Source organism: uncultured Nonlabens sp., from assembly GCF_947495285.1.
In the GTDB taxonomy this organism is placed as follows: Bacteria; Bacteroidota; Bacteroidia; order Flavobacteriales; family Flavobacteriaceae; genus Nonlabens.
Window position 1 is genome coordinate 1 of record NZ_CANLXZ010000023.1, and the last position, 49,216, is coordinate 49,216.

Here is a 49,216-nt window from a genome sequence, read left to right on the forward strand (position 1 = left end):
TGCATTATGCATCTCACGAGTAATAATTTTGGATCCTTTATTCTTTGGTTTATCAGCAATCATTAGCTCAATACCACTATATTGGTATAATTAACTAACGCAACAGAAGATCTGCTTTTAAGTAGTTATGAAAGAGTTGTATTTTTATAGCATGAAGAAGATTATTCCCGTAGAAGAAGGCGATTATTACTTAACACCAGAAGGGTACCGCTGTTTTACAGAGCAATACCATCTTAAAAGAGGGTATTGCTGTGAGAGCGGCTGCCGACACTGCCCATATGGATATGATAAAAAAACAAATAGCCGAAACTAAGAATTAATCAGTGAAGCTATTTCTGTAGCAAGTATTAAGAAAAGTATAAAAGCAAGAATTACTTTAGAACTAACAGTTACGCAAGTTTACAACACCGATGTAAATCATGCACCTAAGCATAAAAAATATCGAATTTGATTAAGAGAAACTAGCATTGCGCAATGTAGTACGTTATTTTAACCTAAAGCATCATAAAATCCTCTTGCCTATATTTAAAAAAGAATAAGAAAAATACCCTCGTATTTACATGTATCGTTTCATGCCTATCAACTAAAATCTAGTCGCGCAGATGCAGATATTAAAGAGTCCGACACTTAGTATACGTATCTTTATTATCTATAAGACATTATGAAGCATTTATTTTATGATTAGGGTATTAGACTCTTTAAGCGAATTTGTGCATTGTATGTTCCAGAAGATTTTAAGAAAACTAATCAAATAACGACTCAGGTATTATAGTAATTATCAAAAGACATTCCAGAATGGATCCAACAGCAAATGCTGGATAGCATAAAATGGATAAAATGAGCACAAGAAAACAATTAAATGATAGGCTCACAAGCCAGAGTCATGTATATAGACCCTGCAAAATTGGTCGTGCCTATAATAAAGACGTCAGAGACAGGTGATACAAGACCTATAGTTCTAGGTCCTGACCATCACGATGTACCTAGTACAGTCTTTCCTTATAGAGAACCTTCATACATAATAAGAAGGCAGTCCATTTACTGTAAACATGGCATACAAAACTTTAAAAATGAATGCTTTAAAGGTGCAACATGGATTTTTATACACAATGGCGGTAGCGTGAGCTGGGTAGAGGTAATTAATGAAGGTTTTGGAATGGTATTTGATATTATTAAGGAATCTGAAGAAAAGCTAGATTTTATGCTTTTTTTGATATGTAAATAACGGTATGACTGGTAGAAACTAGACACGCAATTAAAACGCTATTTTTGCTATTGAAAGAGCTATGGAAAATAAATCCTGCTTTACGAGTCAGGATACCATATATGATAAGTGATGAATTAATCGATAATAATTAATCTGTTTTTAAGAAAGTGGTTTTAGGTTCCGCTTTCGCCAAAGCAAAAAAAAAACAAAAGCAATGAAAAAAGTATTAACTCTTCTAGCAGTAATTACACTTTTAGTAAGCTGTCAAACGGTGCGTGTTTCTCAAGATTATGCGATAGGAACCGAATTCAATAAGTACAAGACCTATGCTTTCTTTAAAAAAGGAATAGACGAGGCTAAGATATCTGAGCTAGACAAGAAACGTATCCTTAGGGCTATCGACACAGAAATGGCTGCCAAAGGTTTTGTAAAGTCTGAAAACCCTGATATTATGGTAAGTATTTTTACCGATTCAAAGGAACGTGTAGACGTTTATAACAATAACTGGGGTTGGGGCTTTGGTTGGGGCTGGGGCGGCGGTTTCTGGGGTAATAATAGAAATAACGTGAGCAGAACAACAGAAGGTATTCTATACATCGATTTAATCGATGCAAAAAAAAAGGAACTTATCTGGCAAGGTATTGGTACAGCACCACTTAAATCTACTCCAAAAGAAAAGGTGAAAAGAACTAACGAGATCGTAAAAGAAATCTTAACCCAGTATCCACCTATGCCTAACAATTAAGAAAATATAATTAATGACTATCTACTAAAAACCCCATTTTCATTAAATTGAAATGGGGTTTTGCTGTTTAATTCACATAATTTTTAAACCAAGAACATTCCTCCAGGACCTCTCGATAATACTCCGTGTCTGAATACTCATTATTTAATTGATTAAAATAATCCTTGTGCTCTCCACATATATTAAAGGTGTACGTATTTGTATTATAGTCATAACGACCATCTTCACAGCTATTTGTTTTGGCTAGCATAAATAAGATAGCAGCCTTAGTTTCTCTAGAGCCATCTTCTACTCGCAATCCTTTTAAGAGATAATCATTTGCTTGATATATGATAAAACTATCATCCTTTTCACCATCGTCATCGTCATCATCTCCATAATCAGACCCTGCTAATTCGTTACGATTATTATTACCTATATAGTAGGTATTATTCATAAACCAACCTTGATGACTCATGTTGTACCAGGCATTACCTATCATGTAGTAATAATCTGCAGTTTTATTGGTCTCTGTTTGTGCTAGTTGATTTAGTTTAATTAAATTTTGTACTAGTTTTATCTTATTATCCTTATAATTTTCTCGTTCTATATCCTCTCTTTCTATTACAACATTCTCACCTAGAACAGCGCTATAGTTTTCATGAAAACCGTTAGACATGGATGTGAATGGAATATTCATATATTCCTTAATAGATGCTGAGAACAATTCTGTACGCAAGCCATTTTCCCAAAAAACTTCGGGAGTTTTTATTTGTTTAAACTCAAGTAAAGCATTTTCTAGTAAATCTTTTCTCATGAAATAAGTACCTCTTAAATCGTGAACATAATCCTTAGGTACCGCTTTCATTCTTTTTAAAATTGTTTTTTCAAAAGCTGTAGGCTGAGAACTACTTATAAAAAGATCAAAATTATTAATATAATCCTCTCTTAAATAATGATATTTTGAGTCATATTCCCAACTATAACCGTGTGTCTTACCTACTCCTGCCCAGTTATACTCTTTGTCGTTAGAATAAGAATCGTAATTTATAGAAGTAAGAACACTGACTATAGGATTATCTGCTTCATTATACAAAGCACTTATGTGATTAAAAAATGCTGCTACTGTAGGCTTGTGAGTATGTAGATCTATATCCCTAGCTATAGTTTCATAACTTCGATTAATAGCCTGTCTATCTAGCGATTTTATAGCCATAAAAGTAATAGCTGTTTTAAGTCTCTTAAAATGTTTTTTAAACCCAACTGCCGCTTTGTGATTTTCTAAAGTAGCAAGTGCTTTATTATTCTCTTGATTATAAAGCTGTGTAGTAGCTTTTATTAAAGTCCATAAATCTCTATTCTTAAGGTTTTTATTTTTCAACAAATCTTCGGTAAAGAAGCCCAAAGCTACAGCACCAGAATCAACAGAATCATCACCATCATCATAATAGTTAGAAGTATGCTCAAAAACCTCTGACTGCATCTGGTCCAGCCATCTTACTGCTAGTACATCTAGGTAGGGAGAATTTACATTATCTCTAGATATATTCTCCATTTCTCTCAACACATTACCACGACCATGAAATGCTTTAAAAAAACCTTTTACATCATTATTCTTATTAAGCCTTTTAAATTCATAACTGTTTTCTAAGAGATCCCAGTTTAAAAACCTCAGACTTACTGCTGCCGTATATCTTCTATCTGGTAATTGATCATAGACCTCTAGATAGGAAACTGCTGCAAGGACTTGATCGTTATTATTAAAAGCTGCACCAGCCATTTCTTCCATAGCGCGGTAATATATATAATTACCTGTTGTAGATTTTTTGAGTATGGTATTAAAATACCTCATAGCCATCTCACTTTCTTGTAAATAATGCGCCATTTTTACCGCTTGAAAACCGGCACGATTGCGCATAAAATCATCTGGAGCATTAGCGACCAGCTCTAGCGCCTTAGAAAGTAATTCTCTTTTATCGATCTGTCCTGCATCACCCCCATAATAATCACGCTCTCCTTGATACCAGCCACTACTGCTTGATATATCACTAGAAGTATGTTGCGAGATCTTAGCAAGCGCAAGGTATTTCTTAAAAAATAGATTTTCTGACTTGTTTATTTTGTTACCTATCTCGTCGTTATAAGAATCAAACCCTTCTTGATCTAGAAACCATCCTACAGGTCGTTTATAAATAATATCTATGAGTTCTTCTTCAGTAAAAACGCCTTTAAAGTAATCTGTCCATTCTGCTATATTTTGTGACGGTTGCTTACCTACTGATGTATCGCAAAAGGGCGAATTCGGACAATTTAAAAATGCATGAAAATCTGGACTAACCAGCGAGAATTGATCTACAATAGGGTAATAATTATCCTCCCACGCAGGATCCCAACCGCAAAAAGCTCCATTTCTATTATTAATTGTATTACTAAAAGCAACTACCGGTAACACCAGTAACCACCATTTACTTAGCAAAAGACGAAAGATCATCATAAGAGAATTCTGAAGTTAGTGAAGTATTAATATGGTAATAAATAGTTTGATAATCTCTATAAGAAGGTGCTGCTTCCTTTATCATAGTAGACAGCTCTTCTAGTTTATCTTTTGTAATAGTTTCTACTCTTAAATGATCTCCTTTATAAATGAATATACCATTTATGTAAGAGTCTGATTTTGCCGTATAACTGTTTTCTTTTTCCGCTTTCGCAAAAGCAGAACCCAACATACTAGGAGTTAGCTCTCTTAATAAACCTTTAAGTTTTCCGTTTCTATATAAAACACCCCACTCAAAAAGAGGAAGCGCGACGTCAAAAGGTAATGGATATTCATCTAATTTTTCTAAATATTGAGCGGTAATCTCATTACTTAAAATAGAATTGGTCTCCTTTACATTTCCTAGATCTCCCACATTATAAGCCATTAACACAACCTTGTCTACCGGCGGCACACCAGTACGTTCCCTATATTTTACCTGATGCAACCTCAATGTAGAACTGATGCTGTAGCCTGGCATTTGGCTTTTAAGTGATTTTAAGAACGAGAAAAAATGATTTCTTGTACTATCTGTCCAGTCACAATCTATCTGTATCTCTCTTATCGCTACCTTACCTGTCAGGTGTTTGTTCTGGATTCGTTTTATTTTATCTGCCGTGTTTAAAGCTAGTTTTTGAATATTATAATCACGACCTTCTTCATGTAAAAACACCTCGTTACGTATATAGATTACAGGTACAATTTCAGTAGCAAGGAAACGTGTGTCTTCTTCAAATTGCACTGTTGCGACCGGATAAACTTTATCTACGTTTTTATCTACAACGAGATCAAAGAAACGTACATACTCTTTATAGGTACCGCCGTGTTTGATGAGCTGGTTAGTTTTATTAGTAGGTTTAAAGTTTGTATTCCAGTGGTAAAAGGAATAATTTTTACCCTTAGTTTTTACATCTTCTTTACAAGATATAAGCAATAGAGCAGAGCATAATATTAAAAAAATATAGCGCATAAAATAATGTTGAGAAACAACGACAAATATATGATATACATCAATTGAATATCAAAGAATTAACAAATTTAAAAATGATCAAATTTAATACATCTATGCACTCACTTTAATCTCATAAGTAATCTCTACACACTTATCAAAACTCTTTGAAACAGAGCAATATTTCTCAAAACTTAAATCGGCGGCTTTCTGAGCTTTATCAGGATTAATATCACCTTCTAATAATACAGTTACATGCATAGATTTAAATGGCTTAGAATCATCCAGTTCATAACGTTCTCCAGTAACCTCTACCTTATAACTCGTAATTTCTTGACGTTGTTTTTTAAGAATAGCGATAATATCTATCGCACTACAAGAACCTACACCCATGAGAAGTAACTCCATCGGGCTCACACCTTGAACGGTTTCCATACCGCTATGGTCTATCATCACGGTATTTCCAGAAACACCTGTTGCTTCTAGTAGATATTCTGTATTCTTTCTTTCTATTTGTACTTTCATTTTCTAATAATTTAGGGTTTGCCGCCACAGGCCATTTTAATAATATCACTATAGTTTCTAGTGAAATCTATACTCTTAAATATTTTTATAAAATTTTCATCATTTGGTTTAAAGCCAAAAGACTTCATTATTTTGACTTTAATAGATTCTTTAAATTCTACGAAGTTTAAGTTGTCAACGTCTCTTTTCAAAATCAATTCTCCTTTATAAATGCAAAGAGTATTTTTAAATATTTTTTTCCAACTAGACTCGTTGAAGTAATGATCAATTATTTCATAAAGATGACCATTACCATCTACATATTTCTGATTAATGAGTTGCTCTCTTTTTGAATAGCAAACTTCTAGATCAGACAGAAAAACCGTCTCGTATTCAGCTAAACCTTCTGTCCAGCTTTCAAAAGATATGTTCATTAATGGAAACTTAATCAACTTGATTAATAATTTAAAATTTCCTCAATCTTTACTTTCACCTTCTCAGTACTAGGAATCATAGTTTGTTCAAGAACAGAATTTAATGGAATAGCTGGCATATTTTCAGAACCTATGACCATTACCGGAGCGTCGATGTATTTAAAACATTCCTCTTGTATACGACCTTGTAAGGCACGTGAGAAACTATTATCACTAGGTTCTTCAGTCACGACGAGACACTTTCCACATTTCTTAACACTAGCAAAAACCGTCTCATAATCGAGCGGATGCAATGTTCTTAAATCCACTACTTCTACTCTATCCTGCAAACCTAGTTCTTCTGCAGCATTCATTGCCCAGTGCACGCCCATTCCATAAGTGATAATACTCACGGTTTCTTCTTCCTCTTTTTTCCAGATTTCTTGTAGTACCCATGCTTTCCCAAAAGGCAACACATAGTCCTCACTAGGTTCTACACTCGTTGCTCCTTTAGTTCCTTTTACTTTAGACCAATACAATCCTTTATGCTCAAAAATCACCACCGGATTAGGATCATAATAAGCAGCTTTCATCAGTCCTTTTAAATCGGCACCATTTGATGGATAGGCAATCTTTAAACCTCTTATATTAGAAACCACGCTTTCCATAGAACTAGAATGGTAAGGACCACCAGAACCGTAAGCTCCTATCGGCACTCTCAAGACCATAGAAACAGGCCATTTTCCATTACTTAAGTAATTAGATCGAGAAACCTCTGTAAACAGCTGATTCAATCCAGGCCAGATATAATCTGCAAATTGCACCTCTACTATAGGTTTTAAACCTGCAGCACTCATTCCTACCGTACTACCTACTATAAATGCTTCTTGAATAGGCGTGTTGAAAACTCTATTATCGCCAAATTTTTGCGCCAGCGTCGCCGCTTCTCTAAAAACACCACCTAATCTACCACCTACGTCTTGCCCATATAACAAGCATTCTGGATGTTTCCTCATTAATTCTTCAATGGCAAACAGTGCGCAATCTACCATTACGACTTTATCAGCACCTTCTGGAGATCGCTCTCCTTTTTCTTCTGTAATTGGCGTTGGTGCAAAATCGTGTGTGTATAAATCTGATGGCTCAGGATCGGGCATAGTCATTGCTTGCTCTAGTGCTTTTTTAGATTCCGCTTTCGCGAAAGCGTCATAACCATCCACCTCTTGCTCACTAAATCCATTATCGAGCAATAACTGCCTCATACGCGGATATGGATCACGGCTTCTCGCCTCTTCTAAATCATCGCGATAAAACTCCATGCGCACACCACTCGTGTGGTGATTCAATAAAGGTACTTTTGCATGGACTAAAAAGGGCCTGCGCTCTTTTCTTATTTTCTCAATCACCTCGTTTAAAGTGTTGTAACTTTCTTCAAAATCGGTCCCATCTATTGAAATAGCTTCTATACCGTGGAATCCTGCAGCATATTCGGCAGCATTTTGTGCACGAGTCTCTGCAGCATTTGCGCTGATATCCCAACCGTTATCTTGCACTAGATATAAAATAGGCAATTGCTTTAAAGCAGCCATTTGAAAAGCCTCAGCAATCTCACCTTCTGTGACTGACGCGTCACCTAGAGAGCAAATTACAATGGAATCACTATTCCCAGCTCGACTGGGAATCTCTGAGGATCCTGCACCGAAAGCAGCTTTCTGCTCTGCGGTTAGGTCTGTAATTCCAGTGAGGAGATCTCCGCTTTCGCGGAGACTAATCGCTAACGCTACACCAGTAGCAGGAATAGCCTGCATTCCTGTAGCACTAGATTGATGTGGGATTTTAGGCTTATCATCATCCTTTAATGATGGATGCGAGTAATAGGTACGTCCACCAGAAAATGGATCATCTTTTTTAGCCAGTAACTGCAACATTAAATCATAAGGTTTCATCCCTATAGAAAGTAACATCGCGTCATCACGATAATATGGAAAAGCATAATCCTGTGGTAACAACTGCATTCCTAGAGCCGTCTGTATCACCTCATGACCACGGCTTGTGGCGTGCACATACTTAGAAACTGTTTTAAAGTTCTCCTCGTAGAGTTGTGCCATAGCTTTGGCAGTGGTTAGGTTTTTATATCCGAATTCTAAAATTTCTTTACTTATTTTCATAATATCTTGAATTTCCGCACTTGATGCGGAATCTGATTATACTTATCTCAATACTCTTTAAAAACAACTTTCCGCACGTGATACGGAATCCGACTATACTTATCTCAATACTCTTTAAAAACAACTTTCCGCACTTGATGCGGCTGGATTTCCGCACTTGATGCGGAATCTGATTATACTTTCTCAATGTCAATCAATAATTCTCCTCATCCCACCAACTTTCAGCAAGATCCAGCCATTCTGGATTATCCTTTTCTATAAGGTCTATTTTCCATTGCCGCTTCCATTTCTTCAGCTTCTTCTCTCTAGCTTGTGCCTCTTGAACCCATTGAAATTCTTCAAAATAGACCAGTTTTTTAGTCTGGTATCTTTTAGAGAATGCTTTTTTATATTTTTCTTCTTTGTGTTGACCTGTTCTGTGTTTAATATCATCTGTCATTCCTACATATAAAACGCCATCTTTCTTATTAGAAAGTAAGTAGACGTAATACTTGTGCTCGTAACTGGCCATTAGACGTAATTAGCAGTTTCCGCGTCTGGCGCGGAAAATCAATTTCATTAATAATCTTTATCAGGTGCAGCCTCCAGATTCAAAGCCACTTGCTTTAAAAAACTACCTCCTAAAAACCCATCTACTACTCTATGGTCAAAACTCAAACTCAACATCATCATACTTCTTATCTCAATCCTGTCCACGCCATCTTTGGTCATGACCTCAGCACGTTTTTTAATAATTCCTGTTGCAAGAATAGCTACCTCTGGCTGATTGATAATAGGTGTTCCCATTAGTGAACCAAAAGTTCCCACATTTGATATCGTAAACGTTCCTCCTTTTATGTCCTCACCACCTAATTTATTCTCACGTGCTAGGTTTGCCATGCGATTTACATCTGCTGCGATTTCTGGTAGGGATTTCTGGTCGGCTTTTTTTACTACCGGGACAATTAAGTTTCCTGAAGGTAATGCTGTCGCCATACCTACATTAATGTTTTCCTTTACGATAATGTTTTTACCGTCTACACTAGCGTTAATATTAGGATATTCTTTTATCGCTCTAGCAACAGCATCTACAAATAAAGGTGTAAACGTTAATCGCTCACCGTATTTTTCCTGAAAAGGTCCTTTGTTTTTATTACGCCAGTTCACTAAATCGGTAAGGTCTGCCTCTACATAAGCAGTCACGTGCGGACTGGTATGTTTAGAATACACCATATGATCTGCGATCATAGAACGCATGCGATCCATTTCTATGATTTTACCAGTTCCTTTATCCAGTTTTAACTGCGGTATGCGGTATGCCGTAGGATCTGGTTCATTATTTACTGCTTGTGCAAATTGAAATGGCCTACCTTCATTAATATAATTTACCACATCACTCTTGCGCAATCTACCTTCATGACCAGTTGCTGGTATGCGAGCTAGTTCTTCATAAGAAATATGGTGTTTGCGCGCCATAGATTCTATCAATGGGCTTACAAATAGGTCTTGATTTACATAAGAATTAGAAACCGCAGTAGCTTTTGAACTTGCTTTTACCATCTTAGGCGGCTTACTCACAGAAGATTCACTCTTAACTACCTTATTAGAATCGTCAGATTTTGGAGAGGCAACCGTCTTTACAGACCCATCTGACTCTTCAAATTGAGCAATCACGCTACCTATTTCTACCACATCACCGTTAGCGTATAAGTGCTTAGACATTATCCCTGCCGTTGGTGCCGGCACTTCATTATCTACCTTATCCGTTCCTACTTCAACAAGGATATCACCTTCTTCAAAAGCTTCTCCTTCTTGAACTAGCCAGTTAAGTATTGTTCCTTCTGTAATTGATTCTCCCATTTTGGGGAGTGTAAAATCCATAGTCTTTGCCATGGCATAAAAATAAGAAAACTAACGCTTGTTAGTTGTGAAAAGTTTGTTGTAATTCCGCTTTCGCGAAAGCGGAAACAAAAAACAATTCTTACTTCTTTTTCATTTCCTGAAAGGTCTTATAAAAATCTTCTTGAACTGGTCTATTTTCAGGGATTTCACGCAGCGGCTCTACTTCCCTCATCGTCTCGTGACAGTCTGCAGGTAGTTGCTGGTACAATTTAGTCCCAGCAGTTTTCCAAGCAATCATTTGATCTGAGACTTCTTTGATCTTTTTTGCAGGATTCCCTACAATAAGACTGCGTGGTTCAAAAACAGCTTCGGCTTTTACAAATGCCATCGCTCCTACTATACAATCGTCTCCTATAGTCGCGTCATCCATAATGACACTATTCATTCCTATCATGCAATTGCGACCTAAATTTGCACCATGAATTATCGCTCCATGACCTACGTGTGCGCCTTCTTTAAGCGTGATGCTTTTACCAGGAAACATGTGTACGGTACAATTTTCTTGCACATTAACGCCATCTTCTAGGATTATCTCGCCCCAATCGCCGCGTATCACAGCACTAGGCCCAACATAACAATTCTTACCAATAATCACATTACCTATTACGGTCGCTTGTGGATGGACAAAGCTTGATTTGTGAATTACTGGAATGTGGGATTTGAAGGAGTAGATCATTGAGCTGTGAGTTTTTGAGCTGTGAGCTGTGCGCACTTAGCGTTCAATTATTTTAATTTTAATTTACTTCTTAGTCCAGAAATCATTTTACCTATTTCAGAAAGCGCGGCTCGATTATTTTCAAATTCCTCTTTTGAAATATACTTTCTCAGAAATGCTTTAGTATTCCAAGTAACGCATTCATGACTGCTGTCCCAAGCCATTTTAAGGTATCTATTAAAATTAGGATCTGTGCTTCCTGAACCTTCTGATATATTAGCAGCTATTGAATCTGCTGCACGACAAAATTGTGAGGATAAGCGATACATTTCCTTTTCAGGAAACCTATCTACAAGTTGATTAATAGTCTCTCCAAAATCAACAGCTTTTTGATAAACCTTTAGATTTTCAAAACTGAAATGATAAGCACTTTGAAACTCCATAAATCTTAATTTTTAACTTTTAAAAGTTGATTTAAACAATCCTTAACCCACGGCTCACAGCTCAAGACTCAATACTAGCGAAATCTCTTCAACGTCTCCTTTGTAAACTCGCTCAAAACAAGTCTTCCTGAAATCTTTGCTCTTTCAAAAAGAAGCTGATCCCAGTTTTCACAACCAGTCCAGAACATCTTTTTCATTTCGGCCATGGCGTCTGGATTATAGGTACAAAGATTTTCGGCAAATGCTTTTATTCCTGCATCCATCTCTTCTGTAGATTCATAAACCTCAGCAAAAAGGCCATTATCTTTTGCCCATTGTGGGGAATAGAATTCATTTGCGTTAATCGCAATCTGGCTCATTCCTGTTAATCCTAGTTTGCGCTCTACCGCAGGACCTACTACAAATGGCCCTATTCCTATGTTGAGTTCGCTTAATTTAATACTAGCAAATTTAGTCGCAAAGCAATAGTCCGTCGCACTAGCTATACCTACACCACCACCGACGGTTTTACCTTGTACACGACCTAGTATAAATTTAGGACACTTGCGCATGGCATTAATCACATTTGCAAATCCAGAGAAGAATATCTCTCCTGTTTTTGCATCGTTTACAGCTATTAATTCTTTAAAGCTAGCTCCTGCACAAAAAGTACGTTCTCCACCAGATTTAAGAATGATTACCTTAGTAGCGTCATCATTACCAGCATCTGTAATAGCTTGTGCCAGTTGTGCTAGAATATCTCCAGGCAACGAGTTGTGCGCCGGATGGAAGAATTCTATGGTTTGTATTTGATTTTCTGTTGTTGTTTTTACGTATTCCTTGGTCAAAATGCTTGTGTTTTATGTCAAGCCGCTGCAGAGCGGCTTCGGTTAGTATTTATCTCGACACCTTTTTAGTGTCAAGCCGTCGCAGGACGGCTTCACTTATTGTTTATCTCAATCTTTCTTAAATCGTTCTTTACTCGTAACAAATCCAGTAAAATCCCAATCTGCAGCTAGATCATTCCATTCTGGATTTATACTTTCGATCAAATTCATCTTGTATTCTCTTTTCCATTTTTTAATAAGCTTCTCACGCTTAATAGCTTCTGTTGGGTTGTCATGTTTTTCAAACCAAACTAACTGCTTGATATTAAATTTACCAACATGAGTTTCAAAAGTAGCATTCTTATGGTCAAAGACTCGTTGTTTAATGCTGTTAGTCACACCTACATAGAACAGCTTATTTTTAACATGAGCCATGATATAGGTGTACATTGTTTTCATAATCTTCTCGTTTAATATTGAGCGAAGCCGTCCTGCGACGGCTTGACACTCTAAACGTCAATCTGATGTATAGCGGCTAAGATTGTCAATCAGCCCAAACTGAGTCAGATGGTGATATACATGCTTACGTTCCAACAAAATCCACTCATACTTACTTAATTCTCCAAAAACAGCATTCTTAGTCGTTGCTTTAGGATTCTTTTTATAGAAATCTAAATATTCATTTCTAGCTTCTAGTAGTTGTTGCTTTGCCGTTTCTAGGTTGTCATGCTTTAAGTCTTCTAGCTCGCCATCTTTCATGAGCGGCATTTTGTGATTTTGTGGCATTTTATCATAATTCCACAAGGTTGCCGTTACTTTTTCTAGATATTTCTCTGGTGTAGCAATATCAAAATCTTGAATCTCTCCACTAGCAATTCTATAGCTCATCTCGAGATGTTCTACCATGTGCTGTGGTGTCATTGTTCCCCATTGTGGTTTTGAATCTTCGGTAAGTTTTGATAAAGCAGATTTGATATAACCTTCTGTAATTTCTGGAAATACCGTTTGTTTCTTCTCTACCATGGTAAGAATAGTGGCAACGGCTACAAGTGCTGTTGCTTCTTCATCAGTTTTACCATTTTCATAATCTACAGGCTCTGCATCAAAAACTTCTACATACCATTTTACAATTCCAGATGGATGCTCACGACCAGCGACGTCTCTTTCTCGTTTTTCTTTACAAGTCAATCGCACATAAATCGTGTCATTATGATATAATGGCCTTAAGAAACGGATTTCTTCTAGACCGTAATTTGCACTTACTGGACCTTTATTAGGATACACAAATAATCCTGCCGCGGCACTGATGATAAAATAACCGTGAGCCGTGCGTTTCTTAAATATACTTCCTTCTAGACTAGTAATATCTGTATGGGCATAGAAATGATCCCAAGTGAGATTTGCAAAATTCTGTACATCAGTATCAGTCAGCGTTCTTTTATGAGTTTCAAGACTCATTCCAGGTTTGATGTCCTCATAATGATAAGCAAATGGATGCTTTTCTGCTTTTTTATAAGCACCATTAGGCTGGTAAATCCCGGTGATTTCTGTTAACGAAGTTGGGCTTCCTTGAACTGCACATCGCTGCATGTAGTGTTTGATTCCGCGTAATCCCCCCATTTCCTCGCCACCACCTGCGCGTCCTGGACCACCGTGAACTAGTAATGGTAATGGTGAGCCGTGACCTGTGGACTGTGGTGCGCTATCTCTATTTAAAGTCAATATTCTCCCATGTGACGATGCGGCGTTTATGGTGTACGCTTTCGCGAAAGCGTCATCTCCAGTAACTACACTACTCACTAGCGAGCCTTTACCCAAATGAACTAATTCTATTGCTTCATCTAGGTTTTTATACGGCATCAACGTACTGACCGGACCAAAACATTCTACTTCATGAACAGCGGTGTTTTTAAATGGCTGGTCTTCTCGCATCAAAATAGGTGACATAAACGCTCCTTTTTGAGCACGGTCACCGTGAATTTCTACCTCATTTAAGTTTCCGTAAACGAGATTTGCTGTCGCTGCGATTTTTTTAATTTGGGATAGAGTGACCTCTTTTTGATCATTATTAATCAATGCACCCATGCGCGTTTCCTTGAGTAATGGATCACCTATCACAGTTCTTGCTAGTTGTTTACCTAATGCGATTTGCACATCTTCCATTAGATTTTCTGGCACTAGAATTCTTCTAATCGCTGTACATTTTTGTCCAGCTTTAGAGGTCATCTCTTTACGTACTTCTTTTACAAAGATGTCAAACTCTGGAGTCCCAGGAACAGCGTCTGGTCCTAAAACTGATGAGTTTAATGAATCTGCCTCCATCGTAAATGGAACTGATTCTTCTAATAATCGTGGATGTGCTTTTAGTTTTCTACCTGTGTGCGCGCTACCTGTAAAGGTGACTACATCTTGTGAATTTACTGTATCAAGAATACTTGTAGTAAGACCACTTAAGAGCTGTAAAGAACCCTCGGGAAGGATTCCTGAATTTATGATTTCACGTACTACAGCTTCTGTTAAAAAGGCTGTTTGCGGTGCTGGCAATACTACTGCTGGCATACCTGCCATCCAGTTTACCGCACATTTTTCTAGCATTCCCCATACTGGAAAATTAAAGGCGTTAATATGGACCGCGACACCTTTGCGAGGTACTAGAATGTGATGTGCCATAAAACGACCACCACGCGATAAATCTATAGGATCACCTTCTACGGCATAACTCTGATCTGGAAAGAGTTTTCTCAAACTAGCATTTGCAAATAGATTTCCAAAACCACCTTCTATATCTACCCAACTATCTGCTCTAGTCGCGCCAGTTCTGTAACTGATCTCATAAAACGCTTTTTTTCTTTTATTAAGATAAAGTGCTAATTTTTTAATCATGTTACCACGTTGCTGGAACGTCATATCTCTCAACACCTTACCATGATCGCGACCATATTGAAGAGCAGATTGAATATCTAGTCCTTCAGTACTTGTAAGGCCTATAATGTCGCCCGTAATAGCATCATACATATTCCTTGTAGACTTCTCTTCTCCAGCTTGCCACTGGCCATTGATGTAACTTTCTAGGATCATAATTTCTTGATAGATGGTTGTGATCTCGCTTTCGCGAAAGCGTAACATTTATTATGTCTACGAAAATACAAAAAGCAAGCGAATAGACTAACACTTGTTAGTTAAAGTGACATCGAATAATGATATATATCAAGCAAACAGAAAATACAAATGTTTGATGAATAGCGTGCTTATACTCGTTTAAAAACAATTGAAAAAGCTTTTTGACGATAAAATAATTATTTAATCGGTTTAATTACATTTATAATGTATTTAAAAATACCCTTTGTTTATATTGTTTTATATTCGTGAACAGTCTTAAAGGTCTAATAGAATGAATATCAAAGCTACATATCATATACTGTTTATTATACTTTGCACATCAGGACTTTGTCACTCACAAATTAGCATAGGAAACACTAATGCGGCTAATGGAAGTAGCCTGCATGTAGATGATTACAGCGGTCAAAAAGGAGTTATCTTAACACGATCTAATATTGCAGACTTAACTACTGTAGCTCCATTTCCAGCTGCCACACCAGAAGGAACTCTTACTTTTAATACAAATGTAGCTTCTGCATAGGTTATGTATGGTGGGACCCCACAGTTCCTACATGGCGTCGCGTAGACCCTTTTATCAGTGTCGATCAACTATACACAAATCCTGTGTCTGATGGTGCTGCAGGAAACCTTAATCAAGATATAAGTGTAGGTTTTAAAATACCACTATTCGGTAACCCTCAACTTGCCGATCCTGATAATTTATACGAGCTAGTTACTCCCATACCTCCAGAAGGCAACTTTAAAAATATAAGAGTAAATGCAGCAGGTAGGTATCGCGTTGCAGTTACTCTGGGTTTAGAGGCACAAGAAGACGGTACAGGAATAGATGATAACATTGTAGAAGTACGCCTACAAATCACAGATGTGTACGGGAATGTTAGATTCCCTGGTGCATTTCAACATAGCACAGAAATGGAAGGTACGGCATCTGGACAAGATGACGATGGCGCAGTAAGCTTTGTAGAGGTTATAGAAATTAATGAAGACGATGTTATAAGTGTATTATCCTATCAAAGTAGTAGTACTGGTAATGCATCTGTTGAACTTAATGGTTCAAGACCTAGTTCTTTTTATCTTATAAAAATAAATTAATGATAAGCTCAAAATCCCCTTTTTTATCGATTAACTTAAGACTAGTTCCTTTTTTACTTTTGGTTTTAAGTTATTCTTTTAGTCAAGTAGGCATAGGAACTGACACTGTTGGGACTGGTGTTCTTCTAGAGATCAATGACCCTTCAAGTACAACAGGTGTCTTGCTACCTCAAGCAAACATTATTGATTTATCTACAGCCGCTCCACTTCCCGCAGGGATAGAAATAGGAACACTGGTTTATAATACAAATATTGCATCTGGGATAGGGTATTATTTTTGGAATGGGTTTGTATGGGATCGCTTTAATGCCGCTGTGGGAGAAATGGTAAAATATGTCAATCCAGCCGTTGCGGTAACTGGCCAAAATTTAAGTGCTGTTAGGACGGTACAAATTATAGGCGCTGTAGAGTTTAATGACAATCCTGTTTTGTACCAAACTGATGGGAATACAGGCGTAAGAATTATGGATACTGGAGTATATCAAGTCACTGTTTCTTTATCGCTAAGAGGAACTTATGGTCCTGACCGAAACAGAGGTAGAGCAGAGATCGATGCTAGAATTTTTGTAAACGGTGGCGCAAGAGGCCCTTTATATCGCAGTACAGAAATGAATATCACTAACGCCGCTGGCGATTTTGATAATGGGTCCATTACTTTCACGCAGTCTGTGATAATCAATGCTGGTGAAATAATAACCGTTAGAACGGCGAGATCGGCAGGAAACAATACAGGTGAGGTGAGATTAAGATCTACAGGAACTTCTACTATGTTTATCCAAAAAACAATTTAAATAACAAAGCTTATCAAAATGTTTATGCTATTATTTAATAAAAACTGGTACTTTTCTAAATCAGCCTTATGTTTTACATTATTTTTATGTAATTGTTTTATAGCAATTAGTCAAGTAGGAATAGGTACAGAAACAACTGCTACTGGAACTATTCTTCATGTAGAAGACTTAGATGGTTCAGGATCGGCTGGAGTACTTTTTCCACGCATACCGCTAGCAAGTCTAGAACTTACTGATCCTCTACCAGCGGACACTACACCAGGAACTATGGTCTATAATACAAATCCAGTTTTACAAACTGGTTACTATTTTTGGACCGCTACCAACTGGCAACGACTTAATGCGACAATAGGTTCCATGTCGCAATTTACAAATTCTAATAGGCATACAGACAATAATCTAAACGCTGCAGCAGGAACAATGGCCGATATTTTTGGCCTTCCCAGTACACCGCCAGATTTCAATGATGCACCGACGATATATGTACGATCGTCACTAGCTCCTGCTGGAACGAATCCAGATAACAGACGTTTCTTAAAGGTAACTGAACCAGGACGCTATCGTATTAATGTAAATCTAGTCATGGAAGGAGTAGGTACAGGAATATCTGAGGTTGAAGTTCGTCTAGTTGTTAATGGAACAGAAATCGGTCCACACTATATAAGTTCTGAAATGGATACTAATAGTTCTAACCGTGGTTCTGTATCTTTTTCAGAAACATTATTTTTAACAAAAAACTCCATTTTAAGTGTAAGTTGTAAACGCAGTCGGAAAAGTAACGGAAACAATGTTTACCTTTTTAATGGCGGGACCAGCACGTTTTTCATAGAGAGAATTTTGTAAAACCATCCTATGAAATTACAAAACCACTAGATGGAATTTTTTCCTCTAGTGGTTTTTTATTCTCCTCTATTAAAGTCTGAGTATTGGTATAAAGTATGTCAGAGATTAACTATTGAACGCTCTCAATCACCATCGCATAGCCTTGTCCTACTCCTACACACATAGTTATTAAGGCATATTTCTTATTAGTTAATTGAAGTTCTAAAGCAGCACTATAAGCCAGTCTAGTTCCTGTAACACCTAGTGGATGACCTATCGCGATAGATCCACCATTAGGATTAATGCGGGCATCATCGTCTGCAAGTCCCCATGCTCTTGTGCAGGCTAGCGCTTGCGATGCAAATGCTTCATTAAGTTCTATAACATCCATATCTTTTAAAGATAAACCTGCTTTTTCTAGTGCTTTATTACTAGCTGTAACAGGACCTATACCCATAATGCGAGGCTCTACTCCTACTACAGCACTACTTACCACTCTAGCGATAGGCTTTAAGTTGTATTTCTCAACAGCATCTTCACTAGCGATAATAGTTGCTGCAGCACCATCATTTAAACCGCTGGAATTCCCTGCAGTAACAGAACCTCCATCTTTTTTAAAAGCTGGTCGCAGTTTTGCAAGAACTTCTTTTGTAGTAGTTGGTTTAATGAACTCATCATCTTTGAAGATAATAGGATCTTTTTTACGTTGTGGTATTTCTACAGCAACAATTTCCTTAGCAAGTCTACCAGACTGTTGCGCTGCTGCCGCTTTGTTTTGTGACCATGCTGCAAATATATCTTGATCTTCTCGAGAGATCCTAAATTTCTCTACTAGATTCTCTGCTGTGTTTCCCATTCCATCTACACCGTACATTTCGGCCATTTTGTGGTTGACAAATCTCCATCCAAAACTAGAATCGTACATCTTAGAATCAGTACCAAAGGCACTACTTGGTTTAGCTATGACTAATGGCCCACGAGTCATGTTCTCAACTCCACCAGCAATGAACACATCTCCATCATCGGTTTGTATTGCTCTGTGCGCATGAACTATGGCACTTAAACCAGAACTACATAATCTGTTGACCGTTTCTCCAGGAACTGTAACTGGTAAACCAGCAAGCAGTCCAGCCATGCGAGCGACATTGCGATTATCTTCTCCAGCCTGGTTAGCACAACCCATTATCACATCTGCATAAGCATCTGTTGGGATATTAGGATTTCTTTCTACTACGCTTTTAATTACGTGTGCGGCTAGGTCATCTGGTCTTATAGTAGATAATGTTCCTTTGTAATTTCCTATGGGAGTTCTTGCTCCGTCTATGATGTATGTGTTTTTCATGCAAAAAAGGTATGAAGTATTAGTAATTCGGGATTAGTTTAAAAACTAAACCTACATTCTTGATTATATTTTATTTCTTAAACTGGAAAGCATTTTAGTGATCTACATTAATTGACTCCTTATTTATTCATTAGTTTCAAAGGTTATATCATCTCTACGATAAGCTTTGGTTCCAGCTACAACACATTTGTTAGCAGAATAAATCGAGTGATTAATATGTTTTATAAATTGAGCATCGCTACCTGGGTAGCCTTAAGCTATGTTTAGACCTATGTAATCCATAGCTCTTCTAAATTGAGAGCTTAAAGCATAAAGTTCTCTTGCTGGAAAATCTTTAGTAATCATATCAACAACCTCGGCAAAAATCCATTGCTTTTTGATAAACTAATAAAACTTCAAATTTAAAATGATAGTTACTTTTCATTAGTCAAAGATAACATAGCAAGAATCTAATACCTAATGTCAAATAGCTCATAACTACCTTCGTTACCAATCCTTATTAGTCCTATAAACCACTCCTTTAAAAAGCGCTACAAGTTCATCACCTTTTTTCACTTCAACGATGTTAAAACCTACTTTGGTTTTGGTTTTGTCTAGAGTGCACTCTGCTGTGATGTAATCGCCTTCTTCCAGTGCCTCAATGTGATTGATGCTGGTTTCTATAGAAACGGCAAATTTACCGTGCGTGTTTGACGAGAAACCAAAAGCAGTATCTGCTAGCGAGTAAGTAATCCCACCATGTGCTTTCCCCATACTGTTCAACATCTCTGGTCTTATGGTCATTCCTAACTTTACAGAACCAATTTCTACAGAAAGAATCTCGATTCCTAACCAAGTAGAATAAGGATCGAGTGAAAGCATTTTTGCTGGAATCTTTTTTCCTTCTATCATCTTTTTAAAGTTCGATTAATTTAAGAGTCGTGTTATAATTTCTCATGGTAGATGTCACACCGAGTTTCTTTTCAAACCAAGCGTTAGTCATTTTAGTCTTACCAAAGCCGACACCACAATAAAAGTAAATGACATCATCTACAATTTTAAAAGTTTCTAATTCAGTTGAGAATGACATCACCTCTTCAACTTTATCTTGTTCTGGAATCTCACTTAAAAAGCCAAAACTCATAAATTTTGAATTTTCTAAAGTCTTCGATTTAAAAGGATTTTCTTTTACTATTTCTTCAATATCAGATTGTTTTTTCAAAATAACAGGAACATTCAAGTCAAATTCTGATTTCAATAATTCACCAACAATCAATTCACAATTAGCAACTTCTAAATCACTACTAAAAATAATATTCCCAGACTGTATATAAGTAGTCACTCCATAAAAAGAGGTTTTAGCTAGTGCATCACGCAACAACGCCATAGGCAGCTTGTTTTTACCACCTACGTTAACGCCTCGCAATAGCGTTACATATCTCATTACATTAAAAATTGAGTTCCAGCAGCTTTCATCTTGCGCAATAACGGTGAGCATCTATAGCGATCTTCTCGATATACATCATACATCGCGTCCAGTGCGTTTACACACCATTCTATTCCTTTTTCGTTTGCCCAGGCGAGCAGTCCTTTTGGATAATTCACACCTTTGGTCATCGCGCTATCTATTCCTTGTGCCGTTGCGATGTTTAAAAATAAGGCATCTGCCGCCTCATTGAGAAGCATTGCGAGTACTCGATCTTGAATTTCTTTTATGAGTTCAGGAGATTTTACTGGGTTCGCTTTCGCGAAAGCGTGCTCACTATCCACATTTACATAATCATAAAAACCACGACCAGATTTGCGACCTAGCCAGCCGGCTTCCATCAATCGTTTTTGAGTCAACGACGGCTTGTAACGTGGGTCAAAATAGAAGGCCGCAAAAACCGTTTCTGTCACCACATAATTCACATCATGACCTATGTAATCCATCAATTCAAAAGGCCCCATTTTAAAACCAAGTCCTTTTAAAGCATAATCTATAGTGGCAAAACTAGCCATTCCTTCTTCATAAATACGCAACGATTCACTGTAAAATGGACGCGCCACACGATTCACGATAAATCCAGGAGTATCTTTTGCTACGGCAACCACTTTTTTCCAATTCTCGATAGTAGCTACACAAGTGTTGGTCACACTTTGAGCAGTTTGTACAGCAGGAATTACCTCAACAAGTTTCATTAATGGCGCAGGGTTAAAGAAGTGAATTCCTATGCAGCGCTCTGGCTTATCGAGTGATGCCGCAATACTCGCTATACTCAAACTAGAGGTGTTAGAAGCTATAATACAGCTGCCAGAGACGTGAGATTCTAGTTCTTGAAATAGTTTTTTCTTTATATCCAGATTTTCAATAATCGCCTCGATGGTAAGGTCAGAATCGGCTAGGTCCTTTACTGTACTTACATAAGAAATATTGCCTTGAATGCGATTTTTCTCAGCTGCATCTATTCTACCTTTTTCAATAAGTCGGTTCATTATCTTTTCTAGAGCCGCTTGCGCTTTATCTAGTTGCTCCTGTTTTACATCAAACAGCTTTACCTGACAGCCAGCCGTGGCAGCTACTTGAGCGATGCCACTACCCATTGTTCCTGCTCCTATAACTCCTACTCGACTAATTTGAGATTCCTGATTTTTGATTTTTGATTTTTGATTTTCCATCTAAATGATTTTAGATTCTAAAATTAGAACCTTGATTTTTGATTTATCGAGTCTTGGTATTCTTGGTACTGACTACAAATATTGAAATCAATTGATTATTCTCATCAATCAACTGTTCTAATACCAATATATTACTTATTAAACCTGCACCTTTTTGGATTTTGAGATTAATATAACTTTCTCTCAATTCCTTGAGACATATTTTCATTTTATGAAGATAATCCCTTGTTGATTCTCCTCCTCGTGCTTCTCCATAGTTTAAAGCTACAGAAGTTGAAGAGCGTATTAATTGTTTTGATAAATGTTCTGAAGCAAAGCTTTTGTCTAAATACTTACAGGTTTTAATAATTGACACTGCAACATCTATTAATCTGTTTTCTAAATCCTTGTGCTTTCATTTCCAAATATTTAAATCAAAAATCTACTATCTTATATCTTATTTATTTCCCTTTAAAAACAGGCTTGCGTTTTTCCATAAAACTAGCCACACCTTCGGCATAGTCCTCTGTAGAGGCACTTTCTATTTGTAGCTTAGATTCTAGATTTAATTGCTCTTCTACCGTGTTGTAATAGGATTGATTCAGTGCTTTTTTAGTATTAGCTAGAGCTACTGTAGGTAATGCGGCTAATTTTTGTGCTGTTTTTTGCGCGGTAGTTAGAAAATCTGTATCAGGAACAACTTTATAGATCATTCCCATTTGCTCAGCCTCTGGTGCAGTAATTTTATCGGCTAGCATCATGGCAGCACTTGCTTTACCAAAACCTATTAATCTAGGTAAAAAGAAAGTACCTGCACTATCTGGTATCAAACCGATTTTAGAAAACGCTTGTATAAAAGCAGCACTTTCTGTTGCGATTACTACATCGCAACATAGGGCAATATTTGCGCCTGCACCAGCGGCAACACCATTAACAGCAGCAACAACTGGCTTTTCAAGGTTTCTTATTTTAAGAACTATCGGATTATAATGATCGTCTAGAATGGCTTTAAAACCTGGGTTCAATTCTGGATCTGTAATTTCTTGAATATCCTGACCAGCACAGAAAGCTTTTCCATTGCCCACTATCATCACGGCTCTCACCTCATCATTTGAAGAACATTTATCTAGTGTATCTTGCATAGCAAATGCCATCTCGCGATTAAAAGAATTGAATACTTGTGGTCTATTTAAAGTTATAGTTGCAACACCATTATCGACTTGCAATAGGATAGAATCTGACATATAATTTTATTATGTTTTAACCCTAATCAGAGACTTAATCTGATTAAAGGGTTTATTTTTTTAAAGTTGATTATAAAGATAGTGGTTGTTACGCTTTCGCGAAAGCGAGATTACTTCAAACACTTAAAATAATCAAACGGCTCTAGACAATCCTCACATTGAAACATCGCCTTGCAAGCCGTAGAACCAAATTGACTGACTAACTTTGTGTTTTGCGAGCCACAATTGGTGCATTTTACGAGTCTCTTATCGTTCAACAAAACGTCTTTATCGGCAGTTTCTTCTAGTGGTGCGGCAATACCATATTCCTCAAGCGCTTTGCGACCACGCTCTGTAATCCAATCTGTCGTCCACGGCGGACTCATTATCAATTGAATAGTTGTAGAATAACCATGAGCTGCAAATGCTCGTTCTAGATCATCACCTATTACATCCATCGCTGGACAGCCGCTGTAGGTAGGTGTCAATTTTATAGTAATCTCTTTTCCTTCTACTATAACTTCTCTAATAACTCCTAAGTCTACCACGTTAAGTACTGGTATTTCAGGATCCTTAACAGATTCTAAGATATTTTGAAGGTCTTGAGGTATGATATAGTCTTGGATCATAAGAATAGCATATATTGATTAAGGATTAACGAATACTGAAATTTTTGAATTAGGAATTTTTAGCTTTTGATGTTTTAATACTCGCAACAAATATTGAAATCAACTGATTATTCTCATCAATTAGTTTTCTACTTCAGTTTTATTCTTAATAAGTGAAGCTCCTTTTTGAATTTTAAGGTTCATCATCGACTCTTTTAATTCTTTTAATGCGATTTTCATTTTATGAAGAAAATCTTTGTGTGACTCCGCACTTTGTGCTTTGCCGTAATTTAATGCTGCGGTCGTGGAACTTCTTATCAATTGCTTACACAAATGATTTGAGGAATAACTGTTATTCATTGAATGGTCTGCTACTTTTATAATATCAACCGAGAATTGAATCAAACGACTTTCTAAATCAAATTTCATAAATTCTCATTTTTAAATTTCGATATTCAATATTCAATATTCATTAATCGATATTGGATATCTCTCTAAATAATTCGAGTTCAAATTCAAATTCGAATTCAACTTATTACCATTTCGAATCTGGATACGTTCTCTGCATATACTGCATATCTGCTAGAATGTAACCCATGTGTTCACTGTGTAAGCCTTCTTTTCCGCCTTTTTGGAAATATTCTACTTCTGGAATATCAAGTGTTGCTACAGAAAGTAAGTCACCTACTTTTTCATAGTAGTATTCTTTTAATTGCAACATATCTGGCGCTACACCAGCAGCAATCATGGCATCATCTGCTTGTGTCGTATGAAACAACTCATCTGTATAAATCCATAGATCATTTACAGCTTGTTGTACACGTGTTTTACTTTCCTCAGTTCCATCACCTAAACGTTTTAACCAGTCTCCAGAAAAACGCTCGTGATAGCTTGCCTCTTTGATTCCTTTAAAGGCCAGTGCTCTTAAGGTCTCGTCTGCACTTTGCTGTAAAGCTCCTAAGAACATTTTGTTATATACATCAAAGAAGAACTGACGTACAATCACGTAACCAAAATCTGTATTAGGCTGTTCTACCAGTAATACATTCTTATACTCACGTTCTTTTCTTAAAAATGCAATATCATCTTCAGTAGTTTTATCGCCTTTCAATTGTGCGATATACTGATAAAAACTACGCACTTGGCCTAACATATCTAATGAGATGTTAGTAAGCGCGATATCTGGCTCTAGATTAGGTCCGTGACCACAAAGCTCTCCTAGACGCTGACCTAGAATCAAATAATTATCTGCCACACCAAGTAGGTAATCGATTAGGTGTTTCTTATTTTCTGTTGATTCAAGGAATTGTGGGTTTAACTCCTTAATAGGCACTGCAGAATTTGAAATCACTTTTGTTTTTGAATTTGAAATGGTTTCCATAATGGATATTGTGGTATTAAATTTAAATCTAAACTGAAATTTAAATTTAAAAGGGTTTATCGTTTATTTATAATAGCAACTAGAATTCTAACAATCTGTTCATCTTCATCTTGAAGTTTTTTCAAATGCTTAACATCTCCCAAACCAGCTTTTAGTTGAATTCTCAAATTATTGTTGCACTCTTTTATTTCTTTAAGAGCAATTCTTAATTTATTGATTTTATCCTTTTCAGTACCAGCTCCAGCAAACTCACTAAAATTTAGAGATACAGAACCTGAGGATCTTATCAATTGTTCAGCATAATATTTAGAAGCATAGGTCTTTGCTGGTTTATCAAAAACTAAAACCACATCAGCAGCAAAACTGATTAATCTTTCTTCTAAATCATAAGCCTTACTCATTGTCTTTAAATTTAAATTTCAACTTAAGTTTGGATTTAAGAATTAAAACACATGTAAAAAGCTGCGCTTTTTACATGTGTTTTAATTCTTCAGGCAACTCATAAAAAGTAGGGTGTCTGTAAACTTTATCTGTTGCAGGTTTAAATAGCTCGTCACTTGCCTCTGGACTACTTGCTGTGATATTTTTAGATTCTACGACCCATATGCTCACACCTTCATTTCTACGTGTGTAGACGTCGCGAGCGTTATTCATTGCCATTTCAGCATCTTCGGCATGTAGGCTACCGCAGTGTCTGTGTTCTAGTCCGTTTTTAGATCTTATAAAAACTTCCCAAAGTGGAGTTTCTTGACTCATATATTTTATTTTTAGTTCGCGCGCATTGTATGCGCTACACTCAAAATAGGCGCATGCAATACGCCCTTGCTAGCGAGCAGGTTATACCGCTTGTGCAGTTTGTTGTTTTATATCTTTTTGTTTTGTTGCATAAGCAGCAGCTGCTTCACGTACCCAGGCGCCATTGTTCCAGGCGTTGCGTCTATCATCTAGACGTTTTTTATTCATCGGCCCGTGACCTTTTACTACTTGCCAGAATTCGTCCCAATCGATTGCGCCAAAATCATAACTTCCCTTTTCATCATTCCATTTCAAGTCTGGATCTGGAATAGTAAGCCCTAAAAGTTCTGCCTGTGGTACTGTTTGATCTATAAATTGCTGGCGCAACTCATCATTTGTTTTGCGCTTTAACTTCCATTTCATAGACTGCTCTGTATGCGTACTTGCGGCGTCTGTAGGACCTAACATCATTAATGACGGCCACCACCAGCGATTCAATGCATCTTGTGCCATTTCTTTTTGCTCTACGCTACCATTACATAGCGATAACATGATTTCGTATCCTTGACGCTGGTGAAAACTTTCTTCCTTACATACACGTACCATAGCACGAGCATATGGTCCAAAAGATGTACTACACAACGGTACTTGATTAATAATCGCAGCTCCATCCACTAGCCAGCCTATCGCTCCCATGTCTGCCCAAGTCATCGTAGGGTAGTTGAAAATCGAAGAATATTTTGCTTTACCAGAATGTAAATCTTCATAAAGCTGCTCACGAGTGATACCTAAAGTTTCACAAGCGCTGTATAGGTATAGTCCATGTCCAGCCTCATCTTGCACCTTTGCCAGTAGCGCTACTTTGCGTCTCAATGACGGCGCACGAGTAATCCAGTTACCTTCTGGCAACATCCCTACTATTTCAGAATGTGCATGTTGGGATATTTGTCTGATGTGCGTCTTGCGATACTTCTCAGGCATCCAGTCCTTAGGCTCAATCTTTTCATCTCTCGCAATTTTAGCATCAAATTGCGCTTCTAATTTTTTGATTTCTGCTTCACTCATGGTATTATGTTTTTGACGCATCGCATGCGTCTGTGATACTTCGTTGTAGACGCATCGCATGCGTCTGTGATACTTCGTTGTAGACGCATCGCATGCGCCTGTGATATTTCGTTGTAGACGCATCGCATGCGTCTGTGATATTTCGTTGTAGACACATCGCATGCGCCTGTGATACTTCGTTGTAGACGCATCGCATGCGCCTGTGATATCCGCATGCGATGCGCCTGTGATATCCGCATGCGATGCGTCTGTGATATCCGCATGCGATGCGTCTGTGATATCCGCATGCGATGCGTCTGTGATGTTCGCATGCGATGCGTCTGTGATATTCGCATGCGATGCGAACTTACTTATCTTTGTTTCTATATACTTGTTGCGGTTCCGCTTTCGCGAAAGCGATATAACCACATACATTTTTTATACTCTAGACATCGTAGTTTACAACAAGTTTTTTACTCGTGGGTACACTTACACAACTAAGGACAAATCCTTTTTCCACCTCTTCTTCAGTCAGGGCATAATTCACTTTCATAGCTACAGATCCTTCTAGAACCTGACACTTGCATGTGCTACAAACGCCACCTTTACAAGCATATGGCAAGTCTGCTCCAGCACCTATCGCACCATCTAGCACATTATCAAAGTCATTACCGAGCACAAATTTAAACTTACGACTGCCATCTATAATGGTTACATCTACTCCATCTACCTTTTTCTCTAATGCTGCAGCGGCACGAGCTTTATCTGCATCGCTTAAACCACTTACAAACAATTCAAAATGAACATTTTCTTTCTTCATTCCTGCGGCGACTAATTGATCTCTTATTAAGAAAATCATCTCTTCTGGACCACAGATAAAAGCATGGTCTGTATGCGGTGCGTTAATTAACGTCTTAGTAAGCGTTTGTAGTTTTTCTTTATCAAAACGACCATTAAACAATGGAATATCTCTGTGCTCACGACTTAAGAAATAAAAGACTTCAAAACGACTTAAATACTTGTTTTTAAGTGCTTCTATCTCTTCCTTAAATATAATTGATTTTACGGTTCTATTAAGGTAGAATAACTTGAATTTTGCATTAGGCTCGCTAGCAAGATGTGTTTTAATGATACTCAACATAGGAGTAATTCCACTACCTGCGGCAAATGCTATATAGTTTTTAACATCATTTTCTTCTGATACTTCGATTCCAAAATCACCACTAGGTGCTGAGACCTGCAACACATCACCAGTCTTTAAATCACGATTTACATAGGTAGAAAATTTACCTTCAAAGATTTCTTTAACCGCAACTTTCCACTCATTATCTAGCGGGCTGCTACATAGAGAATAACTGCGTCGCACATCTTCACCATTTATCATAGCACGCAAGGTCAGAAACTGTCCTGGACGATAGTTAAATTCTTCTTTAAGTTCTTGTGGAACGTCAAAGGCGATTACCGTAGTATCGTCTGTCTCTTTATAGACTTGGGATAATGTTATTTTATAAAAATTGCTCACAGAAAGTAGGTCGTTATGTTTACACAAAACTAACACTTGTTAGTTAGGAAAACAAATGAGTATTTTATATATTTAAAAATATGAAAAAGACGTCTTTCTTAATGACTTTTATGTCCTCATTATACATTTTATACGGGCAAAATCAAGAAGTTTTTAAAAGTACTTATGACACAATAAGCCTTACTTATCCCATCTATCATATTTATAAAAATGACACAGCTTGCATAAATTTTAGAACTGCCTTTAAAAATTTATATTACTCCAGCGATAGTTTAAGAACCGCAAAAATAAACACTGAAAAAATTGAAAATGATAACACCGTTGAGAAAAAGAGAATAGCAGAGTTGTATCAAAATGAAAAACATCAATTCCATATGCAATCATTAGACATAGCGTCAAGACCAGTTAAATATTTGCATTTTATTGAAAATGAAACAAAGAGTAAACTTCAAGAACCTTTAACGCCATTTTCACGACCAGAAGTAAAATTAGATAGTATATTGTCTTCTATGAAGTATCCTAATTTAAAAGCTCCACAATCCATACTAAACGAGGCAGAAAAGGCAATGTCTTTTTATCCAGCGCTTGCAAACACCGCAATCGAATTCAAATTCAATGACATGGTGCGCAAGAATTTCATGCAGGCTCAACCTACTTATAAAAGTATTTTTAGAAACAGAAAAAACCGAAGTTATATTATTTTAATAAGTAAGGAGTTTAAGGTAGAAAATAAAATATTTACTATCAAAGAAATCCCTAGTGATGTACTTACAGGCTGGCTAGGTCATGAGCTAGGTCATGTTATGGATTATAGATCACGCTCTACTATAAACATGATATTCTTTGGATTAAAATATCTTTATTCTCACGCTCACATTCAAGAAGTAGAACGCGCCGCAGACGACTATGCCGTGCGTCATGGAATGGGCGAATATATTCTAAAGACGAAAGAGTTTATTTTAAATCACACCAGTCTATCTGAGAAATACAAACAACATATGCGTAAATTCTATCTTTCTCCAGAAGAGATTCTGGAATTGATTAATCGCTACGGAGAAACTGGAGAAAAACCTAGTCAAGATGAACTAGCACCTAATTAGTCGTGAGTTGGCGAGTTGGTGAGTTTGTTTTTGCTCCTCAAAAAAAATGAATTTGCAACAGCTTTATTTTCTCAAGGACTCAAAGACTAAGCGACTCAAAACTCTAAGCTAGTAGATTCAAATAGTACTCACAAACTCTTCCCAAGCTTTAAACTTGTCCTCGTTCATTACTTTTTCCATTTTTACCTGACCACCTTTTTTCTTATTATGGTCGTTCCATTTTGCAAACATTTCTGGTTGTACTTTATGAACTTGAACACCTTTTAATGCTTTAGAACGAGCTACTTTATAATTTTTATTAGCTTCTTGTAGTGAATTATCTAGAGCATCAGCAAGTTCTTTTTCTGAAGTTTCTGTTTCTGTACCTAGATACCATACATGCTGAAATTCTCCATCGATTTTCTTTGCAGAGACAGTAAACTCTTTAATGCTGGTATTGTATTTTTCTTGCAATTCTGTAATCGCTGTTTCCATTTTAAGAACAGATAACTGGCTACCTACTACGTTTAAGAAAAACTTAGTTCTACCAGTTATTTTAATTTCGGCTTTTTTTACGTCTGTAAATTTTATTGTATCACCTATTAAGTAACGCCATGCACCAGATACTGTCGATATGATTAGCGCATAATCGACCTCTGGTTCTACCTCAGTCATGGTTAGAACTGGCGCATCATGAGATATACTACCATCTTGTTCTACATATTCTGGTTGAAAAGGAACGAATTCAAAATAAATACCACCATCAGTAATCAACTGCATAGACGTGGTTTCTGGACGTTGTTGACAGGCTATAAAACCTTCACTAGCTAGATAGGTATCTACTATCTGTACAGGTTTTGAAAATAATTTTTCAAAACTCGAGCGATAAGGTTCAAATGCTACACCACCAGAAGTATAAACTGAGAGATTAGGCCATATTTCATGTATAGAATCTACCTTGTGATAATCCATTACTTTTCTAAGCATCATTTCTAACCATGATGGGATACCACTTAACATTCCTATATCCCAATTTTTAGCTTCTTGGGCTATTCTTTGAACTCGCTCATCCCAATCGTCTATGGACGAAATTTCCTTTCCTGGTCTGTAAAAAGAATCTAAAAACTCAGGAATATTACTGGCAGATATTCCACTAATTTCTCCTATTGTAAACCCATTTTCTTCACTCAAATCTGTAGAGCTGCCTAATGCCAGGACTTCACTTTCAAATACATCATCTGTCAGATTAAAATTAGTTAACGCGCTTACCTGTCTGGTCCCTGCAGCTTTTATGGCCGCAATCATTTCATCTGTGACTGGAATGGTTTTAGATTTTTTACCGGTTGTACCACTAGATCTTGCAAGAAATTTAGGAGTTCCTGGCCATGTAATATCGGGCTTTCCTTCTTTCATGCGTGACCACCATTGCTCGTCCATTTTATGATAGTCGTAAAACGGTACCGCTTCCGCGAAAGCGTGCTCCATATCATCTCCTTCTAAAACACTATTAAAATCATAATACAAGCCGAAAGAAGTGCTCTTTGCCGTTTTTAATAAATGCTCTAATACTTTGCGTTGCGCAACCACATGGTCTGAGGTAGCGGTGATAGTCTCGTGAAGATTTAATGCTGTCTTAATAATAGGACCTAAAAGTGCCATGAAATAGTGGTTTATTCCAAAAATAGCTCTTTAAACACCTTTGCTAGGTTAAGATTCTGATAAGATTTTAAATATGAAGAAAATTAAATTTCTAAACTAATGACTCAAGAAATGAGACTGTTTAAATAGAGCCTAATGGTACTTAGTAAATATTTTTGTAGCCTCATTATAACTACTTTCAAAGGACATCGCGTTCACGTTTGAATCTGCTTTTACAGCATTAAAATAACTCACCATTTTCTCTGTAGGCATATTACCTGTAAGTTCATCCTTTGCCATAGGGCAACCGCCAAAACCTTGAATCGCACCATCAAAACGACGGCAACCAGCTTTATAAGCAGCGTCTACTTTTTCATGCCACGTGGTAGGTGTGGTATGTAAGTGTGCACCAAATTCTATTTCAGGATATTTAGGAATCAAGTTAGAGAACAAATAGGTAATCGTTTCTGGATCTGAGCTACCTATGGTATCAGAAAGCGATAAAATCTTAACGCCCATCTTGTATAATTTCTCAGTCCACTCTCCTACTATTTCCACATTCCATGGATCTCCATAAGGATTACCAAATCCCATCGAGATATAAACTACTAATTCTTTATTATGCTTTTGTGCGAGATCAATAACTTCTTGCAACAACTCCACACTTTGAGCAATAGTTTTATGGGTGTTACGCATCTGGAAATTCTCTGAAATAGAGAACGGATAACCTAAATATTGAATTTCTGGATGCTCACATGCTGCTTTTGCACCACGTAGATTTGCAATAATAGCAAGCAGTTTAGATTCTGTTTTAGAAAGATCTAATTTAGAAAGAACCTCTGCCGTATCTACTAGTTGTGGTATTGCCTTAGGAGAAACAAAACTACCAAAATCTATGGTATCAAAACCACATCGCAATAAAGACTGAAGGTATTGCACCTTCAAATCTGTGGGAATCATTTCTTTGATTCCTTGCATTGCATCACGTGGGCATTCTATGATTTTTACCTTTTCCATCGAGCTGCAAATATAAGCCTACGCAAAGGTTTGCGGAAATGATTTCTGGACTACTTTACGATATCAAAATCTCCACAGCTATAACTAATAACAACTATTTATATCCACCTCATAACTCGCGCAAACCATTTTGAGGATTTTATAGAATTTATTTCAATCATAACAATCAAACATGTCAAGAAGAATAGTTAGCATGTTGATTTTAAGTTTTGAGATTTGACATGCCAGCTATTTGTGTTAGCATCTTCTAAATCTGATTGAATATTTTAAAACACTGGGAAGCATTTACTCAACCGCTATAACAAACTTAGTGTATCGCCCAAAAGATGAGTTTACTATTATCAATTAACTAAAATGAAGATCGCAATCCCTATAAAAACAACAATTTGTATCCATTTCATGGCTAGTGTAAACCATGTGGAAGTTTTTATGAAACTTGCTGCTTTACCAGCAAGTAAAGCAATTGTATAAAATGTAAACAAAGAAACTAACATAAAAACGCTACCTAATATATAGATTTGAATCCAGTCTGGATAAGAGTTTGTGATTACAAATTGTGGTAATAATGCGAGAAAAAACAAAGTCACTTTAGGATTGAGCAAATTCATGGTGATTCCTACTTTGTAAAGCTTCCATAGACTTTGAGAAGAAGTTTCTGAATAACCAAATTCTATACTCGCATCTGATTTATAAATTTTAAAAGCGAGGTAAAGCAAATAAATCGCGCCTGCTATTTTTATGGAATACAGCAACCACTGGTTATCTCTTATAATAACTGCAAAACCTAATGCGACAACAGAAGTATGAACAATACAACCTGTAATTAAACCACTAGCGATGGCGATTCCATATTTAGAACCTCTTGCCACCGATTGTGTAAGTACAAAAATATTATCTGGTCCTGGACTAAGTGCGAGAAGTAAGGTTGCGAGTGCAAAGGAGATTAGGGTTTCTATCATTTATTATCCAAGATTTACTTAACAATGAAGTAGTAACTTTCTTTAGCTTTATCTTCATCATAGGTAAACCCAAAAATGTTTTTCATGACTGCCTTAGATAAGTATTTATTCATATGATAATAAGAGTAAACTTTTCCATCTTTTTCAAATAGCAGTTCACCTTCTTCATCATTTTCAGTATAAAACTTAACATTCCACCATTCCCATTCTGCAATGTGAGGAATACCAAATTCTTTTGTTATTGCTTGAGGTCCTAAATTATGTCTATACCGTTTGGTTATTCCATCTTCAATAAGTCTAAAACCATATACAGGACCGAAATCAAAATCTGCAAAACAAAAAATATTCTTTGGCTTATTAAAATATTTATATAGTTTGTCAATTAAATCTATATCTCCATCAACCAAAATTTTGTTGTTAAATACTGGATTAGTAATAATAATAGAATTATTAATTTTAGAAATCAAGACATCATTTTTACGAGTTCCAAAATCAGAAGACCACTTATTATTTAGCCGATATTTCTGAGAAAAAAAATGATTGTAAATTTCTTCAATAGTATAATTATCATTCTCTATATTTATTACAACACCAGATGGATAAATAGAATAATTTTCTGTTGGTATTGATTTGTCTTGAGAAAAGCAATTTAGTATCGAAAATATAGTAATGAAGTAAAATTGATAGTAGTTTCTCATAATTCAATAATTGCCTTATTAATTTCCCTAATCAACGCTGGCCCTTCATAAACAAAACCAGTATATAATTGTACCAGACTCGCACCAGCATTTAATTTATCAATCGCATCTTGCGCCGTCATGATGCCACCTACTCCTATTATAGGGAAAGCGTCGTTACTTTTATCATGTAAAAAAGCAATAACTTCGGTAGCTCTTTTAGTTAGTGGTGCACCACTCAAACCGCCGGCTTGTTTTACTAATAATTCCTCAGATTTTAAGCCTTCTCGAGAGATGGTTGTGTTAGAAGCGATCACTCCATCTATTTGAGTATCTGCTACGATTCCTATAATATCCATTAATTGATCGTCAGTAAGATCTGGAGCGATTTTAAGGAGAATAGGTTTTCTTTGAGGCTTTTTATTATTAAGGTCTTGAAGCGTTTGTAATATATGCGTTAATGGCTTGCGGTCTTGAAGTTCACGCAGTCCTGGTGTGTTAGGTGAGCTTACATTTACGGTAAAATAATCTATGTGATCAAATAGTTTTTCAAAACAGATTATATAATCATTTACCGCATCCTCATTAGGTGTGACTTTATTTTTTCCTATGTTACCGCCGATTAGCACATGACCTGGCTGTCCTAACTTAGGGTTTTTCTTTAATCGTTCTACGGCAAGATCTACGCCACCGTTATTGAATCCCATGCGGTTTACAATTGCTTGATCTTTCTTTAATCTAAAAAGTCGCTGCTTGGGGTTTCCATCTTGTGGTTTTGGTGTAAGGGTTCCTATTTCTATAAATCCAAAACCGAGATTTGAGAATTCTTTAAAAGCTTTGGCGTCTTTATCAAATCCGGCAGCCATTCCTACTGGGTTCTCAAACTGTAAACCGAAGAATTCTCTTTTTAAGGCAGGATGATTTTGCTTGTAACGCTTTCGCGAAAGCGTGCTAAAACCAGGTATTTTACTTAACAATTTAATACTCTTAAAAGAAAAGTGGTGAACAGCCTCTGGGTCAAAGGCAAAAAGTAGCGGACGGACTAAAGATGTATACATAAGAATAAGGTTGCGCAAATTTACAATGCATTGGACTTTATTCCATATTTTTGTTACTCTTAAAAAATGACTGATATGAGTAAATATGATGTGATCGTTTTAGGTAGTGGACCTGGCGGATATGTAACAGCAATACGTGCTTCTCAACTAGGGTTAAAAACAGCAATCGTTGAAAAAGAATCTCTAGGTGGTGTATGTCTTAACTGGGGTTGCATTCCTACTAAGGCATTAATTAAAAGTGCTGATGTATTTAATTACCTTAACCACGCTGCAGATTATGGACTTAAAGCTGATAATGTAGATAAGGATTTTGGCGCTGTTGTAAAACGTAGCCGCGACGTGGCAGATGGAATGAGCAAGGGTGTACAATTCTTATTAAAAAAGAATAAAATAGACGTAATCATGGGTTACGGAACGGTAAAAAAAGGCAAGAAAATCGAGGTGAAGGCTGAAGATGGATCTACCTCTACCGTAGAAGGAAACCATATCATAATCGCGACTGGTGCAAAATCACGTGTACTTCCTAACTTACCGCAGGATGGTAAAAAGGTAATAGGCTATCGTGAAGCTATGACGCTTAAAGAACAACCTAAGAAAATGGTTGTTGTTGGGTCTGGAGCAATAGGTGTAGAATTTGCTTATTTCTATAACTCTATGGGCACTGATGTAACTATAGTGGAATATGTAGATCGCATTGTACCGGTAGAAGACATAGACGTCTCTAAACAAATGGAGCGTAGTTTCAAAAAATCTGGAATCAAAGTAATGACATCTAGTGAGGTCACTAGTGTAGATACTTCTGGAGATGGAGTAAAAGTTAGTGTGAAAACTAAAAAAGGAGAAGAAGTTCTTGATGCAGACGTGGTTTTAAGTGCTGTAGGTATTGAAACTAATCTTTCTAACATAGGCCTAGAAGAAATAGGAATTTCTACAGATCGCGGTAAAGTGATCGTTAATAAATGGTATCAAACTAATTTACCAGGATACTACGCTATAGGCGACATTACTGCAGGACCAGCACTAGCCCATGTTGCAAGTGCCGAAGGTATTCTTTGTGTAGAAAAAATTGCAGACTTGCAGGTGGAGCCTATAGATTATGGTAATATACCAGGTTGTACTTATTCTACTCCTGAGATTGCTAGCGTAGGTATGACTGAGGCACAAGCTAAGGAAGCTGGACATGATATAAAAGTTGGTAAATTCCCTTTCAGCGCAAGTGGTAAGGCTAGTGCGTCTGGAAATAAAGATGGTTTTGTAAAAGTAATTTTTGACGCTAAGTACGGTGAGTGGTTAGGATGTCATATGATAGGTGCTGGTGTTACTGACATGATTGCTGAGGCTGTTGTGGCTCGTAAATTAGAAACTACTGGTCATGAAATTTTAAAAGCCATCCATCCACACCCTACAATGAGTGAAGCGGTAATGGAAGCTGTTGCAGATGCTTATGGTGAGGTAATTCACTTATAGTATTAAATAGTTTTTATTTAAAAATAAGAAAACCCCTTTGAAACATAGTTTCAAAGGGGTTTTCTTATTTTATGCTTAAGGTTTTTTAAAACCTAAAATTAATGGTACTCATCTCTCCTTCTTTGGTGAATCTATTAAAATTAGTAGCACATTGTCTACCAAAAAAGATCTTGTTGACACCCTAAATAAGTAGTCCAACTTTTACTCCTTATTATAATTACTATTTGAATATACGATGTTTAAAACACCTGTCAACGAGAATATCGATTTACCAGATGGTAGGGCTTTATATAAAAGTAGTCACTAGCGCCAGCAAAGACGCTCTAGATTTTACTTAATTTAAATACTGGTAAATGACATACGGCTGGATAACTACTGGAATATTCATACTAGCTGCTGCTCTTAAAATTATCGCCATATTTACTCTATAATAAGTATATATCTAGAGTTACTACTAGGTCTAGCCCTAGTTTTTAAGTTTTTATGAGACAGCACTGTTATAAATAAGACTAATACCTCTTGAGACGTGAAATGTGTATCTCTAAATCCTAGTCAGAAGTAGCTATATGGCTGTAGAAACAAATGATTTAATGACAGTATATTCTATTGTGTTTATATAGAGATCATGCTTAAAAAACACAACGACCTCTATATCCTGCACTCGTTAGCTTAAGTTGCTATTTCTTAAGTTTAGGTTTTTCTTTATAAAAAACAAATGTCACCTCTTCACCTACTTGTAAATTTGACGCTAGGTCAATGATCTCGCCATTTTTTTTCATTAATTGAATCTTTGCCGTATTAGGAGGTTTTACACCTAGATGGACTGCTTTAAGTGAAATGGTGTTAATAGGATCGATTAAGGATAGTTCCATTTCTTTCTTTTTGGCAACTGGACTGTAGGCATCAAGAATTTTATTACCATTAATAGTCAGGTCTATTTGATCTCCATCTATCTCTCCATCATCCCAAATAATTAATTTAAGATATTCCTCTTTCCACAGAATATTTAATTTTTCGCCTCCTTTTAAAGCGTTTTTCGCATAGCGATTAAACATTTTACCCATGTTCACCTTTTGTTTAACACTATCAGGTATGCGTCCCATACGGCGCACTTTCTTCTGGAATTTTTCAGTCCTCTTTTGAATTTTTTGAGCAGCTGTTAGAACTAACTCTCCATTAAGGCAGCTGGTCAGGTCATCATAATAACTTTTAAATGTTCCGTCTATTTGAGACTTCCCATTCAACTTTCTTATATCTCCAGTAAAATAAACATTACAAAAATCTTGTTCTATAATATCAGATTTTGTGTAAACTATTTCTATCTCTCTAAATTTTAATTTATTCTCCTTATCATCATAGGTACCTATAATTAAAGACTTAGTCTCATGCTCACCATTTAAATCGGTATAAGAATATCCATTAATTTTACCATCTACCTCTTTAAAATCTAATCTAAAAGTTATTAAAGAACTATCTGGCAACTTTAATAAGCCTAAGTACTCGTATGTCTGACCATTAACAGTCCCTAAGCTAAGTAAAACAATTAAAAGTAATACTGATATTTTCATATTTTGATATATATTTGAGGTAAATATAACTAACTAATTAACTTTTTATGAAAACAAAATTAACTCTAGCTCTTATGAGCATTTTTATGATGGTAAGTAGTCTAGCATTTGCATCATTTCCTGTAGAGAGACAAGTTACTACCCAAGTGGTAACACTAGAAAATGGTACAACAGTAGAAGAATCTACTGCTACTCTAACTTCTCCAGCGGCAGTTGCCTGGTCAGAAGATCAAACCATAGCGATTCTATTATGGTTTTTCCTAGGAGGATTTGCTGGTCACCGCTGGTTCTTAAAGAGTCCATGGTACTGGAATCTACTATTTATCTTAACAGGAGGATTCTTTTTTGTGGGATGGGTAATTGATGGTATAGAAATTATTACAGGAAGTTATCCTGGACTTTAATTTTATAGTATAATTATAAAATGCCTGTTAGATTTATACTAGCAGGCATTTTTATTTTATAGAAAACTCTTTACAGCCAGCTCATATCCCTTGAGGCCAAAACCAGTAATGATACCAGCCGTATATTTTGAAATATAAGATACGTGCCTGAACTCTTCTCGATCCATAACGTTAGAAATATGCACCTCTATAACTGGTGTTGTAATACCACTTACTGCATCACCTATACCTATGGATGTATGAGTGTATGCTCCTGCATTTAAGATTACCGCGTTAAATCCCTCTTCTTGCGCATTATGAAGTTTATCGATTATTTCCCCTTCTATGTTAGATTGAAAATAGCCCAATTCTACCTCTTTATATTTGAATTGTAACTCTATAAAGTAATCTTCAAAAGTTTGTGAACCGTAAATCTCAGGTTCCCGTTTTCCCAGTAAATTTAAATTAGGCCCGTTAAGAATAAGTATTTTCATAAGTATAAAGATATTATTAATTCCGCTTTCGCGAAAGCGAGACACAAAAAAAGCCGAATCCTTAAGATTCGACTTTTAATGAATTAGTTTTTTCTTAGAATTTGTAATCTCATCACCAAAGATGTCACCATTATCTTTATACACATTACTTAAGCCTATCATGTAACGCACATTTGCAGATAATCCTTCTAAAGAAGTACCTTCTTTAAATTTATAGGCAACACCACCACCGGCAGAAAGATCAATTGTTTCAGCGTTCAACTCTTTTGATCAACGTTTTCACCGTTCACTTCAAATTTATCGCTTACTAAGAATCCGATTTGGGGTCCATCTTCTACAGAAAATCCAGATTCACCTGTATAAAATTTTGCAAGTACTGGCACATTGGTATAGTCTAGTTTCAGCTTTTGTTCTATAGTATGTCCAGCAAATGTAATTTCTGACTCCAAGCCTTGTTGAGAATAAAGAACCTCTACTTGTAAAGCAAATATTTCATTAAACATATACTCTCCAGTTATCCCTACATTAATTCCATTTATAGCATCTAGGTCTTCTACTGCATCACCTTGGAGCTTTGCAAAATTCACACCTACTTTTACCTCAAAATCAATTTCTTGACCATCTGAAACTCCCATTGCAAATACCGCTGCTACTGCATTTAATAATATTTTCTCATAGTTATGTTTATTAGTTCGGTGCAAAATTAGAGAAGGTTTAATTCTTTGGTTATTAATAAAACCACAACTCATTTTAAAGGTTTTTAAAGGTATTTTCTATATTTTAAGCATCAGTATATTAGTTGTATTTCTTACAAATTAATTAACATTGTTTTTTTAATAATCTATTCACGTCTAATAATTTTTACCTTTACGTTATGAACTGGAAGCAGGCTATAAAAGACTTTTCTATATACTTAAAGCTAGAAAGAGGCCTGTCGGTTAACACCCTAAAAGCATATACTAGAGATTTAAATAAAATGGCACACTGGTTAGAAACTAACGAGGTAAAAGAACTACCTACTGCCATAACAGTAGATACATTGCGTACCTATGTATATGAGCTAGCCAAAACAGTCCAACCACGATCGCAAGCTAGATCTATAAGTAGTTTAAAAGCGTTTTTTGAATTTTTAATTCTAGAACGTTATAGAGAAGACCAGCCTATGTCGTTGATAGAGGCTCCTAAAACAGGTCGTAAACTGCCCGATACTCTAAGCACAAGAGAAATAGATCTATTGATAAACAGCATCGATCGCTCCACACCAGAAGGCGAGCGCAATCGCGCTATACTAGAAACACTTTATGCTTGTGGCCTGCGTGTTAGTGAGTTAATAACCCTTAAGATAAGTGACTTATTTTTTAAAGAAGGTTTTTTAAAAGTTACTGGAAAAGGAGATAAACAGAGATTTGTTCCCATAGGAGAATACACTATAAAAATTATTGAACTGTATAAAAATGAAATACGCATTCATGTACCAGTAAAACCAGACCATACAGATACACTTTTTTTAAACAGACGTGGCGCTGGACTTACTAGAGCGATGATTTTTCACGTTATAAAACAACAGGCCATTATGGCAGGGATTAAAAAATCTATAAGCCCGCACACCTTCAGACACAGTTTTGCGACTCATTTATTAGAAAATGGCGCTGACTTGCGATCTATACAAATGATGTTGGGTCATGAGAGCATAACCACCACTGAAATCTATATGCACGTAGACCGTGCACACCTTTCTAAGGTGATTCATAAACATCACCCTAGAGCCTAATTCCACTTACATTCTTTGATTACATCTTCATTAAGATCTCGCTTTATGCAATTTATTAATGTACTAAAGTTTTTATAAAGTAAAGAAGATTTTTTGGTGTACGCTTTCGCGAAAGCTAACTTTATAAAAAAATACAACACAATGAAAACTCTAAAGTTTAAAAATGGCGATGAAATGGCCGCTATAGGATTAGGAACTTGGAAATCAAAACCAGGAGAAGTAAAACAAGCAGTAATTACTGCCCTAGAGTCTGGATATAAACACATAGACTGCGCTGCTGTTTATGGAAATGAAAAAGAAATAGGTGAAGCTTTTAACGAAGTGTTCTCTAAAGGAGACGTAAAAAGAGAAGACATATGGATAACCTCTAAATTATGGAACAATGCACACCTTAAAAGTGATGTCGCGCCAGCTCTAGATAAAACTCTTAATGATTTACAACTGGATTATCTAGATTTATATTTAATACACTGGCCAGTTGCTTTTAAACCAGCAGTTCAAATGGCTGACAAGCCCGATGATTATCTTACACCACAAGAAGCACCTATTCATGAAACATGGAATGCGATGGTAGACTTAAAGAAATCTGGTAAAGTGAAGCACATAGGAGTTTCTAATTTCTCTACTACTAAACTGGATGACCTTCTTGAAAAGACGGATGAAGCACCAGAGATGAATCAGGTAGAATTACACCCTTTATTACAACAAAATGAACTATTTGAATACTGTTCTAATAAAGGTATTCATTTAACAGGATATTCTCCTCTAGGAAGTGGGGACCGTAGTGATGAGATGAAACAAGATAATGAGCCTAACATGCTTCAAAATGCGACCATCACTTCTATCGCTAGTAAACACAACGCTAGCCCTGGACAGGTTCTTATTAACTGGAGCGCACATAGAGGTACTGCTGTAATTCCTAAATCTACTAATGAAGGACGTATAAAAGAGAATCTAGCTGCTCCTACTGTTAAATTTGATCAAGAAGATTTAAAAAATCTTGCTGATATGGATAAGCATTACCGCTATGTGACTGGTAAATTCTATGAAGTTGCAGAAAAAGGTTACCCTAATATCTATGATGAGTAGATGGTAGATGTCATAAAATCCATTATTCACGCAGGTGGAATAATGGATTTTTTAAAAAAACTAACCATCAAAAGACTAAGAAATAACTCTTATTCTTTTATCAAAAAAAGAATGGACTAACTATTATTTACTGTAAGCTAGCGCGATAGAAATGGATAATAGAAGTATATATCATGTAGAAACAACACGTTCATTCCCTATAGCAAGACATAAAAAAACCTCGATAAAATGAATTACCGAGGTCTTTACTTATAAAACTTAACGCTTTTTTACTTTGCTATATTTACCGCTCTAGTTTCTCTTATCACTGTTACTTTAACCTGACCTGGATAAGTCATGTCTGTTTGTATTTTTTGTGAAATCTCAAATGATAATTGAGCAGCACGATCGTCATTTATTTTCTCGCTCTCTACCATAACTCTTAATTCACGACCAGCCTGGATTGCATACGCTTTTTCCACGCCTTTAAAACCAAAAGCTATATCTTCAAGGTCTTTTAATCTTTGTATATAAGAATCTAGCACCTGTCTTCTAGCACCTGGACGTGCACCACTTATCGCATCACATACTTGTACGATAGGAGAAAGTAAAGATGTCATTTCTATCTCGTCATGGTGAGCACCTATCGCATTACATACTTCAGCTTTTTCACCATGTTTTTCAGCCAGTTTCATACCTAATATTGCGTGTGGAGTCTCGTCTTCTGTCTCTGGCACCTTACCTATATCATGTAGAAGTCCTGCTCTTTTTGCAAGTTTAGGATTAAGACCTAGTTCTGCAGCCATGGTACCACAAAGTTTTGCTACTTCCCTACTGTGTTGTAATAAGTTTTGCCCATAAGAAGAACGATATTTCATACGACCTACCATTTTAATTAATTCTGGATGCAAACCGTGAATACCTAGATCGATAACTGTTCTTTTACCTACCTCAGCAATTTCATGATCGATTTGTTTTCTAGTCTTAGAAACTACCTCTTCTATACGCGCTGGGTGTATGCGGCCATCTGTAACTAATTTGTGTAATGATAACCTTGCCACCTCTCTACGTACCGAGTCAAAACAGGAAAGAATAATAGCGTCTGGAGTGTCATCTACTATAATTTCTACACCAGTAGCTGCTTCTATAGCTCTAATGTTACGACCTTCACGTCCTATAATACGACCTTTAACATCATCACTTTCTAGATTAAAGACGCTTACACAGTTTTCTACTGCTTCTTCTGTACCTATACGTTGTATGGTATTAATAATTACTTTTCTAGCCTCTTGTTGTGCTGTAAGTTTTGCTTCTTCTATAGTAGTTTGCACAATACTCATTGCTTCACTCTTTGCTTTATCCTTTAAAGACTCAACAAGTTGTTTTTTTGCGTCTTCACCAGACATACCGCTTATAACCTCAAGTTGTTTTACTTGAGAAGCGTGCATTTTATCCACCTCTTCCATGCGCTTGTAAACAGACTCGCGCTTTCCTTCTACATCTTTAAGTTTACTATCTAAAGACTGATTTAATTTTTTGCTTCTTGCGAGTTCATTAGAAACGTTAGACTCCTTGTCCTTTGTACGTTTCTCTGCATCTTTCATTTTTTGTTCTCTAGCCATGATTTCTTTCTCATGCTTAGATTTAAGCTCCATGAACTTCTCCTTACCTCTAAATAGCTTTTCACTAGATATCTTCTCTCCCTTTGCCTCAGCATCTTTGAGAATAGACTCTGCATCTTTTTTTGCAGTTGCGATAAGGCTGGACGCTTTACCTTTTTCTACTATTGATTTTGCTATAAAGAAGCCTATTGCTAGACCTATGATAAGTGCCACGATGGCATATATAATTGTTTCCATTGGTTATTATGTATAAAAAAACCTGCACAAGTTAGGGTTTTGTATGAACTCCTTAAATAAAGTTTAAGGTTAACTGGCTGATCAAGGATCCGACTCATACGTTCGGCTTGCTTTTACAACCACGACTCACCTTTTTTAAAGAATATCTTGTTGAGTTCACCAAAAAATGAAACAAGTGCAGGTAGTAACTGTTTATGTTTAAAGAACGACTATGACAGTTGCTTATCCAGCAGCAAGTTAAGAACATTTAATTGTTCTTTGGCCTGCTCTACATCTGCACTATCATCTATCACTAATTGCTCAGCCCTTGCTGCAAACTGAAGGGCACACATCGCAAGAAGATCTTGCTTATCCCTCACGGCATAGCTTTGCTCCAGTTGTTTAATCATGGCCTCAATACTTTTTGCTGCTTTACGCAAGCCTTCTTCACGAGAAGGGTCTATAGTTAGAGGATACACTCTATCTGCAACCGATATTTTTATTTTAAGTTTATCTGCCACTATTAAGTCAGTTGGGTAATACATTGATCGATCTCTCTAATCAACGCATTTATTTTGAGCTTTGTTTTTGTTTTATAATCATCACTACCTAGCATCGCATTTGCCGTTTTAAGCGCTACATTTTTTTCTTCACTCTCTCTAAACGCAGTAATAAGCGCATTATTTTGTTTTTCCAGTTCAAAAATGCGTTGATCCTTATCACCCATTTGAGACTTCAATCTTGTATTTTCTGATATTAAAGACTTGATTTTTAGCTCTATTTCAGAAATTTGAGAAGACAATGTAGGCATACGAACAATTTTAATGCTGTTGATACAAATCTAAGTTTCCATTTAGACAAATCAAATATTTATGGAACAAAGTTTGAAAACCTTTGCATTAATACCATTTCTCATTATATATTTAACTCATGATTAGACTTTTCACCTGTTTACTGACATTATTTTTATTTTCATCTCGCTATTGCGAAAGCCAAACCATCAAAAATCTTCCTCAAGATTACTTTGTAAACCCACTGGATATAGATCTTAAATTGAGTGGTACTTTTGGTGAATTAAGATCCAATCACTTTCATAGTGGTCTGGACATTAAAACAAATCAACGTACAGGTGCAAACGTGCATGCAGCAGCAGCAGGTTATGTAAGCCGCATAAAAATAGAACGTTATGGTTATGGTAAAGCTCTTTATATAACACATCCTAATGGTTATACAACAGTTTATGCGCATCTTAAAAAATTTGCTCCACGTATAGAAGCATATTTAAAGAAGAAGCAATATCAAAAAGAAAGCTACACCATACAATTATACCCTACAGATTTAGAACTACGAGTAGATCAAAATGAAATCGTTGCCTACAGCGGTAATTCTGGTGGTAGTGGTGGACCTCATCTACACTTTGAAATAAGAGACAGCGCAGCAAGACCGATTAACCCTATGATGATGGGAGTTGAAATTCCAGACACAAAAAGACCACTTGTTAAACAAATAAAGGCCTATCCTTTAAACGAAAACTCTACTATTAACGGAAGGAATGAAGCAAAACTTCTAAGACTAATACCTTTAAAAGGAGGGAAATTTAAAGTAGAACCCTTTAGTGCATATGGAGAGATAGGAGTAGGTGTCAATACCAGCGACCAACAAAACAAAGCAAATAATCAAAACGGAACCTTTCACATAGAAACTTATTTTAATGGAAGTAAGAATTTTGAAATGACTTTTGACCGTTATGCATTCAGCGAGTCTAGACACATCAATCAATTGATAGATTACGAGCATTTTAAAAACACTAAAAGCCGCATCTCTAGACTTTACATTCCTAATGAAAGTCCATTAAGCTTATACGAGCATCATATAAACAAAGGTGTTCTACAATTATATGACGCAGGAACTACTCATTCCTATAGAATCAAAATAGAAGATTTTAAAAAAAATAGCGTAGAAATAAACATGAATATTAAAAATGAGGCGCCCTTAGAATCCATACCATATAAAGATAATGATCTCCTAACTTTTGTAGATCACAGCAGTACTTATAACCAAAGTTATGGACCTTATTCTTTAATGATTCCTAAAGGAGCTCTATACCAAAATGTGTTTCTAGACATATCACAAAACGCAGATACACTTAAAGTGCATAAGGATATTGTGCCGCTTCATAAAAACATGATCATAAGTTATGATATGAGTTCAAAACAAAATGACAACCTTAAACAATACTACATAGGTAGAGTCACTAGTTGGGGTGCTGTGTATCATGTAAACACAAGAAGAAAAGGTACTACCTTAAGCGCAGCAACCAGAACTATGGGAACCTATGCAATTAGTAAAGACGATACCGCACCCACTATAAAACCTTTTAACTTTAAAAACAAACAGTGGATCACTAAAAACAAGACATTAAAACTCAAAATAGCAGATAAAAACACTGGTATAAATGGATACAGAGCAACTGTAAATGGTCAATTCATTTTAATGGAATACGACTATAAAACTGGAATGCTCACACACGATTTCTCAGATGGTGTCGTTACTGATTCAGAAAACGAACTAAAGGTTATCGTTACTGATAATGTAGGAAATAGCACTACATTTGAGGCCACATTTTACCGTAAAAGCTAAACAAACGATTTGAAGAACTTCTTACTATTCATAGCATGCATTGCTACCAGTCTCATACACGCTCAAAACGCTGTTATTCAAGGAGTTATCCTTGACGATAAGAATCAACCAGTTGCCGAGGCTAATGTTAATGTTAAAGGTACAACAATAGGTACAGCAAGTGATAAAACAGGCTATTACAGACTAGCAGTTCCTGCAAATCAAAAAATAACCATCGTTTTTTCTTCTATCTCTTATAAATCTGCTAGGCAAGAGTTTGAGCTAGACGCAAACGTTACTTTTGAATTTAATCCGATTTTAAATACAGCCATAGAGCAAATAGGTACGGTAACTATTAACAACACAAGGACTAAAGAGTTTGCTGGTATTACAAATGTAGACCCTACAGTTGTACGATCCATACCTGGCGTACAACCTGGTGTAGAAAATCTATTAAAATCGCTACCTGGAGTATCTTCTAACAATGAATTAAGTACTCAGTATGCGGTACGTGGCGGTAATTATGATGAAAACCTAGTTTACATTAATGAAATAGAAGTGTACCGACCATTTTTAGTGCGCAGTGGACAGCAAGAAGGCTTAAGTATTGTAAATGCAGACCTTGTGCGTAGCGTAGACTTTAGTGCCGGTGGTTTTCAATCTAAATATGGAGATAAATTAAGTTCTGTTCTAGACATTAATTACCGTCGCCCGACAGAATTCGGCGCGGGAATAGACGCTAGCTTTTTAGGTGTTAATGCTTATGTAGAAGGTACCGCTTTCGCGAAAGCGGCAACAGGAATACTAGGAGTGCGATATAGAAACAACAGTTTATTTGTGAATAGCCGCGAGACTGAAGCTATTACAAAACCAGTTTTTGTAGATGCACAAACCTATTTAACCTATCAAATAAATCCTAAATTTGAATTAAGCTTTTTAGGAAACATAGCTATCAACAGTTATGAATTTGAACCACTGACTTCACAAACTAATTTTGGAACCGTAAACGATGCACAATCCTTGATCATTAATTATGAGGGAAAAGAAGACGATCTATACGAGACTTATTTTGGCGCATTAAAAGCAAGTTATGATGTGAATAAACTTCTTAACTTGCGTTTTATAACTAGCGTTTACCACACTCAAGAACAAGAACATTACGACATTTTAGGACGTTATCGCATAGGCAGACCTAACACTAACATAGGTAGTGATGACCTAGGAGAAGTAGATTTTACACGTGCGATAGGTAGCGAGTTAGATCATGGTCGTAATGATCTAGACGCTCTTATAGTAAGTGTAGAGCATAAAGGTACCTTAGAATTTGACAACGGTAAAAAGGAAAACGACCAACTGGATTGGGGTTTAAAATTTAATCAAGAAGACATAAGAGATCGTTTAAGAGAATATACTGTGATAGACAGTGCTGGTTTCAATATAAGACCGCCATCGGTACCAGCAAACGACGAGCCCTATTTTGCATATACTGCACCGTTAGATTCTTTTGAATCTGCTAGTGCAGATAACGATGTGCAAATAACCAGACTCCAAGCATTTGCCCAATACAGCAGCCGTGGTTATATAGGTGATCATGAAATATACTGGAATGCAGGTGTGCGATCACACACCTGGAACGTAAGTGGTGCAGGAATTCAAAGCACTACACAAACTGTTATCTCGCCACGTGGACAGGTAGCTATGAAACCGGCATGGGATAACACAAATATGCTTTTCAGGTTCTCAACCGGTATATATTATCAACCACCTTTTTACAGAGAACTACGCGATCAACAAGGTGTTGTTAATCCAGATGTAAAGGCTCAAAAATCGGTTCATTTTGTATTAGGAAATGACTGGAGCTTTAACTGGACTGCCCCTAACGGAGATAAAAGACCTTTTAAATTAACCAGTGAAGCCTATTACAAAGATCTATCTGATGTGAATACCTACACGCTAGAAAATGTGAGAATACGCTACAGAGCAAATAATAATGCGGCGGCTTATGCCTATGGGCTAGATGTAAGAATGGCAGGTGAATTTGTAAAAGGAACTGAAAGCTGGATATCACTAGGCTATTTAAAAACAGAAGAAAATCTAGATGGCCGTGGCTATATCGCTAGACCTACAGACCAACGCCTTAAGGTAGCATTCTTATTTCAAGATTATGTACCTAACATTCCTAATTTAAAGGCATACATCAACATGGTGTACAGCTCTGGATTACCTGGTGGATCACCTAGCTATGCAGACCCTTATGATTTCCAATTCCGTTTAAAAGATTATTTTAGAGCAGATCTAGGTGTACAATTTGTACTAGTAGATGACAAGAAAAAAGCGAAAGCCGGCAGCTGGTTAGAAGATTTTGACGAGTTTTCTATAGGAGCTCAAATTTTCAACATCTTTGATTATGAAAATAACATTTCTAACTTATGGGTGCGCGATGTAGCTAGTAGTGCACAATTTGCAGTACCTGTTAGATTAACACCACGTGTTTTTAATTTGAGGTTAATTGCAAAGTTATAGGCGCTAGGTTTTGGGAATGAGGAGTGAGCAATGAGCGATGAGCAATGAGGAATGAGGAATGAGGAATGAGCAATGAGGAATGAGGAGTGAGCAATGAGCAATGAGGAATGAGGAGTGAGGAATGAGGAATGAGGAGTGAGCAATGAGGAGTGAGCAATGAGGAATGAGGAATGAGGAATGAGGAATGAGCAATGAGCAATGAGCAATGAGCAATGAGCAATGAGCAATGAGCAATGAGCAATGAGGAATGAGCAATGAGCAATGAGCAATGAGGAATGAGGAATGAGGAATGAGGAATGAGGAATGAGGAGTGAGCAATGAGGAATGAGGAATGAGGAGTGAGCAATGAGGAATGAGGAATGAGGAATGAGGAATGAGGAATGAGGAATGAGGAATGAGGAATGAGCGATGAGCGATGAGCGATGAGCGATGAGCGATGAGCGATGAGCGATGAGCGATGAGCGATGAGCGATGAGCG

At 36.6% G+C, this 49,216-nt stretch carries 52 protein-coding genes and 1 other RNA gene; 14 read left to right on the forward strand and 39 right to left on the reverse strand.

What is annotated here, in order from left to right:
* Positions 1-151: 151 nt before the first annotated feature.
* From Q0838_RS10175 to Q0838_RS10185, 3 genes are all read left to right on the forward strand, one after another.
* Positions 152-313, forward strand: coding sequence for a DUF5522 domain-containing protein (locus Q0838_RS10175; protein ID WP_298954403.1), 162 nt, complete (start codon positions 152-154; stop codon positions 311-313).
* A 546-nt stretch (positions 314-859) separates the two neighbouring features.
* Positions 860-1,225, forward strand: coding sequence for a hypothetical protein (locus tag Q0838_RS10180; protein WP_298954406.1), 366 nt, complete (start codon positions 860-862; stop codon positions 1,223-1,225).
* 196 nt (positions 1,226-1,421) lie between these two features.
* Positions 1,422-1,952, forward strand: a complete 531-nt coding sequence (locus Q0838_RS10185) for a DUF4136 domain-containing protein (protein WP_298954410.1) — start codon at positions 1,422-1,424, stop codon at positions 1,950-1,952.
* A 67-nt stretch (positions 1,953-2,019) separates the two neighbouring features.
* Here the strand turns inward: Q0838_RS10185 and Q0838_RS10190 are convergent, their stop codons facing one another.
* From Q0838_RS10190 to paaZ, 12 genes are all read right to left on the reverse strand, one after another.
* Entirely contained in the window at positions 2,020-4,422 is a 2,403-nt protein-coding gene (locus tag Q0838_RS10190) for a hypothetical protein (protein ID WP_298954413.1), read from the reverse strand.
* Complete coding sequence (locus Q0838_RS10195) at positions 4,397-5,434, reverse strand: hypothetical protein (RefSeq protein WP_298954415.1); 1,038 nt, start codon at positions 5,432-5,434, stop codon at positions 4,397-4,399. Before Q0838_RS10195 ends, Q0838_RS10190 begins: the two co-directional genes overlap by 26 nt.
* Before the next feature lie 93 nt (positions 5,435-5,527).
* Positions 5,528-5,938, reverse strand: a complete 411-nt coding sequence (locus Q0838_RS10200; protein ID WP_298954418.1) for an OsmC family protein — start codon at positions 5,936-5,938, stop codon at positions 5,528-5,530.
* An 11-nt stretch (positions 5,939-5,949) separates the two neighbouring features.
* Positions 5,950-6,351, reverse strand: coding sequence for a hypothetical protein (locus Q0838_RS10205; RefSeq protein ID WP_298954421.1), 402 nt, complete (start codon positions 6,349-6,351; stop codon positions 5,950-5,952).
* A 23-nt stretch (positions 6,352-6,374) separates the two neighbouring features.
* Complete coding sequence (locus Q0838_RS10210; protein WP_298954424.1) at positions 6,375-8,498, reverse strand: thiamine pyrophosphate-dependent enzyme; 2,124 nt, start codon at positions 8,496-8,498, stop codon at positions 6,375-6,377.
* A 193-nt stretch (positions 8,499-8,691) separates the two neighbouring features.
* Complete coding sequence (locus tag Q0838_RS10215; RefSeq protein WP_298954427.1) at positions 8,692-9,009, reverse strand: GIY-YIG nuclease family protein; 318 nt, start codon at positions 9,007-9,009, stop codon at positions 8,692-8,694.
* A gap of 47 nt (positions 9,010-9,056) precedes the next feature.
* Entirely contained in the window at positions 9,057-10,358 is a 1,302-nt protein-coding gene (locus Q0838_RS10220; protein WP_298954430.1) for a dihydrolipoamide acetyltransferase family protein, read from the reverse strand.
* Between the two features lie 100 nt (positions 10,359-10,458).
* A complete protein-coding gene (locus Q0838_RS10225; RefSeq protein ID WP_298954433.1) occupies positions 10,459-11,055 on the reverse strand; it encodes a transferase hexapeptide repeat family protein in 597 nt (198 codons plus the stop codon).
* Positions 11,056-11,102: 47 nt separating this feature from the next.
* Entirely contained in the window at positions 11,103-11,477 is a 375-nt protein-coding gene (locus Q0838_RS10230) for a four helix bundle protein (RefSeq protein ID WP_298954436.1), read from the reverse strand.
* A 74-nt stretch (positions 11,478-11,551) separates the two neighbouring features.
* Positions 11,552-12,304, reverse strand: a complete 753-nt coding sequence (locus tag Q0838_RS10235) for an enoyl-CoA hydratase/isomerase family protein (protein WP_298954438.1) — start codon at positions 12,302-12,304, stop codon at positions 11,552-11,554.
* Positions 12,305-12,412: 108 nt separating this feature from the next.
* Complete coding sequence (locus Q0838_RS10240; RefSeq protein WP_298954439.1) at positions 12,413-12,742, reverse strand: GIY-YIG nuclease family protein; 330 nt, start codon at positions 12,740-12,742, stop codon at positions 12,413-12,415.
* A 57-nt stretch (positions 12,743-12,799) separates the two neighbouring features.
* On the reverse strand, positions 12,800-15,364 hold the full coding sequence (gene paaZ / locus Q0838_RS10245) for a phenylacetic acid degradation bifunctional protein PaaZ (RefSeq protein WP_298954536.1): 2,565 nt from the start codon (positions 15,362-15,364) through the stop codon (positions 12,800-12,802).
* A gap of 310 nt (positions 15,365-15,674) precedes the next feature.
* On the opposite strand from paaZ, the gene Q0838_RS10250 reads away from it, so the two are divergent.
* The 4 genes from Q0838_RS10250 (at position 15,675) to Q0838_RS10265 (ending at position 18,129) form a co-directional block, all read left to right on the forward strand.
* Complete coding sequence (locus Q0838_RS10250; protein ID WP_298954441.1) at positions 15,675-15,923, forward strand: hypothetical protein; 249 nt, start codon at positions 15,675-15,677, stop codon at positions 15,921-15,923.
* Between the two features lie 83 nt (positions 15,924-16,006).
* On the forward strand, positions 16,007-16,495 hold the full coding sequence (locus tag Q0838_RS10255; protein WP_298954444.1) for a hypothetical protein: 489 nt from the start codon (positions 16,007-16,009) through the stop codon (positions 16,493-16,495).
* Positions 16,495-17,286 (forward strand): hypothetical protein, encoded by a 792-nt coding sequence (locus Q0838_RS10260; protein WP_298954447.1) that lies wholly within the window; start codon positions 16,495-16,497, stop codon positions 17,284-17,286. Before Q0838_RS10255 ends, Q0838_RS10260 begins: the two co-directional genes overlap by 1 nt.
* An 18-nt stretch (positions 17,287-17,304) precedes the next feature.
* A complete protein-coding gene (locus Q0838_RS10265) occupies positions 17,305-18,129 on the forward strand; it encodes a hypothetical protein (RefSeq protein WP_298954451.1) in 825 nt (274 codons plus the stop codon).
* A gap of 109 nt (positions 18,130-18,238) precedes the next feature.
* Here Q0838_RS10265 and Q0838_RS10270 read toward each other — a convergent pair whose 3' ends face one another.
* The 14 genes from Q0838_RS10270 to Q0838_RS10330 all read right to left on the reverse strand — a co-directional run bounded on the left by Q0838_RS10270 (position 18,239) and on the right by Q0838_RS10330 (position 28,579).
* Complete coding sequence (locus Q0838_RS10270; protein WP_298954453.1) at positions 18,239-19,450, reverse strand: acetyl-CoA C-acyltransferase; 1,212 nt, start codon at positions 19,448-19,450, stop codon at positions 18,239-18,241.
* Positions 19,451-19,702: 252 nt separating this feature from the next.
* Complete coding sequence (locus tag Q0838_RS14390; protein ID WP_366942035.1) at positions 19,703-19,795, reverse strand: four helix bundle protein; 93 nt, start codon at positions 19,793-19,795, stop codon at positions 19,703-19,705.
* Between the two features lie 141 nt (positions 19,796-19,936).
* Positions 19,937-20,341, reverse strand: a complete 405-nt coding sequence (locus Q0838_RS10275; protein ID WP_298954456.1) for a PaaI family thioesterase — start codon at positions 20,339-20,341, stop codon at positions 19,937-19,939.
* 4 nt (positions 20,342-20,345) lie between these two features.
* On the reverse strand, positions 20,346-20,873 hold the full coding sequence (locus Q0838_RS10280; protein ID WP_298954459.1) for a DUF1697 domain-containing protein: 528 nt from the start codon (positions 20,871-20,873) through the stop codon (positions 20,346-20,348).
* Positions 20,873-22,087, reverse strand: a complete 1,215-nt coding sequence (locus Q0838_RS10285) for a 3-hydroxyacyl-CoA dehydrogenase NAD-binding domain-containing protein (RefSeq protein WP_298954462.1) — start codon at positions 22,085-22,087, stop codon at positions 20,873-20,875. Before Q0838_RS10285 ends, Q0838_RS10280 begins: the two co-directional genes overlap by 1 nt.
* A 43-nt stretch (positions 22,088-22,130) precedes the next feature.
* Complete coding sequence (locus Q0838_RS10290; RefSeq protein WP_298954538.1) at positions 22,131-22,454, reverse strand: four helix bundle protein; 324 nt, start codon at positions 22,452-22,454, stop codon at positions 22,131-22,133.
* Positions 22,455-22,527: 73 nt separating this feature from the next.
* Positions 22,528-23,310, reverse strand: coding sequence for an enoyl-CoA hydratase-related protein (locus Q0838_RS10295; RefSeq protein ID WP_298954465.1), 783 nt, complete (start codon positions 23,308-23,310; stop codon positions 22,528-22,530).
* 110 nt (positions 23,311-23,420) lie between these two features.
* The gene (gene paaD / locus Q0838_RS10300; RefSeq protein ID WP_298954467.1) at positions 23,421-23,918 is read right to left on the reverse strand and encodes a 1,2-phenylacetyl-CoA epoxidase subunit PaaD; all 498 of its coding nucleotides are present in this window, start codon (positions 23,916-23,918) and stop codon (positions 23,421-23,423) included.
* Positions 23,919-24,038: 120 nt separating this feature from the next.
* A complete protein-coding gene (locus Q0838_RS10305) occupies positions 24,039-24,326 on the reverse strand; it encodes a four helix bundle protein (RefSeq protein WP_298954471.1) in 288 nt (95 codons plus the stop codon).
* Between the two features lie 106 nt (positions 24,327-24,432).
* The gene (paaC, locus tag Q0838_RS10310; RefSeq protein WP_298954473.1) at positions 24,433-25,278 is read right to left on the reverse strand and encodes a 1,2-phenylacetyl-CoA epoxidase subunit PaaC; all 846 of its coding nucleotides are present in this window, start codon (positions 25,276-25,278) and stop codon (positions 24,433-24,435) included.
* A gap of 56 nt (positions 25,279-25,334) precedes the next feature.
* Positions 25,335-25,679 (reverse strand): four helix bundle protein, encoded by a 345-nt coding sequence (locus Q0838_RS10315; protein ID WP_298954476.1) that lies wholly within the window; start codon positions 25,677-25,679, stop codon positions 25,335-25,337.
* A gap of 70 nt (positions 25,680-25,749) precedes the next feature.
* The gene (gene paaB / locus Q0838_RS10320) at positions 25,750-26,034 is read right to left on the reverse strand and encodes a 1,2-phenylacetyl-CoA epoxidase subunit PaaB (protein ID WP_298954479.1); all 285 of its coding nucleotides are present in this window, start codon (positions 26,032-26,034) and stop codon (positions 25,750-25,752) included.
* 81 nt (positions 26,035-26,115) lie between these two features.
* Complete coding sequence (gene paaA / locus Q0838_RS10325; protein ID WP_298954541.1) at positions 26,116-27,078, reverse strand: 1,2-phenylacetyl-CoA epoxidase subunit PaaA; 963 nt, start codon at positions 27,076-27,078, stop codon at positions 26,116-26,118.
* Positions 27,079-27,502: 424 nt separating this feature from the next.
* Positions 27,503-28,579 (reverse strand): 2Fe-2S iron-sulfur cluster-binding protein, encoded by a 1,077-nt coding sequence (locus Q0838_RS10330; protein ID WP_298954482.1) that lies wholly within the window; start codon positions 28,577-28,579, stop codon positions 27,503-27,505.
* A gap of 80 nt (positions 28,580-28,659) precedes the next feature.
* On the opposite strand from Q0838_RS10330, the gene Q0838_RS10335 reads away from it, so the two are divergent.
* A complete protein-coding gene (locus tag Q0838_RS10335) occupies positions 28,660-29,679 on the forward strand; it encodes a hypothetical protein (protein WP_298954485.1) in 1,020 nt (339 codons plus the stop codon).
* Positions 29,680-29,796: 117 nt separating this feature from the next.
* On the opposite strand, the gene Q0838_RS10340 is transcribed toward Q0838_RS10335, so the two are convergent.
* The 5 genes from Q0838_RS10340 to Q0838_RS10360 all read right to left on the reverse strand — a co-directional run bounded on the left by Q0838_RS10340 (position 29,797) and on the right by Q0838_RS10360 (position 35,007).
* Positions 29,797-31,317, reverse strand: a complete 1,521-nt coding sequence (locus Q0838_RS10340) for a GH3 auxin-responsive promoter family protein (protein WP_298954488.1) — start codon at positions 31,315-31,317, stop codon at positions 29,797-29,799.
* A 132-nt stretch (positions 31,318-31,449) separates the two neighbouring features.
* Positions 31,450-32,313, reverse strand: a complete 864-nt coding sequence (locus Q0838_RS10345; RefSeq protein WP_104516155.1) for a hydroxymethylglutaryl-CoA lyase — start codon at positions 32,311-32,313, stop codon at positions 31,450-31,452.
* Between the two features lie 341 nt (positions 32,314-32,654).
* Positions 32,655-33,272, reverse strand: a complete 618-nt coding sequence (locus tag Q0838_RS10350) for a LysE family translocator (RefSeq protein WP_298954498.1) — start codon at positions 33,270-33,272, stop codon at positions 32,655-32,657.
* Between the two features lie 14 nt (positions 33,273-33,286).
* Complete coding sequence (locus tag Q0838_RS10355; RefSeq protein WP_298954501.1) at positions 33,287-33,970, reverse strand: hypothetical protein; 684 nt, start codon at positions 33,968-33,970, stop codon at positions 33,287-33,289.
* Complete coding sequence (locus Q0838_RS10360; protein ID WP_298954504.1) at positions 33,967-35,007, reverse strand: quinone-dependent dihydroorotate dehydrogenase; 1,041 nt, start codon at positions 35,005-35,007, stop codon at positions 33,967-33,969. The genes Q0838_RS10355 and Q0838_RS10360 overlap by 4 nt, the downstream gene beginning before the upstream one ends.
* A 75-nt stretch (positions 35,008-35,082) precedes the next feature.
* Between Q0838_RS10360 and lpdA the strand changes: the two genes are divergently transcribed.
* Positions 35,083-36,474, forward strand: coding sequence for a dihydrolipoyl dehydrogenase (lpdA, locus tag Q0838_RS10365; protein ID WP_298954506.1), 1,392 nt, complete (start codon positions 35,083-35,085; stop codon positions 36,472-36,474).
* Positions 36,475-37,151: 677 nt separating this feature from the next.
* Here lpdA and Q0838_RS10370 read toward each other — a convergent pair.
* Positions 37,152-38,042 (reverse strand): hypothetical protein, encoded by an 891-nt coding sequence (locus Q0838_RS10370; RefSeq protein WP_298954508.1) that lies wholly within the window; start codon positions 38,040-38,042, stop codon positions 37,152-37,154.
* A 47-nt stretch (positions 38,043-38,089) separates the two neighbouring features.
* Between Q0838_RS10370 and Q0838_RS10375 the strand changes: the two genes are divergently transcribed.
* Positions 38,090-38,446 carry a TM2 domain-containing protein gene (locus Q0838_RS10375; RefSeq protein WP_298954510.1) on the forward strand — a complete coding sequence of 119 codons (357 nt, stop codon included), beginning with the start codon at positions 38,090-38,092 and terminating at the stop codon, positions 38,444-38,446.
* A gap of 56 nt (positions 38,447-38,502) precedes the next feature.
* On the opposite strand, the gene aroQ is transcribed toward Q0838_RS10375, so the two are convergent.
* The 3 genes from aroQ to Q0838_RS10390 all read right to left on the reverse strand — a co-directional run bounded on the left by aroQ (position 38,503) and on the right by Q0838_RS10390 (position 39,620).
* Positions 38,503-38,919: a type II 3-dehydroquinate dehydratase gene (gene aroQ / locus Q0838_RS10380; protein WP_298954511.1), complete on the reverse strand. Its 417-nt coding sequence runs from the start codon at positions 38,917-38,919 to the stop codon at positions 38,503-38,505.
* Between the two features lie 75 nt (positions 38,920-38,994).
* Entirely contained in the window at positions 38,995-39,180 is a 186-nt protein-coding gene (locus Q0838_RS10385) for a hypothetical protein (RefSeq protein WP_298954513.1), read from the reverse strand.
* Positions 39,177-39,620 (reverse strand): porin family protein, encoded by a 444-nt coding sequence (locus Q0838_RS10390; RefSeq protein WP_298954516.1) that lies wholly within the window; start codon positions 39,618-39,620, stop codon positions 39,177-39,179. The genes Q0838_RS10385 and Q0838_RS10390 overlap by 4 nt, the downstream gene beginning before the upstream one ends.
* 173 nt (positions 39,621-39,793) lie before the next feature.
* Here Q0838_RS10390 and xerD point away from each other — a divergent pair, with 173 nt between their 5' ends.
* Positions 39,794-40,690: a site-specific tyrosine recombinase XerD gene (gene xerD / locus Q0838_RS10395; protein WP_298954519.1), complete on the forward strand. Its 897-nt coding sequence runs from the start codon at positions 39,794-39,796 to the stop codon at positions 40,688-40,690.
* A gap of 141 nt (positions 40,691-40,831) precedes the next feature.
* On the forward strand, positions 40,832-41,779 hold the full coding sequence (locus Q0838_RS10400) for an aldo/keto reductase (protein WP_298954522.1): 948 nt from the start codon (positions 40,832-40,834) through the stop codon (positions 41,777-41,779).
* Between the two features lie 269 nt (positions 41,780-42,048).
* On the opposite strand, the gene rny is transcribed toward Q0838_RS10400, so the two are convergent.
* The 4 genes from rny to Q0838_RS10420 form a co-directional block, all read right to left on the reverse strand.
* Positions 42,049-43,617: a ribonuclease Y gene (gene rny / locus Q0838_RS10405; RefSeq protein ID WP_298954525.1), complete on the reverse strand. Its 1,569-nt coding sequence runs from the start codon at positions 43,615-43,617 to the stop codon at positions 42,049-42,051.
* 45 nt (positions 43,618-43,662) lie between these two features.
* Positions 43,663-43,773: non-coding RNA, 6S RNA (ssrS, locus tag Q0838_RS10410), on the reverse strand.
* 53 nt (positions 43,774-43,826) lie between these two features.
* Positions 43,827-44,117, reverse strand: coding sequence for a cell division protein ZapA (locus tag Q0838_RS10415; protein ID WP_298954527.1), 291 nt, complete (start codon positions 44,115-44,117; stop codon positions 43,827-43,829).
* A gap of 2 nt (positions 44,118-44,119) precedes the next feature.
* Positions 44,120-44,407: a hypothetical protein gene (locus Q0838_RS10420; RefSeq protein ID WP_298954529.1), complete on the reverse strand. Its 288-nt coding sequence runs from the start codon at positions 44,405-44,407 to the stop codon at positions 44,120-44,122.
* A 119-nt stretch (positions 44,408-44,526) separates the two neighbouring features.
* Between Q0838_RS10420 and Q0838_RS10425 the strand changes: the two genes are divergently transcribed.
* Both Q0838_RS10425 and Q0838_RS10430 read left to right on the forward strand, forming a co-directional pair.
* Complete coding sequence (locus tag Q0838_RS10425; protein ID WP_298954531.1) at positions 44,527-46,236, forward strand: M23 family metallopeptidase; 1,710 nt, start codon at positions 44,527-44,529, stop codon at positions 46,234-46,236.
* Between the two features lie 9 nt (positions 46,237-46,245).
* Positions 46,246-48,738 carry a TonB-dependent receptor gene (locus Q0838_RS10430; RefSeq protein WP_298954534.1) on the forward strand — a complete coding sequence of 831 codons (2,493 nt, stop codon included), beginning with the start codon at positions 46,246-46,248 and terminating at the stop codon, positions 48,736-48,738.
* Positions 48,739-49,216: the final 478 nt, after the last annotated feature.

What these genes read in the sequence shown, in the direction of transcription:
- Q0838_RS10175 (WP_298954403.1), top strand. Translation starts at nt 152, where the DNA reads ATGAAGAAGATTATTCCCGTAGAAGAAGGCGATTATTACTTAACACCA.
- Q0838_RS10180 (WP_298954406.1), top strand. Translation starts at nt 860, where the DNA reads ATGATAGGCTCACAAGCCAGAGTCATGTATATAGACCCTGCAAAATTG.
- Q0838_RS10185 (WP_298954410.1), top strand. Translation starts at nt 1,422, where the DNA reads ATGAAAAAAGTATTAACTCTTCTAGCAGTAATTACACTTTTAGTAAGC.
- Q0838_RS10190 (WP_298954413.1), bottom strand. Translation starts at nt 4,422, where the DNA reads ATGATCTTTCGTCTTTTGCTAAGTAAATGGTGGTTACTGGTGTTACCG.
- Q0838_RS10195 (WP_298954415.1), bottom strand. Translation starts at nt 5,434, where the DNA reads ATGCGCTATATTTTTTTAATATTATGCTCTGCTCTATTGCTTATATCT.
- Q0838_RS10200 (WP_298954418.1), bottom strand. Translation starts at nt 5,938, where the DNA reads ATGAAAGTACAAATAGAAAGAAAGAATACAGAATATCTACTAGAAGCA.
- Q0838_RS10205 (WP_298954421.1), bottom strand. Translation starts at nt 6,351, where the DNA reads ATGAACATATCTTTTGAAAGCTGGACAGAAGGTTTAGCTGAATACGAG.
- Q0838_RS10210 (WP_298954424.1), bottom strand. Translation starts at nt 8,498, where the DNA reads ATGAAAATAAGTAAAGAAATTTTAGAATTCGGATATAAAAACCTAACC.
- Q0838_RS10215 (WP_298954427.1), bottom strand. Translation starts at nt 9,009, where the DNA reads ATGGCCAGTTACGAGCACAAGTATTACGTCTACTTACTTTCTAATAAG.
- Q0838_RS10220 (WP_298954430.1), bottom strand. Translation starts at nt 10,358, where the DNA reads ATGGATTTTACACTCCCCAAAATGGGAGAATCAATTACAGAAGGAACA.
- Q0838_RS10225 (WP_298954433.1), bottom strand. Translation starts at nt 11,055, where the DNA reads ATGATCTACTCCTTCAAATCCCACATTCCAGTAATTCACAAATCAAGC.
- Q0838_RS10230 (WP_298954436.1), bottom strand. Translation starts at nt 11,477, where the DNA reads ATGGAGTTTCAAAGTGCTTATCATTTCAGTTTTGAAAATCTAAAGGTT.
- Q0838_RS10240 (WP_298954439.1), bottom strand. Translation starts at nt 12,742, where the DNA reads ATGAAAACAATGTACACCTATATCATGGCTCATGTTAAAAATAAGCTG.
- Q0838_RS10250 (WP_298954441.1), top strand. Translation starts at nt 15,675, where the DNA reads ATGAATATCAAAGCTACATATCATATACTGTTTATTATACTTTGCACA.
- Q0838_RS10260 (WP_298954447.1), top strand. Translation starts at nt 16,495, where the DNA reads ATGATAAGCTCAAAATCCCCTTTTTTATCGATTAACTTAAGACTAGTT.
- Q0838_RS10265 (WP_298954451.1), top strand. Translation starts at nt 17,305, where the DNA reads ATGTTTATGCTATTATTTAATAAAAACTGGTACTTTTCTAAATCAGCC.
- Q0838_RS10270 (WP_298954453.1), bottom strand. Translation starts at nt 19,450, where the DNA reads ATGAAAAACACATACATCATAGACGGAGCAAGAACTCCCATAGGAAAT.
- Q0838_RS14390 (WP_366942035.1), bottom strand. Translation starts at nt 19,795, where the DNA reads ATGATTACTAAAGATTTTCCAGCAAGAGAACTTTATGCTTTAAGCTCT.
- Q0838_RS10275 (WP_298954456.1), bottom strand. Translation starts at nt 20,341, where the DNA reads ATGATAGAAGGAAAAAAGATTCCAGCAAAAATGCTTTCACTCGATCCT.
- Q0838_RS10280 (WP_298954459.1), bottom strand. Translation starts at nt 20,873, where the DNA reads ATGAGATATGTAACGCTATTGCGAGGCGTTAACGTAGGTGGTAAAAAC.
- Q0838_RS10285 (WP_298954462.1), bottom strand. Translation starts at nt 22,087, where the DNA reads ATGGAAAATCAAAAATCAAAAATCAAAAATCAGGAATCTCAAATTAGT.
- Q0838_RS10295 (WP_298954465.1), bottom strand. Translation starts at nt 23,310, where the DNA reads ATGTCAGATTCTATCCTATTGCAAGTCGATAATGGTGTTGCAACTATA.
- paaD (WP_298954467.1), bottom strand. Translation starts at nt 23,918, where the DNA reads ATGATCCAAGACTATATCATACCTCAAGACCTTCAAAATATCTTAGAA.
- Q0838_RS10305 (WP_298954471.1), bottom strand. Translation starts at nt 24,326, where the DNA reads ATGAAATTTGATTTAGAAAGTCGTTTGATTCAATTCTCGGTTGATATT.
- paaC (WP_298954473.1), bottom strand. Translation starts at nt 25,278, where the DNA reads ATGGAAACCATTTCAAATTCAAAAACAAAAGTGATTTCAAATTCTGCA.
- Q0838_RS10315 (WP_298954476.1), bottom strand. Translation starts at nt 25,679, where the DNA reads ATGAGTAAGGCTTATGATTTAGAAGAAAGATTAATCAGTTTTGCTGCT.
- paaB (WP_298954479.1), bottom strand. Translation starts at nt 26,034, where the DNA reads ATGAGTCAAGAAACTCCACTTTGGGAAGTTTTTATAAGATCTAAAAAC.
- paaA (WP_298954541.1), bottom strand. Translation starts at nt 27,078, where the DNA reads ATGAGTGAAGCAGAAATCAAAAAATTAGAAGCGCAATTTGATGCTAAA.
- Q0838_RS10335 (WP_298954485.1), top strand. Translation starts at nt 28,660, where the DNA reads ATGAAAAAGACGTCTTTCTTAATGACTTTTATGTCCTCATTATACATT.
- Q0838_RS10340 (WP_298954488.1), bottom strand. Translation starts at nt 31,317, where the DNA reads ATGGCACTTTTAGGTCCTATTATTAAGACAGCATTAAATCTTCACGAG.
- Q0838_RS10345 (WP_104516155.1), bottom strand. Translation starts at nt 32,313, where the DNA reads ATGGAAAAGGTAAAAATCATAGAATGCCCACGTGATGCAATGCAAGGA.
- Q0838_RS10350 (WP_298954498.1), bottom strand. Translation starts at nt 33,272, where the DNA reads ATGATAGAAACCCTAATCTCCTTTGCACTCGCAACCTTACTTCTCGCA.
- Q0838_RS10355 (WP_298954501.1), bottom strand. Translation starts at nt 33,970, where the DNA reads ATGAGAAACTACTATCAATTTTACTTCATTACTATATTTTCGATACTA.
- Q0838_RS10360 (WP_298954504.1), bottom strand. Translation starts at nt 35,007, where the DNA reads ATGTATACATCTTTAGTCCGTCCGCTACTTTTTGCCTTTGACCCAGAG.
- lpdA (WP_298954506.1), top strand. Translation starts at nt 35,083, where the DNA reads ATGAGTAAATATGATGTGATCGTTTTAGGTAGTGGACCTGGCGGATAT.
- Q0838_RS10370 (WP_298954508.1), bottom strand. Translation starts at nt 38,042, where the DNA reads ATGAAAATATCAGTATTACTTTTAATTGTTTTACTTAGCTTAGGGACT.
- Q0838_RS10375 (WP_298954510.1), top strand. Translation starts at nt 38,090, where the DNA reads ATGAAAACAAAATTAACTCTAGCTCTTATGAGCATTTTTATGATGGTA.
- aroQ (WP_298954511.1), bottom strand. Translation starts at nt 38,919, where the DNA reads ATGAAAATACTTATTCTTAACGGGCCTAATTTAAATTTACTGGGAAAA.
- xerD (WP_298954519.1), top strand. Translation starts at nt 39,794, where the DNA reads ATGAACTGGAAGCAGGCTATAAAAGACTTTTCTATATACTTAAAGCTA.
- Q0838_RS10400 (WP_298954522.1), top strand. Translation starts at nt 40,832, where the DNA reads ATGAAAACTCTAAAGTTTAAAAATGGCGATGAAATGGCCGCTATAGGA.
- rny (WP_298954525.1), bottom strand. Translation starts at nt 43,617, where the DNA reads ATGGAAACAATTATATATGCCATCGTGGCACTTATCATAGGTCTAGCA.
- Q0838_RS10420 (WP_298954529.1), bottom strand. Translation starts at nt 44,407, where the DNA reads ATGCCTACATTGTCTTCTCAAATTTCTGAAATAGAGCTAAAAATCAAG.
- Q0838_RS10425 (WP_298954531.1), top strand. Translation starts at nt 44,527, where the DNA reads ATGATTAGACTTTTCACCTGTTTACTGACATTATTTTTATTTTCATCT.